Below are 54,581 nucleotides of genomic sequence, written 5' to 3'. Positions count from 1 at the left end.
GGTGTCAGCATGCCGGTCGCCACCAGGGCTCCGAGGGCGCCGAGCGCAATGCCGGCGGATCCAAGAACAATCAGATTGATCGAGCGCACGGGGAGGCTCCTCAGGCTGCGTCGGCGCGGGCCTCGAGCGCTGCGACAAACGCGGCAGCCCAGGCTGCGTCACCGGCCTCGGGTGGAGCAGGCGGCAGGCGCACGGCGATGAAGTCGGCGCCGTTGCGGACGAGATCGGCGGCCTCGGCGGGTGTTTCGACGTCGAAGGCGACGACCGGCACGACGAAGACCTCGGACCACCAGGCGACAAGCTCGTGCTGCGCTTCGGCGGCGGTTGGGTCGTCGCTTGTGTCCGGCAGGCGGCTGAAGGCAACGTAGTCTGCGGCTTCGTCGCCAAGCGTCATGGCGTCATGGCGCGAGACGCCAGCGTCGGCGCCGACAATGGCGTCAGAGCCAAGAGCGGCGCGGGCGGCCTCGTAGGCGTCCTCGATCTCGGGGCGCCAGCTCAGGTGCACGCCATCGGCACCGAGCGCACGCGCTGCTTCGATGTCGTCGGAGATCAGGACGGCGATGTTCTTTGTCTGAGCCTTCTCGACGAGGGGGCGCGCGGCGGCGACGTCGATACTGGCGCCTTTCGGTGTCGTCAGAATCAGGGTTGCGGCGCTGGTTGCCTCCAGGACCGCGGCGATGCGCGTGTGCCAGCCCGCGTCGTCCGCAGTGGCGGCGGCGATCAGGCAAAGACGTGGCTCCGACTGTGCCTCGGTCATGATCCTTCGGTCGATCTCCCGCCGGGAAAATTAAAGTCCTAGTGTATCGGGCGAGCGTATCCGGCTCAATTCGGGCGGAAAAGAGACTCGCGGCCTCGATGTGGTGCATTAGCCGTTGGAATAGCAGACACTTGCGGTCTTAACCCTATCGCATCGCGCCCCTAACCGGTATCGTTCCAGCGCGCGAATCCCAATACTCGCATGAGCTGCGGGCTTGAAATCGCCATGCTGTCCCGGCAAGTCTCGGCCATTGTTGAGACTGCGGCCAATTGATTGAAAGGGTGCTGCGTCCCGCTTTGACGGAGAGACTGATGCCCACCACGACTTTCAAATGTCTCGCCTCCGCCACGGCCTCGGTTGTCGTGCTCGCCGCCACCGCTTCGGGACTTGCGGCGCAAACCGCAACACCGCCGACAGGCACCTCCCCCGTTGAGACCACCGGGGCCATCCCGGACAAGCCTGCGACGCCCGCCGCAACACCCTCTACTGAGGCTCAGCCCAAAACCGAAACTCCGGCGGCTCCGGCTCAGCAAGATGCCAAGCCGGCGGAGAAGACTCCGGCCGATGCCGTGGCGAATGCCGTCACGCCGACGCCGCCTGCAAACAATGCCGAGACCAAGAGCGAGCCCGCCAAGCAAGAGCCTGCCGCTGGGGCGGGCGCGGCTGCGCCTGCACCCGCGCCTGCGGCAGATTCGGCTGCGAGCTCTGCGCCGGACGCGGGCGCGACACCGCCTGCTGCCGCTGCGGCTCAGCCGCCAGCCGCTCCGCCCGTCGATCCCGTGATCGGGGCCGTGCGCACTTGGCTCGGCAACTCCGCCAACGCCGGCAAGGCGTACAAGGATGATGCGGCGGCGGCCGTCGCGTTCTACGGCGCGCGCACCGAGGGGCCGATCTGGGTCGAGGCTTCGGGCTTCTCGACGAAAGCCACGCGGACCATGGACGAGATCCGCAAGGCTGACGAATGGGGCTTGTCGGCTGCCGCGTTCGATCTGCCGACGCTCGGCGCGTCGCCCGCGACAGAAGCCCTCGCCGAGGCCGAGGGGCGGCTTACGCTCGAGTTTTTGAAGTACGTGCGGCATGCCCGCGGTGGTCGCGTCAATCTCGCGTCGCTCTCGCGCATTCTCGATCAGGCGCCGCCGATCAAGGATCCGAACACGGTGCTGACGGAGCTGGCTGCGACGTGGGCACCCGATGCGTACCTGCGCAACCAGCATCCCAAGCACCCGCAGTTCCAGTATCTGCACAAGGCGCTTATCACCGCGCGCGGCGCCTCGCGCTCGCCAGTCGAGATCGATCCGGCGATGACGATCAATCTTCCGGCGACACGCGAGATGCTGAAGGTCGGTGTCAAGCATCCGAACATCGCGCTGTTGCGCAAGCGTGTGAAAGTGCCGGCGGAGCCCGGCGCTGAGGAGACGCTGTTCGACGAGAAGCTTGCGCTGGCGCTCAAGGCCTTCCAGGCCTCGAATGGGCTCGAAGAGTCGGGGGAACTGACCGGTGCGACGCGCAAGGCGCTCAACCGCGAGGTCGAGGCTCTGCGCCCTGCAGCAGACCCCGATCGCAGCACGCAGCTCCTGGTCATGAACATGGAGCGCTGGCGCTGGATGCCGGAGGATCTCGGCAAAGTCTACGTCACGAACAACATCCCCGAGTACATGACGCGCGTCACGAAAGGCGAGGAGATTTTGTTCGAGGAGCGCATCATCGTCGGTTTGCCGAACTGGGCGACACCCGTGTTCTCCGAGACGATGAAGACGATCGTCTTCAATCCCTCCTGGGGCATGCCGGATGGCATCAAGCAGCGCGAGCTGGCGCCACGGTTGCGTTCGGCTGGGGGTGGTGACTTCTTCTCACAGCTCTTTGGCGGCGGCGGCGGTGGTGGCGCGGCGATCCGGGCGCACGGGCTCAAGGTCTATTACGGTGGGCGGGAGATCAATCCCGACAGTGTCAATTGGAGCACGGCGGATCTGCGCGCATACAGCTTCATTCAGCCGCCAGGCGGCAGCAATCCGCTCGGTCGCGTGAAGTTCATGTTCCCGAACCGGCACGACGTCTACATGCACGATACGATCGAGCGCTCGCTGTTCGGGCAGTCGAGCCGGGCGCTCTCGCATGGCTGCATCCGCGTTCAGGATCCCATGCAGTTCGCCGCGGTTCTGCTTGCGGAAGGCAACGGTCTCGATCCCGCGGCTGTCGAGAACACGATCGCGCGCGGCGGCGAGGTCAAGCTCCAGAACCCCATTCCGGTGCATATAACGTACTTCACGGCGGTGGCCGACAAGAGTGGCCACGTGACGACGTTCCGCGATCTCTATGGACACGACAGCCGGCTGTCGGCTGCGTTAACCGGACGTACGCTGCGGCCCGAGCCGGCGGCGGCTGAAACGGTTGCGACGTCGACAGAGACGAAGAAACGCAAGAAGAAGACGTATCAATCGCCCGAGACGCTGGCCGATGTCATTTCCGGGTTTTGGTTGAACTGATAAAGACTGCGCGGGCCGGAGCGAAAGCTCCCGTTCGGGCGGCAAATACAGTCAAGGCGCAATGAGGGGGGCTCATTGCGCCTTGCTGCTTCAGCCCTGATCCGGTTGGATCAAAGCTATAGAAATTGAAGGCCCCCGCCCCATGTCGCAAACGTTTGGTGCGGAGATGCGGCATCCGGCGCCGCACCCGTGGGCCTGTGTATAAAACGGGATTTGGTGTTCAGTTGTTCCGCGATGGCACAAAAAAATCGAGAGCGCACTAAGCTCGCGGTGAGAATATGTGCCGGCGGCGGAAAAGCTTGAGGGCGCTCCGCGTCGTGATGCGCGGAACGCCCTCAGCTCTCTGTCTTGCGAAATGACATCGTCTTCGTGCGACTAGGCCGCTTTCTCGAGCCCAGCGTCCCACTTGCCGAGCGCCGCGAGACTGTTCATGCGCGCGCGGTGCGCAAAGGCACGCTGACCGGCCGCGACGTTTTCGGACTTGCCGCCCCACGCTTTGAGCGCCGCAGCCTGCAGCGCGCGGCCGTAAGAGAACGTCAGCGCCCAGGGCAGATTGCCGGCTGCGTTCATCAGCGAGAGATGTTTGGTCGCCAACTCGTCGGACTGACCGCCCGAGAGGAAGGCAATGCCCGGTACCGCGGAGGGCACGGTCTCCTTGAGGCAGCGGATGGTTTTCTCCGCAACCTCTTCGGGCGTGGATTGGCGCGGGCTCTTCTGTCCGGCGATGACCATGTTCGGCTTCAATACCATGCCCTCGAGCGAGACACGTGCGTCGTAGAGCTCGCGGAAGACGGTGCGCAGCGTCCATTCGGTGACGCGGTAGCACTCGTCGATGTCGTGGCCGGAGTGAGGGCCGTCCATCAGCACCTCGGGCTCGACGATCGGCACGATCTTGGCCTCCTGGCAGAGCGCCGCGTAGCGCGCGAGCGCATGCGCGTTGGCTTTGATGGAGTTCCACGTCGGCAGGCCGTCTGCGATGGTGATGACGGCGCGCCACTTCGCAAAGCGCGCGCCGAGGTCGTAGTACTCGGCGAGACGCTCGCGCAGGCCGTCGAGGCCTTCGGTGATGGTCTCGATCTCGGAGGTGGGGCCGGCAAGCGGCTTGGCGCCGAGATCGACCTTGATGCCGGGGATCGAGCCTGCGGCCCTCATGACGTCGACGAGCGTGGTGCCGTCCTTGGCCTTCTGGCGGATCGTCTCATCGTAAAGGATGACGCCGGAAACGTAGTTCTTCATGGCGTCGGTGGCGCGGAACAGCATCTCGCGATAGTCGCGGCGGGTGTCCTCGGTGGAGGTGACGCCAATGCTGTCGAAGCGCTTCTTGATGGTGCCGGAGCTTTCGTCGGCAGCCAGGATGCCCTTGCCGGGTGCCACCATGGCGATGGCGATGTCTTCGAGCTTCTCGGTCATGGCCTCATATCCCAGTGTTCAATACGTTGAGGGTGAAATGCGGCCCGCGCACGCGCGATGCGCGGTCAGGCGGCTGTGAGCTTCTTCAAAACGTCTTCGGACACCTCGAAGTTCGCGAAAACGTTCTGCACGTCGTCGTCGTCCTCGAGGGCGGCAATAAGCTTCATAATGCGCTCGGCGTTCTCCTCGTCCACCTCGGTGGTCAGGTTCGGTTTCCAAACGGCTTTGACGCTTTCCGGTTCACCGAGCTTTTCCTCGAGAGCCGCCGCGACTGTGCCGAGGCCGTCAAAGCTACATGTGACAAGGTGGCCCGCCTCGTCGGACTGGGCGTCGTCGGCGCCGGCCTCGATGGCGGCTTCGAGCACCGCATCGGGGGAGCCTGCGGCCGGCTTGAAGCGGATCTCGCCCGCGTGCTCGAACATATGGGCGACGGCGCCCGTGGCGCCGAGATTGCCGCCCGATTTGGTGAAAGCGGCGCGCACGGCGCCACCGGTGCGGTTGCGGTTGTCCGTCAGCGCCTCGACGATGACGGCAACGCCGCCCGGCGCGTAACCCTCGTAACGGATGGTCTCGTAAGCCTCGCTGTCGCCGCCCTGAGCCTTCTTGATGGCGCGCTCGATGTTATCCTTGGGCATGTTCTCGGCGCGGGCGGTTGCAATGGCAAGACGCAGGCGCGGGTTCATGGCCGGGTCGGGCATGCCGGACTTGGCGGCAACGGTGATTTCTCGCGCGAACTTGGCAAACATCTTGGCCCGGGCCGCATCCTTGCGGCCCTTCTTATGCATAATGTTCTTAAAAGCTGAATGGCCGGCCATGTGTCTCCCGGGCTATCTGGGCGGGTGTCCGCTGGGGGTGGGTTCGGGTGCGATTTAATGCGGTCCAGCCCCCCGGTGGTCAACCCCTCCTGGAGGCTGAAAGGCCGTGATTCTGGGACTCTAGGCTGCTTAAGAGCAGGTTAATGAGGCCATGGAGGGGCTCGCGAGGTGGGCCAGAATCACGTAGATTCAAGGTATGCCGCTTCTGCCCAATCGCGGACCAGGGTGAGCAGGGCTCACCATTGCAATGAGGGCGGCCAGGACCTTCCTCATGCGCTGCCATAGACAACTCTCTCTCACTCGACCCAGAAGAGCGGCTCGGTAGGTTCCAAGACACCACCGAGCCGCAAACTTTTGACGCGTGTGGCAAGTCCCGTTGCATCGTCGATCTCGACGGCGAGGCCGGAGACGGTGGCCGGACCGAGGGCGGGCTCGAAGCGCTCGCGCGGGAGTCGCGTCAGGAAGCGGTTGACCGGCTCTTCAATGTCCATGCCCAGCACGGAATTATAGTCGCCGCACATGCCGGCGTCCGACATGTAGGCGGTGCCGCCCGCCAGGATGCGCTCGTCCGATGTCGGTGTGTGCGTGTGCGTGCCGACGACGACGCTTGCGCGGCCGTCGAGGAAGTGGCCGAGGGCCTGCTTCTCGCTCGTTGCTTCGGCGTGGAAGTCGATCAGTACGACATCGGCGCCGGATTTCAGCGGACAGGCTGTGAGTTCGCGATCGATGGCGCGGAACGGGCAGTCGATCTCGGTCATGAACACGCGGCCCATGGCGTTGATGACGAGCACGTCGGCGCCGTTTCGAGCCTTGAGCAGCGCGGCGCCGCGGCCCGGCGTGCCGGGCGGGAAGTTCACGGGGCGGATCAGGCGCTCCTGGCGCTCGATGAAGACAAGCGTGTCCTTCTGGTCGAAGGCGTGGTTACCGAGCGTGACGGCGTCGGCGCCGGCGTCGATCAACTCGAGGTGGATCGCCTCCGTGATGCCGAAGCCGCCGGCCGCGTTCTCGCCGTTAATAACAAGGAAGTCGAGCTTGTAGCGTTCGCGCAGGCGCGGGATCGCCTCGACCGCTGCGCGGCGGCCCGTGCGTCCGACGATATCGCCGAGGAAGAGGAGGCGCATCAGACTGCCTCCTCTCTACGACCCGAGAGGGGCGACGTGTGATGTGGTTGGAGGCGGCCGATCATTCGCGCTTTCGCTACACGGCCGGGCATTTGAGCGGCCCGGACGGGGTCAGGATCCAGTCGAGGCGTTCGTCATAATCGACGTGAGGCACGGCGTCGACCCGCTGCTCGTCGAAGCCGATGCCGATGGAGACGATCGGTTTCAAGGCGCGCAGCCGGGCGAGCGTGCGGTCGTAGAAGCCGCCGCCATAGCCGAGCCGGTAGCCTGCGGTGTCGAAGGCGAGGAGGGGGCCGAGCACGATATCGGGCTCGAGCACCGGGGCCTCCGGCAGCGGCTCGCGGATGCCCCATGTGGTTTCGGCTAGCGGCTCGCCCGGCGCCCAGGCGCGGAACACGAGCGGCTTGCCCTTGCCCTCCATCACGGGGAGGCAGATCCGGTAGCCCTCGCCGATCAGGCGCTCGATAAGCGGCGTCGGGTCGATCTCGTTGCCGATCGCGAGGAAGCCCGAGACGATCGCGGGCGGTGGGCGGGCTGCGAAGGCGATGCCATGGCCCGCGATGGCTTCGGATGCGTGATCACCGTGGCGCGCGTAGGCGTCGTCACGGATGGTCTTGGCGCGGCGGCGCATCTCTTTCTTGGCAACGTCGGTGGAGATGGCGGCGCCTTTCACGGACGAGGATGACGGGTTGCTCCAGCCGGGCAGCATCCGGCGTCGAGACTTCGGAGCAAAGAAGGAAGTGCCGCGGTGGCCGTTGGAACGATCGATCTCGCCGGGTCCCTACAAATGTAAGGTGGGCGCCATATGTCCGGGGCCACGGCCCCGGCCAGGGACAGCTCCCAGGCAGATCTTATAGGCCCTGGAGATTCATGTGTTCCTGACGAACCCCGCAGCAGCGCTAACATAGGAGGCGCGTCGGAAAAAAGCGAGAGGGTCAGCTGCCCTTGTCGACAACGTTGCTCAGGCTCTCGATGATCCAGTCGATGCGGTTGGCAACGACGCTGCGGCTTTCCTCGAGTGCAGCGATTCGCTGGCGGGCGACCTCCAGCTCGCGTTTCAGTGCGTCGCGCTCCTGCTCGAGCACCTTGACGCGCGTTTCCGGCGTTCCGGGTGCGGACGGTGCGGCCGCTTTTGCGCGACCGGCCGGGCGCTTAGCCTTTTGTCTCGGCCGTTGAGCCATGAATTGATGCGTGCCCCTGTTCGCAGACGTGAGCCGTCGATTTCCCCATGCCCCCGCGGCTCCCGGACGCGGCGGAGAGCATAGGTAATCTGATCCTACGGTGCAAGGAACGACCCTTGCTTGTCGTTACCAAACAGCGGCCAAGTGTACCGGCGCGCGACAGAGTGTGGCGGGGCACAGGATTGACAGTATAGGAGCTGCCCAACTTAATGGCGCCGCCCCGGCGGTCCACACGGCGCTCGTTGTCGTATGTGCTCGTGCCGCCCAACACAAATTTCCACGTATCGGAGGACGTCCTCATGGCAGTTAAGGTCGCGATCAATGGATTTGGCCGTATCGGCCGCAATGTGCTGCGCGCGATCTACGAGGCGGGGCGCACGGATATCGAGGTGGTGGCGATCAACGATCTCGGTCCGGTGGAGACGAACGCGCACCTTCTGCGATTCGACAGTGTGCACGGACGGTTCCCCGGCGAGGTGACGGTCAAGGGCGATGCACTCGACCTCGGCCGCGGCCCGATCAAGGTTACCGCAGTCAAGAACCCGGCGGAGCTGCCGCACAAGGAGCTTGGCGTCGACATCGCGCTCGAGTGCACCGGCATCTTCACGAGCAAAGAAAAGGCGTCGGCGCATCTCGCGGCGGGCGCCAAGCGCGTGCTCGTCTCGGCGCCTGCGGACGGCGCGGACCTGACCGTCGTCTACGGCGTCAACCACGACAAGCTCACCAAGGATCACCTCGTGGTGTCGAACGCCTCGTGCACGACCAACTGCCTGGCGCCGGTTGCCAAGGTGCTCAACGATCTGGTCGGCATCGAGAAGGGCTTCATGACGACCATTCACAGCTACACGGGCGACCAGCCGACGCTCGATACGCTGCACAAGGATCTTTACCGGGCACGCGCCGCGGCGCTGTCGATGATCCCGACGACGACGGGCGCGGCGAAGGCCGTCGGCCTCGTGCTGCCGGAGCTCAACGGCCGCCTCGACGGCACGTCGATCCGCGTGCCGACGCCGAACGTCTCGGTGGTGGACTTCAAGTTCGTGGCTAAGAACGAGACCACCAAGGACGAGATCAACGCCGGCATCAAGGCTGCCGCCGCGCAGCACTTGAAGGGTGTTCTCGGCGTCACCGATCAGCCGAACGTGTCGTGCGACTTCAACCACGACAGCCGCTCGTCGATCTTCCACCTGGACCAGACCAAGGTGCTTGACGGCACGCTGGTGCGTGTTCTCTCGTGGTACGATAACGAATGGGGTTTCTCGAACCGCATGGCCGACACGGCCGTCGCGATGGGCAAGCTGATCTAGCGCACGGCTCAATCACGAGACTGGAAGGGCGCCTGCGTTTGGTGGCGCCCTTTTCTCATTCGTGCGCGGTTGCCTCTCAACGCATCTCGAACAGCTCTTGGTGGAACTTCGAAGCGTCGAAACCGTGGGCGACGAAGTCTTTGCGGAGCGCCTCGCCGAACCCCGGTGGTCCGCAGAACCAGATGCTGGCGGACCGCCAGTCCGGAACCGCCTGCCGGATGCGGTCTGCGTCGAGCAGGCCGTCTTTCGCGTCCACCAGGACGTGCAGGCGCACGTCGGCTGCTCTGGCGTCGGCGGTTAGCTTGTCGATGGCGACTTGCTCGAAATCCATTGTCGGATGAAAGAGCGTGATCTCCTGGGACGACGGGGACCGTGCCAAGTGCTTCATGCGCGCGATAAACGGCGTAATGCCGATCCCCGCGCCAATCCAGATCTGGCGCGGGTGCTGGTCGCTGAAGGTAAAGCAGCCGTAAGGTCCTTCCACGCTGACGGGCATCCCGACTTTCAGCGTATCGCGAAGTCGTCCGGTGTGGTCTCCGAGCGCCTTGGTGATGAAGACGATGCGCCGCTCCTTAGGATCCCACGCCGAGGCGATGGTGTAGGGATGTGCTCCTTCGGATTTATTCGACGTCACGAATGCGAACTGGCCGGCCTTGTGGCCTTTCCAGCGGTCGTCGCTCATCCGGATCGCGGTTTCGAGAACGCGCAACTCCGGATAGTAGGTGATCTCTTCGATGACGCCGTCCGCCTTTCTGTCGTGCCCGATCCGTCGAGAAAGCGCGATGAAGGCGGCTCCGGCGCCGGCAAGCATCAAGATCCCGGTGGCCCAGCCGATCGGCTCGCTCCAATAGTCCGTCTTGATCAGGATGACGGCGTGATAGACGAGGATCAGGTATGCGACCGCGATCCACTTATGGGTTCTCGCGAATAGGTGGTACGGAAACCGTTTCCACAGCGCGAGGACGATCAGGACAACGGCGGCGTAGAATGCCCACTCTCCGGCAAACTCCGCCAAGCCGCGCTGGCTTCTCAACCAGCCTTCGAGCGGACCGTAGATTTGATCGCCTCGCGGCCGGCGTTCCGGTCTCGTGAGCCAGCCCCATCCGACCATCCATTTGGTGCCTTTGGCCCACCACCAATGAACGAGGCCGACGACCAGCGCCGTGATGCCGAGCCATTTGTGCAGCCGGTACATCTTGTCGAGGCCGCCAAGATGACGCTCGGGCCATATGGGGCGAAAGGCCAGCAGAGTGGCTGCGCTCATGGCGCCGATGGCGATGATTCCGGTGTATTGGACGAATACGGACCGGAACGAAAAGTAGGTCAGCGGCTCAGGCCACACCGTATCGGCCAAGAGCCAGAGGCCAGTGAGCGCGGCGATAAAGACAATGAACGCCGTCTTGATGTTCTTCATGTTTCACGGCCACCTTTGGTTGGGGAGCTGGAAACACTATCGAACCCGATCGGTGTGCCGTTTGATCGACCGCAACGGCGTCGGGGGATCAGCGCCAGAAGTAGCCGAGGCCGATCAGGACCGCACCGGCGAGTAGCATGATCATTGCGATCACGTTCGCCACCTTGGCGGCGAAGTGGCCGATCACGGTGCCGGCGGCGCGGCGCGCCTTGCCGGTGTAGGACGCTTCGCGCGCGATCTCGTTGTACTTCTCCTCAAGCGCGGTCGGCGTCTCTGCGGTTCGCTTGCCACGGGCCACCTGCCAGGCGCTGTCGAAGGCGGCGCCCGCGATGTCGTAGCGCGCCACTCGCCACATGATGACCAGTGCGAGGAGGGCAACACCCGCGCCCCAAATCATCAGCCAATCGCTGTTCGCCAGCTCCGAAAACGTCATTTGCCACCCCCAATTTGGCTCGGCTTCGAGGCAGTCAGCCTGAAGACTGTGGAGGGATGACGTCAGAACGCGGAGCGGTCAACAGGTTCATTGTGCCGGTGCGAAGCGGCCCTTCAGCCAAAGGGCGAGCAGCACAAGGATCGAGCCGACGAAAGCTGCGATCACATCGCGAAGGGAGATCGTGACACCGTCGAGGCTCTGCAGCAATCCAAGCAGACGGAACAAAAGACCGCCGACGAGTGCGCCGGCTAGCCCGAGGCCGAGATTTTTCCAGACGCCGAAGCCGCGTTTTTCGCCCTTGGCCAGCAGGCCGGCGAGACTGCCTCCGAGCAGCCCGACGATGATCCAGACGATGATCTGATCGAACGTGATGAGCATGGTGGCCTCCTCGGAGGGCGAAGCAGCGGGCGAGCCTCGCTGCTTTGTCAGTATACCACCGACGGCGCAACCCGGCGTGTTCTCCGGCTGTCACGTCATGAGTTGGTTTACGCGGAGCTATTCGTTAATGCGCAAGGTAGAGCTTTGTAAGAGCAACCTATATCGGCGCGGCTGGTGGCTTTGTCTCGCTGCGTGTAGATTGGGCCGTGGGGGATGTTCTCGGAACTCGATCCATTTGGGAGTTCGGTCATGCAGGCTTCACCCACCACCTACCCTCCGGGCACTGTGCGCATGCGTCCCATGCTCGACGCGCTCGCCAGAAACTGGTGGCTCATCCTTCTTCGCGGCGCTCTTGCCATCCTGTTCGGTGTGCTGGCCTTCATCTGGCCTGGCATCACGCTCTTCACCCTCGTCATCCTCTATGGTGCATTCGCGTTCGTCGACGGCGTACTGGCGCTCGTGGCGGCGATCCGCGGCGGCACGCCAGCACCGCGCTGGTGGCTGGCGCTCGTCGGTGTGTTCGGCATCGCAGCTGGCGTGCTGACGCTTTTCTGGCCGCAGATCACAGCGCTCGTGCTGCTCCTGTTCATCGCAGCCTGGGCCATCGTGACCGGGATTTTCCAGATCGTCGGCGCGATCCGGCTCAGGCATGAGATCGAGGGCGAGTGGCTGTTGATCGCAAGCGGCGTGCTGTCGGTCGTCTTCGGCCTCTTGCTGGTGGCCTGGCCCGGGGCCGGGGCGCTGGCGATGATCCTCGTGATCGGGTCGTTCGCGATCATGTACGGCATCCTGCTGATCGCGTTCGCCCTGCAGCTGCGCAAGGCCGCAGCGGTGCGGATCTAGCGCCGCTCTAGCGCCTCCCACGCGCACGCCACCGTGACACGGCCGCGACGACGAATCAGCCGCGGCCGTGATATGCGAAGGCATGCGGGGGCAATCACAGGTTCGAATCATCGGCATCGACCCGGGTCTCAGGCGCACCGGATGGGGCGTCATCGAGACGGACGGCGTACGGCTGACCTATGTCTCGTCGGGGCTCATCACGTCGACGTCGGACGAGGATCTCGCCTACCGGCTGCGCGAGCTGTTCGAGGGGCTGTCGAGCGTCATCGCCTCGTGTGGGGCGAGCGAGGCCGCCGTCGAGGAGACGTTCGTCAACGAGAACCCGCGCGCGACGCTGAAGCTCGGGCAGGCGCGCGGTATGGCGCTCTTGGCGCCAGCCATGCGCGGCCTCAGCATCGCGGAATATTCGCCGAACCTGATCAAGAAGGCGGTGGTCGGGGCGGGGCATGCCGAGAAGCGGCAGATCCAGGCGATGATCGGGTTTCTGCTGCCCAAGGCGCGGTTCGAAAGCGCGGATGAAGCGGACGCGCTCGCCATCGCCATCTGTCACGCCAGCCATCGCGGCGCGGCGGCGCTCGCTCGTCGCGTGCTAAAAGAAGGGGCTCCGGGATGATCGGTCAGCTCAAGGGCAAGGTCGACGCGATCGGAGAGTCGCATGCGATCATCGACGTGGGTGGCGTCGGTTACGAGGTGCAGCTCTCGGCGCGCACGCTGCGCAACCTCAAGCTCGGTGACGCCGTGGTGCTCACCATCGACACGCACGTGCGCGAGGATTCGATCCGCCTGTTCGGCTTCCAGAGCGAGGTCGAGCGGAGCTGGTTCCGCACGCTGCAGAACGTGCAGGGCGTGGGCTCGAAGGTGGCGCTGGGTGTGCTCGGCGTGCTCTCGACGCAGGACCTCGCCAACGCGATCGCGCTCGGCAACTGGGCAGCGGTGGAGCAGGCGCCGGGCGTCGGCAAGAAGCTCGCGCAGCGCATCGTGGCCGAGCTCAAGGACAAGGCACCGGCGCTGTCGGTTGCGGGTCTCAACGTGCCGGTGGCGAGCGGGCCGGCAGGCGACATCGAAATCTCTTCCGAAGGCTTGGCCGCGGCGGAGGCGATCTCGGCCTTGACCAACCTCGGCTACAACCCGGCGCAGGCGTCCGCAGCGGTGGCCGCTGCCATGAAAGAACTTGGCGCCGAGGCCGATACGGCCAAGCTCATTCGCGGCGGCTTGAAGGAGCTGGCGCGTTAGCGGGTGTTGGCGCGCCTGTCGGCTTGTGAGCCGGGCGGACACCGGCGCGGCGCTGTGGGCCAGTCGCACGCCGAGTCAGTTTCTAGCCATCCACGCCCGCGCGTCCTCTTCAATCGGATAGATCTGGTCTGTGCCAGGGTCGCTAAAACTTGAGCTCCAGCGATGCCCCGAAGGTCCGCGGATCGAGCAGCGTCCCGTTCGATGAATTACCGCTCACCACCAATGTAGAATGAGCGGTCTCGTCGGTGACGTTGTTCACGAAGACCCGTGCCTTGGCATTTCCGAGCTGATAGCTGGCGCCAATATCGACAAGCGTATAGCCGCCGGCGACGCTCAGGGGAGCATTCACGAAATCGGTGAAATAGTCGTCGACGTAGACACCTCTTGCGGTCAGCTCGAGATTTTCGATCGGACGCCACGCCACGCCGAGCGAGACTGAATAGGACGGATCCTGGCCAAAGTCGTTGCCAAGAATGTCAGCGTCCGTATTCGCGCTGATTTCCTTGATCTCGGTATGCAGCAGCCCGAAGCTGCCCCAGACATCGAAATCAGGCGTGACGGCGTACTTTCCTTCGAACTCCAAGCCATAGGACTCGGCATCGGGCTGATTGAAGATCCTGATGGCTTGCTGATACGTGACAGCAAACTGCTTGTCCTTGTAGTCGTTATAGAAGGCCGTAACTCCAAGCTGCAGGCGATTGTTCATCATCGCCGTCCGATATGCAGCTTCATAGGTCCATACTTCCTCCGCCTTGTATTCCTCGTACGGGAAGGGCTGAGGAGGGAAATAAGCTTGTAGATTTGCGTACGCGCCGCCCGGGTTGTAGCCCTTGCGGACGGTGAACGCGATGCTCTCGTTGGAGCTGAGATTGTAGCGCAGGCCGATCTTCGGCAGCACATAAACCTCGTCGGCATCGTAGCGGTAGTTCTCCGTGAAAGGCATGGGCACTAAAGGCGGCACCGGCGTCGGGACGCTCGCGACGAGGGTGCGCTTGTCATCAAGGTGCTCGATCCGGCCGCCGAACAGCAGGTCGAACGGCCCAGCGAAGTTCCAGGCGATATCCGCATAGGCCGCCTGCGTCGAGATATCCGCATCCGTATCGGCGAACGCCGTTATCGAGCGCGCGCCGAGAGAAACGGTTGCGTTCGCATCGTAATTTCGCTTGCCGTCGGTGAGGCCGACACCGATCACGCCGGTGAGGTTCGCGACATCACGGAAGCTATAAGTGAAATCCTGGGCGAACCGCTCCTCGGACATATCGTCGAACCTGAACGCGCTCGTACTGCGCGGCGAGGACGAATACTGGTCGCGAACGTAGCTCGTGATCGAGGCAATTTCCTCGCGTGCGCTGAGTTGATAGCGCGCCCTGACGCCGGCAGCCCAGCCTTCCGTGTCCAGAATACGGAAGTCGGTCGCGCTGCGTTTGCGATCGCTGAAGGGTGGGAGGTCGACGTAGCCATTGAAAACGTGGTCGAGACCATTGCCGTATTCGGCCGACACGAGCACGCTGAGCCCCGGAATGCTGTCAGGCTCGACCAGGAATTTGCCGCGCAGGTTGAGGCCGTCGTAGTCGTCGAGCTTGCCGATGTCTACTCCCGCAGGAGCCGGACCAACGATATCGACCGGGATCTGACCCTTGTCGAATTCGGCGACGAGACGTATCGCTGCTTCGTTCGAGAATGGCGCGTTGACAAATCCGGCGTTGCGATAATTGGTGCCGGAATATTCGTTGTACGTGAACTCAGTCAGCGCGCCGGCGGAGTAGGAAAAAACGGGATCGTTGGTGTCGACGATGTAGGCGCCGGCAAACGCATTGGTGCCCGGCAGGGTGTGCTGCGGTCCCCTCAGCACCTGCACTGAGCTGACATCGTAGAGACTTTGGAACGCATTGTTGGCGTAGGATGAAATTCGCGGAATGTCATCCACGGTCAGAGCGATCCGAGACGTGGTGCCCTGATAGAAATTGCTAAAGAGGGTGGTCGGGGTTGCGGTCTCGCCTCGAATGGCCGGGATCGTGGGGCCGCTCGGAGCAGGCGTCACGTTCGGCAACGACGTCACAATGCCATAGACCGTGTTTTCGCCGGAACGTGCGATGTCGGTCGCGGTAACTGTCGATGTTCCGGTCGTGCTGTCACGCAGCTCCGATGCGACCGCGGACGGCGAGCGCGCCCGATCCGGAGCATCCGATCCGGCAGACGCAGCGGTCGGACTAGTGGCCACAGGCTTGGGCTGCGCCGGTTTCTTTTTGGCGACCGATTTCTTTTTTTGCTGAGTGGCGACGACTTCCAAGCTCGGCAGGGTTTGCGACGGCGCCGGCTCTGCGGGCTTGGCTGTGGGAGCGTCAGTGGAGGGAGCTTCTGGCGGGGGCGGAGTTTCTGTTTGCTGTTGCGCGAAAGCCGGACCGCAAGTGACTATGAGAGCGAAAATCGCCGCGAAACGCATTGCTGCCCTCCGTACCGGGAGTTGATCCCAGATTCATGACTATATTAGTAGTGAATGTGGCGCAGGCATTCGCAGCGGTGAAGTGCAGGGGCGCCACACCGATCTAACAATCGCGCGCAAGAGGCTGCGCTCACCCTCGGGGATGGTTCGCGATCATGTGCTCGACATCCACTGGTCGAGCGAGTGGAAGTCCGCAGTGGATTTAAAGCGGTCGGCAGTATCGGCTACCGCCATTCTTGCTGACAAACGGTTACTGCATAAGTGCTAATCCTCAGGGGCCGCAATGGCCTTATCGAAAGGACAATCTCCCTAAAGAAGATCGGCAACTTCGCTAAAGCGCTTTCTGGATAATCGGTATACGGTTTCAGGCGAAATCATCCCCGAGCAATCGCGGATTAACAGCTCGGCGCTCGAACTGAGGAAGAAGCTATGGATCGATCCAGACAAGATGACGGGCCGAATTCACTCAATCGCCGCGACGTCATGCGCGCTGCCGGTGCGATGGCAGTCGTCGGCGCAGGGACCGTCACGGCCGGCACCGCTCCCACTTACGGGCAAAGCAACGGATCTGCCAACAAAGGCGCACTCGGCCTCAGGCTACAAGGTGTCCAGCATTTCGGTCTTACGGTGCAGAACATGGACCGCGCGTTCGAATTCTATACCGAGGTGCTGGGTGGCACCGAAATCATGCGCGATGGCGATTTCTTCGGCGAACGCATTCACAACACGCTCCTGACCGATCAGGAGATCGAAGCGCGCGAGCGCGAGGTCAATCCGCGCACGATGGGAATCCCCGATCTCAGAAGCGGTGCGCAGCGGTTGGACGTGCGCTTCATTCAGTTCGACAACGTTGTGATCGAGCTGTTGCAATACCGGGACGCGGAGCAGCCCGCCGGCAGCGGCAGCGCGTTCGCCGAGCCGCTCGACCACATGAGTCCCGCGTTTCCGCGCATGATGCACATCTGCTTTCACATCCGCGACGACGTAGACTTCAACACGTTCATTGCCGATCTCGAAGCGGAAGCAGCACGACGCGGCATGCCACAGGTCAGAGCCAACCGGGTTGTGACGGTCACGACCGAGCAGGACCGGCTTGCAGCGCCGCTCGAGGCGAACAGCAACGGCATCACCGAAGGTAGGTCGAATGGATGGAGGCTCATCTATTGCAAGGGCTCCGAAGGCGAGCAGCTCGAGTTTGTGCAGGCTCTGGGGCCCGTCAAAGAAGTCTTCGCGAAGGGCATGGAGGCCCACAAACGCTCGCGTGGCAACGGTTAGCGGAGGGTGCATGCTGAAACAATTCGCCTGCCTAGCGTTTGGCCTCTTCGCGATGTTGACCGCGACCGCCTCTGCTATCGCCGAGCAACGGGTTATTCGACTGGGTCAGGTCGGCTTGTCGTTCTATGCCGTAGTCGGTGGCATCGTGCAGGAGGTGTTGGAGCAGGACGGATACAAGGTTGAGGTCACGACCGGCAGTCATGGCGACATCTTTCCGAAGCTCGGCGCGGGCGAGGTCGACATTCTAGCCGCCGCCTGGCTGCCCGACGGCCACGCACCTCTCTATGCAAAGGTGAAGGACGTCACATTCATTGTCGGCGAGCTGTACGGCGATGCGCGGCTCTACTGGGCAGTGCCCGATTACGTCCCCGCCGATCTGGTGCGTTCAATCGATGACCTGAAGAAGCCAGATGTCGTGGCGCAGATGGACAAAAGAATTCGCGGCATCGGCGCAACGTCCGGGCTCATGGTCGGCGCCTCGAAGATTCGTGAAGCCTACGGCCTGAACGCAGCCGGTTACGAAATCATCCCGGGCGAAGCGAAAGATTGGATCGCGAATTTTAAGCAAGCGGTCGCCGAGCAACGCTGGCTCATCATGCCGCTATGGCAGCCGCAGTGGATTAACGCGGCCTACAAGGTCCGGGTGCTCGACGAGCCCAAGGGCATCTATGGCAAAGGCGACACTGCCGTCCTCCTCGGACATGAAACCTTGAAAGGCAAACTGGCGCCCGAGACCCTCGACCGTCTCGCGGGCATCACGCTCAGCATCGATGCGGTCACGCAGATGGACCTGTGGGTCAATGTCGGTGGTCTAACGCCGCGCGACGCAGCGAAAAGGTGGCTTACTGCCAATCCTGTGCGGAAGGGCTGACGACAGCGCTTAGGTCTCGCTGACTTGCCGGTGAAAACCGCCATTCGAGCGTCGTAGGCGGGCCGCGCTTTGCCGCGGGCGACAAAGGCGGAGAGGTTCGGATATTCGTCTAGTGTTGTGTGCACTGGGGTCCGGTGGCACCTCTCGCCCTCAGGGCGATAGGCGGACAATGTGATCGTCTCCAAGTCGAAATCGTGGCCCATAGGGAAGGCATATTCCTGAGCTCACGGACGCAAGTCCTTCAATGGGGAGCTCGTCACAGTCTTCCGGCGGCCGTGAGAGGAACAGTTCGGAGTGCAGGAGGCCGTCCATCTCTTTGTTCCTGCTGTCGATGCCGAGCGCCTCAAGTTGAGAGAGAACACTGAGGAACTCCTGTTCCGACTGAAAGCGACGCTGCACGAAGGTGACTCCGGACGCCTTCTCGGTGACGTGCCCGTACTCATCCAGCACGCCTGAGATGGTGTCATAGGGAAACATGCGGAGCACGAAGGCGGCCAGCCAGGGCGCGGGCTCCCCTATGGCCCTGAGAAGCCGGGACAGCGTGCGCTCGGTCACGTAGCCGATGGCGCCCGTCGAGATGATGAGATCGACTCCCTGTAGCGCATTCTTGTTCGCCTGGATGAGAGGCTCCTGTTCCAGGTCCTGCGTGATGCCGTCATCGATCAGGCCGACGGCACGCGCATACGCGACCGCTGGCCGCGAAACGTCGCAGCCGACGATGGTGAGATCTTGCCTCGGCCAGGATTGGAAGAAGTGGTGATCGAGCGAGAGCAGCTCGGATGTGGAAATGTCGCGGCTCTGAAGAGCCATATAGCGCTGCTGCAAGCGTGCGAATTCCAGGGGAAAGCGGATCAGCGCGGCATTGTTTCCGTAGCTGCATCCAAGGTCGAGCACTTTGATCGGTCGTCCCCGGAGTTGCTCAAGCGCCGCGATCAATTGACGGAAGATATCCTTTGCCAGATCCGGAATGACGTAGTTGAGCCCACCAAGCACGCGATGGTATTCGCGCGGGTCGGGCTCGGTGTAGATGCTGTCGAAACACGCCTTAGCTTTATTCGGCTCGCGGGCGAACGAGCCGTCGGTCATCGTCATTGTAAGTCATCCCCCGTTTCTCTTGGTCGTGGATGCCTCGCGCAATGGGAACGAGCGCGGGGTGGACGGGATCAAATCTCGCCGTGCCGCTCGTGAGGCGACGACTGTCACCGGCATGGTGGACAGCGAAAGGACCAAACTTGCGGCCGAGTTAGTGCCGAAGCTGACGAGAGTCGCCATCGTGCGGCGACTGGTGTTGTGCTCGGGGTCCGGAAATATAGCAGTGAAGCCATTGCCTGCTCAGGACAATCGGCATGAGTACGTAGAGACATCACTGAGGGAATGTTACGTAGCGCGAACAGACCAAAATATGCCAGTGAAGGCCCCGATGGCCTGTCGTCCTGTCCGGAAGGATCTACGCGAGGCGACTGCAATACGAGAGGGTCGCTGCCAAGCGGCGAACCCGCTTTCCGTCTTTCATGTGAACAATGAGCTCCACGCCATGGCGATGCGCGAGCGCGCGGCCATATGCTTCGGCTAGCGCGCGTCGTTTGAAATTGCCAAGCGAGCGCCCCGCGGACTCGCGATCTCTTACGACCCATCCGGCACCGCTCTGGTGCATCACGTGAAAGTCTTCATTCAAATTCCATCTCCCTTCTTGTTGTCGCCGCGCTTTAAGGGATACGCATCGCTCCCGTAGAGATTCTTGATGGCCACGCCGTCGAACCGCTCATCATCAACCTCCAAAATCGCGCCAAACAGCCATACGGGATCGAGTTCCTCGATGGCGAAGCGTATGGCATCTGCCGCGGAGTCGAACCTCTTGTACGTGACGCTTCCACGGCGCAACCCGCGCCCTCTTGCGGGGAACAGCTCGGCGGGGGCCGCGAAATCGAATGGATTCATGCTCTCCTACGACGAACGTGTCAGTTCGCTTTCCTTGGCTACTCGCTCAAAATTCTCATCTGCGGCTTTGATGCGATACTTAAGCTCGCCGTCTTCGACTGGCAGGAGCCTCACCACCTTGAACCGAGAGGCTGCAATCAGCCTCCGGGGCGGATGGTAGATCACGTCTTGGCCCGTCTTGTACCTGTGCGTAGCCATTCGCATCTCCGGTTGTGGCGATTTCCTCGGGCGCCGCTGCATTCCCAACTCGTCAAGGCGGCGCATTTTTGCCTTTAGCGACGCGCGCACTTCTGGATCAGCATCGGAGGCTGAAGCACCAATCTCGACTTGCTTGAGCCATAGACGAGTCATGGCAACATCAAGCAACCCCAATACCTCGGTGCTGAAACCAAAGGGCTTTTCGTGGAATGGCATGGCGTTGCTCCTGTTACTTGGTGGGGAGCGCACGCATCTCTCAGTCACCGCGGCCAAGTCTCGTCCGGTGATAAAAGCAATATGGGGCTGGCAGGCAGAAATGTCCACAATCCTTAGCCACTCAGAATAGCGGCAATATCCGGAGCGGAGTTACCGTCGCCACTGGGAAGCGACCCACACTGCGGATAGAAGCGATAGGGAGCTTGCGACTGCTTATGGCCAGCAGCGGACATGGGATGGTCGCTTCTTGACAATGGGCTGGATCATCAAAGACCGTACTCCTGCATTCGTGGAGGTGCCCATGTGCAGGCTGTTCTCGTTTCCGGTCTGGTTCGTGCTGTCGCTCGTCTGGACGGGCATCGTCGCCTATCTCGGCTATGTGAACGTGCCGTACGTGCCGATGGATATGTCGCCGTCCGATCCCGCGACGCAGGAGGCGCTTCGGTCGGCGATGACGAAGCACACGCTCATGTACGGCTTGCTCGCCGCCGGGCCGCCGGCCATCGCGCTCGCGTTCGGGTGGCTTCTCTGCCGCAAGAGTTGATCCTGGCGTTCTCCTGTCGAGAGGCGGAGCGGATCGCTTGACGGCGGCGGCGAACATCGTCAGGAACAAAACATGACCGATCGCCTCATCAGCGGGGCGAAGCGCGAGGCGGATGCTTACGAGGCGTCGATCCGGCCGCGCTCGCTCTCCGAATTCGTGGGCCAGGAGCAGGCCCGCGCCAATCTCGCTGTCTTCATCGAGGCGGCGCGTGCGCGCGGCGATGCGCTCGATCACGTGCTGTTCGCGGGGCCGCCGGGTCTCGGCAAGACGACGCTGGCGCAGATCGTCGCCAAGGAGCTTGGCGTCGGCTTTCGTGCGACGTCCGGCCCGGTGATCTCGAAGGCGGGCGATCTCGCGGCCCTGCTCACCAATCTCGAAGAGCGCGATGTGCTGTTCATCGACGAGATCCATCGTCTCAATCCGGCGGTGGAGGAGATCCTCTATCCGGCGCTCGAGGACTTTCAGCTCGATCTCATCATCGGTGAGGGACCGGCGGCGCGCTCGGTGCGCATCGACCTTGCGAAGTTCACACTCGTCGGCGCGACGACGCGGCTCGGCCTTCTGACCACGCCGTTGCGCGACCGGTTCGGCATTCCCGTCCGGCTCAACTTCTATACGGTCGAAGAGCTGACGTCGGTGGTGACGCGCGGCGCACGCGTACTGGGGGCGCCGATTGCGCCGGACGGTGCGGCCGAGATCGCGCGGCGGGCGCGCGGCACGCCGCGCATCGCGGGCCGGCTCTTGAGGCGCGTGCGCGACTTCGCAGCGGTTTCGGGCGCCGACATCATCGATTCCAAGGTTGCGGACGTGGCGTTGCGCGCGCTCGAGGTGGACGAAGCCGGCCTCGATTCCCTCGATCATCGCTATCTGACGTGCATTGCGACGACCTACGAGGGTGGCCCCGTGGGGATCGAGACGCTGGCGGCGGCGCTCTCCGAGCCGCGTGATGCGCTCGAGGAGATCGTCGAGCCTTTTCTTCTGCAGCAGGGGTTCATCGGGCGGACGCCGCGCGGGCGCGTGCTGACGCTGAAGGCGTTCCGCCACCTCGGGCTCTCGGGGCCGGCGCGGGCGGCGACGCCGGAGCTGCCGATCTTCGAGGACGGGGAGGAGTGAGGCAGGGCGCTGCGTGGGGGCTCTGGGCGCTGTTAACCGGTTGATTAACTCAGGGCGGAGATAGCCCCTTGCGGCGCAAGGCCGCTGCCGTTTGTTTGATGTTTCGTCACTTTTCAGTGTTGCCGTACGGGTTTGATCTCGAAAATTGCGGAGCCGGCAATTGTTCTCACGGCGACAAGTTCTCCAGGGCATGGCCCTCACCGGGCTCGGAACCGTGAGTTTCGGCGGCTATGCGCTGGCGGAGCCTTTGCGGGTCGGGGTGACGCGTTACACGGTCTCGCCGCCGGATTGGCCCGCGGGGCTTCCACTCCGGATCGCGATCCTCACGGACCTCCACATTTGCGAGCCCTGGCTTGGCATCGAGCGCCTCGAGGCCCTTGTCGCGCGCACCAACGCTTTGTCGCCGGACGCGGTGTTGATGCTTGGCGACTATGTGTGCGGCGGCACGCTGGCGATGTGGAGCCGCCCCGTGAAGCACGCGGACTGGGCCCGGGTGCTCGGGGGGCTCAAGGCACCGCTCGGCGTGCACGCCGTGCTCGGCAATCACGATTGGTGGGAGGATCTCGAGGCGCAACAGCGCAGAGGCGGTCCCGTGATGGCGGGCATCGCCCTCGAGAACGCGGGGATTCCCGTCTACCAGAACAACGCCGTGCGGCTTGAGAAGGACGGTCTGCCGTTCTGGCTCGCCGGGCTCGGTGACCAGTGGGCCTTCGGCTCCGGCCGGCGGCACGGACAGGAGACGTCTGGCATCGACGACCTCACGGGGACGCTGGCACAGGTGACTGACGACGCGCCGCTCATCCTCATGGTGCACGAGCCGGATATCTTCACCGAGGTGCCCGAGCGCGTGGCCTTGACCGTCGCCGGGCACACGCACGGTGGGCAGGTGGCGATCGGCGGCTATGCGCCCGTGGTGCCGTCCCGCTATGGCCAGCGCTACCTTCGCGGGCATATCATCGAGGACGGCCGCAATCTCGTGGTCTCGGCCGGCCTCGGGTGCTCGAGCCTGCCGATCCGCTTCGGCGCGCCGCCCGAGATCGTTATGATCACGGTCGAGTCGGGCCAGGCCTACGTCTGATCCGGCCTCTCTCTCTCGGATCCCCGCCTCGCATGAGCCAGACGAACGACAGCCAGACAAACGATATTTGGCCGGACCTTGCCGGCCACATCATCGACGACGAGACGGGCCGGCACCATGTGCTGCCCGTGCGCGTCTATTTCGAGGACACGGACGCTGGCGGCATCGCCTATCATGCGTCCTACATCCGGTGGTGCGAGCGCGGGCGTACGGATTTTCTGCGTCTGCTCGGCACGGATTCGCGGCGTCTGATCGATGGCTCGGCCAGCACGGAGCCGGCCGCGTTCGTCGTGCGGCGCATGAACTGCGATTTCCTGCGGCCGTCGCGCATGGACGACATCCTGACCGTCGAGACGCGCGTCAAGGAACTCGGCGGTGCCAGCGTCACGCTGCTGCAGACGGTGCTCAACAACGGCCGGCCGGTGTTCGAAGCGGTGGTGACGGTGGTGCTGGTCGCCGTGTCCGGGAAGCCGCTCAGGCTCTCGACGGCCATCCGTGGGGCCTTTGCCGGCGCGGATACGGGCCACGTGCTCGGTCCTGGCGCGGGGAAAACCTGAAGGGCTCTCGTCCACCTGTCATCAGAGGCGCATAGACAAGGCGCGGCCGCGCGGGGATGATGCGGCATGTATGGAGCCTTGCCGGGGGGCAGCATGACGACCGCAAAAGACGCGAGCGGGATCGATCTCGACATCAAGGATGCGATGCAGGGCTACGAGCGCTTCCGGCTCGAGTTCGAGCGTGACCGGGCTTTCTACAAGAGCCTTGCGACGAAGATGCAGAAGCCGCGGCTCTTATGGATCGGCTGTTCGGACAGTCGTGTGGTGCCGTCCCAGATCACGCAGGCGGATCCCGGCGAATTGTTCGAGGTGCGCAACATCGCCAACTGCGTGCCGCCGTCGTGGACTGGCGACGAGGCTGTCGGTGCGGCCATCGAGTATGCGCTCGCCCATCTCGGTATCGACGACATCGTCGTCTGCGGCCACACGGGCTGTGGCGGCATCCAGGCGCTCGCCGAGCCGATCCTGCCGGATTCGGAGGCGCATCTCGGGCGCTGGGTCGAGTACACGCGCCAAGCGCACCGGCTTGTCGCCGCGGCGCGGCTGCCGGAGGAACAGCGCAGCCTCGCGACCGTCAAGGCGCATATCCAGTTCCAGCTCGACAACCTCATGACGTACGAGGTCGTCGCCAAGGGTGTTGCCGAAGGCCGCGTCGGCATCCACGGCTGGCTCTATGTCATGGATGAGGGCGAGTTGCAGGCTTACGACCCGAAGTCCGGCACTTGGCGCGGGCTGCTTGAGACGGCCGCTTAGTCGCGGCGCGCTTCGCAGATGCAACGCGAGACGCTCGAGCGTCATCAGGTCTGGGTCTATCTCGCTGCGATTGTCGTGGGGCTGGTGCTCGGCTCCGTCGCGCCAGGGCTGGCGCCCATTCTGGATGGGTTGCTCTGGCCGAGCCTCGCGGCGCTGCTCTATGTGACGTTCACGCAGGTGCCGCTCGCGCATCTGCCGGCCGCCTTTCGCGATCTGCGCTTCATAACGGCGGTGCTCGGCGGCAACTTCCTGCTGCTGCCAGTGCTGGTGTGGGGACTGCTGGCTCTGGTGCCCGACGATCGGGCCGTGCGGCTCGGCGTGCTGCTGGTGCTGCTCGTGCCGTGTACGGACTGGTTCATCACGTTCACGCATCAGGCACGCGGGGACGTGCGTCGGGCCATTGCGGTGACGCCCGTCGTGCTGGTGGTGCAGATCGTGCTGCTGCCGCTCTACCTCTGGCTCTTCATGGGCGAGGGCTTCGCCGAGATCGTTTCCGCCGGACACATGACGACGGTGTTCGTGGTCGTGATCGTGGCGCCGCTGGCGCTTGCCTACCTCACCGAGCGGTGGGCGGAGCGGGCGCTAGCACGGAGCGCCGTGATCGAGCAGCTCGGGTGGCTGCCGGTGCCGCTGCTGGCCCTGGTGCTATTTCTTATCGCGGCGTCGCAAGTCGAGGCGGCCACAAGCGCTGTCACGCTGCTCGGCGACGTGGCGGCGGCATTCATTGGTTTCCTAATAGGCGCGGCAGCCTTGGGCGTGCTGCTCGGACGCGTGTTCGCGCTGCCGTTGGAACAGGCGCGCACGCTGCTGTTCAGCTTCGCGACGCGCAACTCGTTCGTGGTGCTGCCGTTCGCGCTGGCACTGCCCGCGGGATGGGAGGCGACGGCGATCGTCGTCGTCTTCCAGTCCATGCTCGAGCTTTTCGGTATGCTGTTGTTCCTGTGGCTGGTTCCGCGCCTGCTGCTGCCGATAGGTGCCGCCCGCTAGACGCATCTTGCGGCCCTTGTTTGGTCATATTGCGCGGCAACAAGGACCTTGATGGTCCGTGCGCGCCAGTGCACGTTGCAGTCCGCCAAGGGGGGCGAGATTGCCGATTCGGCACACTTCTTCTTCACGGGGCACTCGGCCGCCCGCTCTATTGATGGGACCGGTGACGCTTGCTTCGGACGCGCCGTCCGAAGGCGATCATGGTCCGAGCCTCGAACGACGGTTGACGCAATGAATCCGGCAGACGTGACGCAGACCGCACTTGCGCCTCAGGCGCACGGCGTTTCCTTCATCGAGCTCTTCCTGCAAGCTTCACCCACCGTCCAGGCGGTGATGATCGGCCTCGGGCTGGCGTCCATCTGGTCCTGGGCCATCATCATAGAGAAGCTGATCGCTTTCCGGCGGGCGCGCATCGAGGCGGATCGCTTCGAGCAGACCTTCTGGTCGGGGCAATCGCTCGACGAGCTTTACAACGGGCTGTCGCGGGGGCCGGCGATCTCGATGGCGGCGCTGTTCGTCGCGGCGATGCGCGAATGGAAGCGCTCGGTCGAGGGTAACATTCGCGCGCTTGGCGGTATTCAGCTGCGCGTCGAGAAGGTCATGGACGTCACCATCAGCCGAGAGATGGAGCGGCTCGACCGCCGGCTTCTGTTCCTCGCCACCGTGGGCTCGACGGCGCCGTTCGTCGGTCTCTTCGGCACGGTGTGGGGCATCATGACGAGCTTCCAGGCCATCGCCATTTCCAAGAACACCAACCTCGCAGTCGTGGCGCCGGGCATCGCGGAAGCGCTGTTTGCGACCGCGCTCGGCCTCATGGCGGCCATTCCGGCGGTGGTATTCTACAACAAATTCCAGGCGGACTCGGCGCACATCAGCCAGCGCCTCGAGGCGTTCGCCGATGAGTTCGCCGCCATCGTCTCGCGGCAGATCGACGTCAGGAGCTGACGACCTCCGATGGGGATGAGCATCAAAGCCAGTGGAGGCGGTCGGCGACGCAGCCGGCGCTCACGCAGTGCGCCCATGAGCGAGATCAACGTCACGCCGTTCGTGGACGTGATGCTGGTGCTGCTCATCATCTTCATGGTGGCCGCGCCGCTGCTCACCGTTGGCGTGCCGATCGAGCTGCCGCAGTCGCAGGGCAAGCAGCTCGAGAGCAACCATGAGCCGCTGACAGTCTCGGTTTCGTCCAACGGTGATGTTTTCATCGGCGAAACGCAGGTGCCGCTCGATGAGATCTCGGAGAAGCTCAAGGCCATTGCCAAGAACGGCGTCGACGAGCAGATCTTCGTGCGCGGCGACAAGGGGATCACCTACGGCACGGTGATGCGCGTCATGGGACGAATCAGCGCCGGCGGGTTCAAAAAGGTGTCGCTGGTGACCGAGGTCGAGGAAGGGGCTGCGGCCCAATAGCCCGCATAGGGCGGCTCCTGGGATGGCGTCCGCCCGCCGGGCCGTACGAGGACGAAGGCAGGATGCAAGAGAGGCGAGCACAGGCGCGCGTGGGCACCGCTCTCCGGATGGCGGTGCAGCCGTGTGTGCGTCGGTGCTCTCTCGCCCGGGTCGATGATCAATCCAACAGCGACGGGGTTCGACCGTGCCGTTCGGACTGACCGTCTCCATCCTGTTGCATGCTGGCGCGCTGGTGTGGGCCTACCTTGCCATGGCATCGACACCACCGCTGAAGGCGCCTGAGCCCGAGCCGATCGAGGTGGCGCTGATCACGCCGTCCGATCTCCTGGCGCTCAAGAAGGGCAGCACGACCGCGACCGAGCTCGAGGCGAAAGCCAAGGAAAATCCGAATCCCGAGGTGTCGAAGGTCGAGGCCGAAAAGGCCAAGCCGATCGTGGCGCCGGAGCTGCCGGTCGAGCCGACACCGGAGCCCGAGCCTGAGAAGAAAGCCGCCGAGACGCCACCGCCGGTGCCCGCAAAGGAGCCGCCGCCCAAGGCCGATCCGATTGCGGAGAAGCTCGCAACGCTGCCGCCTCCCGAGCCGCCGGGCCCGACGCCCGACGAGATGAAGCGCGCTGAAGAAGAAAAGAAGGCCGAGGAAGCCAAGAAAGCGGAAGAGGCCAAGAAGGCAGAAGAGCAGCGCAAGGCCGAAGAAGAGAAGAAGGCCGAGGCGGAGAAAAAGAAGCAGGCAGAAGCCGCGAAAAAGAAAAAAGAAGCCGAGCGCAAGAAGAAGCTCGCCGAGCAGAAGCGCAAGGAAGACGCCAAGAAGAAAAAGCAGCAGCAGGCCGACCGGCTGGCGGCGCTGCTCGACAAGGATCCGACGCGCAAGGGCGCGCCCAATTCGGCGAGCGAGCCGATGAACCCGACGGACTACACGGGTCCGACGGCGGGTGCGCGCGAGGGAAATGCCCCCGTGCTCTCGGTGCGCGAGCAGGACCTTCTGCGCGCGCAGATCAGCGCGCAGCTCAGGCAATGCTGGAAGCTGCCGGGTGGTGGTGGTGGCATCGAGACCATGGTGGTCACGCTGCGCTGGCGGCTCTTTCCGGACGGCTCGCTCGACGGCGAGCCGGCGCTCGAAGCGCCGCAGTCCGGTCCGGTGTACCAGATTGCAGCGGAGGCGGCCGTGCGCGCGGTGAAAGCCTGCTCGCCGTTTACGCTTCCCCCCGACAGATATTGGGCCTGGAGGTCGATTATCTGGGATTTCGACCCGCGCGAAATGCTGTAGGCGTGAGGCGGCCACGATTTCAGTGCAAGATGAGAGAAATGACCGAAGCTCTTCCCCCCATTCGCGCCGCTCGGATGTCTCCGATCCGGATGCTCCACCCGGCAGCGCTCCTCACGCTCCTGGCCTTTCTCGTGATGCTGCTGGTTGCCGCGGCGCCGGCCTTCGCGCAGACGGATGACGCCTATCGCCCGCCTGCGGGCGGCGGTGGCGGCGGCGGATTCGGAGATCAGTTGCGCGAGCAAGGATACGACGTGCCGCCTCCCCCTCCGCAGGGGCCACCGCCTGGCGGCTATCAGGGCGGCGGCCAGGACGGCTTCAGCTCAGAGGGCTTGCGCGGTACGCAGCGCCAGGGCGTCGTGGCACCGATCCCGATCGCGATCCCGGCCTTTACGGGCGATGATCCGAAGCTCGCTCAGGACGTGGCGCAGGTGCTGATGGCGGATCTCGAGCGCTCGGGTCTGTTTCAGCCGCTCGATCCGGCGTCGTTCCTTGAAAGAATCAGTGATGTCAACGCGTTGCCGCGCTTCCCGGACTGGCGCCAGATCGGCGCGGAGGCACTGGTCGTGGGGCGCGTCACGCGCAGCGGCGACGGGCGTTTGACATCGGAGTTCCGGCTGTGGGACGTGACCAGCGGCAAGCAGCTCGCCGGGCAGCGCTTCACCACCGGCTCGCAGAACTGGCGTCGCGCCGGCCATCTCGTCGCCGATCAGGTCTATGAGCGGCTCACGGGTGAGAAGGGCTACTTCGACACGCGTGTGGTGTTCGTCGACGAGACCGGCTCCAAGGCCAAGCGGATCAAGCGTCTCGCGATCATGGACCAGGACGGGGCCAACGTGCGCCTGCTGTCGCAAGGCCAGGAGCTCGTGCTCACGCCGCGATTCAATCCGGTCGCGAGCGAGATCGTGTACATGGCCTACACCAAGGACCAGCCGCACGTGTTCCTCATGAACCTCGAGACGGGCAAGCGCGAGGCTGTCGGCGAGTTTCCGGGCATGACATTCGCGCCGCGCTTTTCGCCGGACGGTCAGCGGGTGGTCATGAGCCTGCAGAGCGGAGGCGATTCCAATATCTACGAGATGGACCTTCGGACTCGGCAGTCGCGCCAGCTCACGTCGGCGGGGGCGCTGGATACCGGCCCCAGCTATGCGCCGGACGGGCAGTACATCGTGTTCGAATCCGACCGCGAAGGCACCCAGCAGCTCTACGTGATGGGGCGGGACGGCTCCAATCCGCGCCGGATCAGCATGGGCGAGGGGCGCTACTCGACGCCGGTCTGGTCGCCGCGCGGTGACTACATCGCCTTCACCAAGCAGCTCGCCGGGCGATTCCTGATCGGCGTGATACGCCCCGACGGCTCGGGAGAGCGTATTCTTACCGAGGGGTATCACAATGAGGGGCCTACCTGGGCCCCGAACGGGCGCGTGCTCATGTTCTTCCGCGAGAGCCAGGGCGAGGAGGGCGGTTCGCGAATCTATTCGGTCGATCTCACGGGCTACAACGAGCGAGTCGTGAGCACCCCTTCGTACGCCTCGGATCCGGCCTGGTCGCCGCTCCTCAACTGAGGCGCTCGTTTACTCGCGCTTAACCCTGAAGGGGCTATTCTTGCATCTGCGCCTTGCGTGGAAGGCGATCCAGTTTTGCGTTGAGACTCAAGGCTCTACGGGGCCGGTTTTGTCGTGCGTCATCGGCCCGTGGAGCCTCAACAACGGCGTGGCATTTTCGCATCTACGAGGGTGGAAAACAGTGATCTTCTACCCTCTGTTCTTGAACAAATCATGCCGTGCCGGTACCCAAATATTCGGCTCGTTGCCGAACAAGCATCAGGAGATAAGACCATGCAGGGTGTGAAGGGGCTGATTGTTCTCTCGGCTGCCGTTGTCGCTGTTGCACTCGGTGCGTGCCGTCGTGAAGAAGCGGCACCGCTGAAGCTCGGCGCCGAGGTTCCGACTGCCACGGAAGTGGCTCGCTAACGTCCGAAATTTCACTTTGGGACACAACAGGAGATACTACCATGAAGGGCGCTATCGTTCTCGCTGCCGCTGTCGTTGCTGTCGCTCTCGGCGCTTGCCGTCGTGAAGAGGCCGCTCCGCTGAAGCTCGGCGTTGAGGCTCCGGCCGTCGTCGACGTTCGCTAATACAGCGGGCAGAGATCAGTCCAGGCTTTGGTCTGGACTGTTCTGAAGAGATTAGAGCTGTCGCAGCGAATGCTGCGACAGCTCTTTCTTTTTTGTACATGGCTTTTTGTCGCTTTGTTTGCAGGGCGTGAGTTTCTTCAGGGCAGATATCGTCCTCGCTGCGCGCATGAAGCCGCGGCGGATCGGCCACTGTTTCCCCAGGCAATTATGCAACTGTCACAAATCGCGCCTTGTCGTGCGCGGCGCCCTCGCGCATGCTCTTTTGCAGAGCCGGCGGGGTTTCTCGCGAGTCGATGCGTCGTGCCCTCGGCCGGATAGCAAAACCAAAATTGTCGCGCGCGGGCTTGAGTTGGCAATGGCTGCTGTTTCTCTGCGGATCTATGCCGCACGGATGTTCCGGCCACATTTTTGTACTCAGGCTCAGGTATCAGGTCCCTTCATGGGGAGTTACGAGGCTCCGGTGAGCGACGCGCCGCCCGTAGAGCCGATGAAAGGATTAAATTGATGGCGGCTGTTTTTCGGGCCTCCGGCTTCGCTTGCGCGTTGCTTCTTCTGATCTCGGGTGCGGGTCTTGGCGGCTGTGCCAACAACCAGAACGACCCCAATGCGCAACTCGGGCCGGATGGGCGGGGACCGATCACGCCCGGCACCAGCCGTGACTTTGCCGTCAACGTCGGCGATCTCGTTTACTTCTCGTCCGACAGTAGCGATCTGACGCCCGAGGCGCAGGCCACGCTGCAGAAGCAGTCGCAGTGGCTGCGCCAGTACGCGCAGTTCACCATCACCATCGAGGGTCACGCCGACGAGCGCGGCACGCGCGAGTACAACATCGCCCTGGGCGCCCGGCGTGCAACCTCGGTGCGCAACTTCCTGGCGCAGAACGGCGTGGCGCCGAATCGCATTCGCACGATCTCCTACGGCAAGGAGCGTCCGGTGGCCGTCTGTAACGACATCTCGTGCTGGTCTCAGAACCGGCGCGCCCAGACCGTCCTAAACAGCCGCGTCGCCTCCTGACGCGCCCCTTAAGGGTTCAGGGAGCGGAGCCGGTTGCTGGCGGTCGCTCTCCTAAGGCAGCGTAACAAAGCTGTCACAGTCATTTCCCGGTCGCGGTATTGCCCGCCTTCGGGCCACCCCCTGGCAAAGTTTGGCCGTATTGGAAGCGCACAGCTTTTGTCTTGACGACAGAGGCGTTTGGCTCATCCGATTGCGGGAGATTAGGGTGCCAAGCTTGCGCATAGGATGCGCGCCGCGACTTCAGACGGCGATCCGATCACACTGGCGCGCGCGCGCAATGGTCGGCGGGTTTGCCGCCGTGGCATTCTGTGGTGCAGCCGTGGCGCAGGCGCAAAATGGCGCTGGATTCAACGATCTGCCCGACAACACCCATCCATTCGACCTCAACACACCGCACGATGGATTTTCCGTCGTGGACCCGCTCGAGGGTGTGCCCGAGCGCAGGCGCGAGAGCGATGAGGGCGTCGGCAGCTGGTTCTTCCCGGGGTGGAGCTCCAAACCGTCCGCCGAGAAGAGTGCTGAGGATCTCTATAAGGCCGGGACCGCAGCTCTCGAAGCGGGCCGTCGCGAGGAGGCGCAGCGGCTCTTCGAGCAGGTGATCTCGCAAGATCCGGGAAGCGCGCGCGCGCGGGCTGCACGCCAGCAGCTCGGCGAAATCTATCGAGGCGTCACAGGCGAGCCGCAGGCTATTCCCGCGGCGCGCAGCAGCGTCACGGGACCCACGCCGCGGGCGAGGAATGGCGGAGTGGATAGCGCGTCGGTGCTGTCCGGGATCTCGCAGGCCGTGTCGCCTACCGCGCTTTTGCGTGCGCGCGTTTCGCCTGCCGTCGACGGGCAGTTTCTTTCCGATGCCGGAGACCGCGTGTTCTTCGGGACCGGCAACGCGGGGCTCGGCTCGCGGGCTCGTGGCGTCATACAGGCTCAGGCGCGATTTCTGATCCGCTTTCCGAATCTCTACGTGGCCATCGAGGGCTATGCCGACGATGGAGCGATGTCGGACGAGGACGTGCAGCGCCTCTCCGAGGAGCGCGCCGCCGTCGTGCGCGACCGCTTAATCGCGGAGGGCGTCGGTGCGGAGCGGATCATTGCTTACGGGCGGGGAGGTGGAGGCCGCGTCTCCGATTGCCCAGCCCCCGAGTGCATGGCGCAGAACCGGCGCGCGGTGACGATCCTGCTCATGCGCCGTATCGAAACTCGCCCCGTGCGCCACGCCGACGGGGATGACCAGCCCGGACCAGGCCGGCCGCCGATGCAGTAAGCCATCCGTGGCCTGCGGCCTCGAAAGGACGTCGTTCAAGTTGACAAGAGTGGGCAGAGGGCGGACAGCGTGCGTGCCTTTTGGGGTGCCGGAATGGGCTGTCGCCTTCCATCCGGAACCGTGCAGGGATAGGCTTTGCCTCAAGATCTAACGAAGGAGGGCGTTTCGCTCATGCAGTCCAAGCCAGTTCCGACGGCGCGTGCCGCGCGAGGGGCCGCGTGCCTCATGCTCGCGTTGCTCTGGGGCGCGGGCGGTGCCGTGGCGCAGGGCGTGGTGAGCGAGGAGTTGCCGACGGTCAAAGGCGCGCAAGGCAAGGCGCAGCAGAAGGGGCCCGCCGGCGGGGGCGATGCTGGATTGCGTGAGCGCGTCGAGCAGCTCGAAGGCCAGCTCGTCGATCTGCAGGTCGTGATCGGCACGCTGGAATCGCTGGCGCGCACGGGCGGCACCGTGTCGGCGCCCGCTCGCTCCGACGCCGGTGGCGGAGGCCTCGGCGGTGGAGATCGCGCGCGCCTCGACAGCTTGGAAACGCAGATCCGGGCGCTCACCGCGCAGGTCGAGCAGCTTTCGCAGGAGTTTCGCGCGGGCGGCGGGCCACAGCGCAGGTCGGAGCTCGGCGGGTTCGAGGAGCCGCCTCAGGCGAGCCGTTTCGGCTCCACCACCGTGACATCCGATACCGCAGGGCCGCAGGGCCTCGACGATCCGGGCGCCGGTTTCGGTCCTCCTCAACCGGGACCGAACGTCGGTGCGCCGCCGCCGGCCACCTACGGTGGTCCGACGCCGCCGCCGACCTATGGCTCCGAGTCGCTGCCGCCGGCGGCGGGCGGTGGGCAGCTGGCCGCCATCGAGCCGGGTGGTGGCATGAGCTCGAAGCAGCTCTACGAGACAGCTTATGGCTATCTACTGCAGCAGGACTACGGCGCGGCGCAGGCCGGGTTCCGAGACTTCCTCAAATCCCATCCGCAGGATCCGCTGGCACCGAACGCGCTCTATTGGCTCGGCGAGTCGCACTACGTGCAGCGGAACTACGCCGATGCCGCCGAGGCGTTCGATCTCGTCGTCTCGGCTTATGGCTCGAGCAGCAAGGCACCGGATGCGCAGCTCAAGCATGGCATGTCGCTCGCCCAGCTCGGCAAGCGGCAGGACGCTTGCGCGACGCTGCGTGGCGTCGGTTCGAAGTTTCCCAATGCGCCTGTGCAGATCAAGGCCAAGGCCGACAGCGAGCGGCAGAGAATCGGCTGCCCGTGACCGATCGGTGGCGGGGTCGCCGGGATCGTGCCTGGGTTTCATTGCAAAAGCTCTGAGCGTGCCATGCGGCTCGCCGGGGCCGAGAGGGTCTCGGACGAGCTGACCGTGCACGATCAGGATCTCGATCTTTTGTTCGGCCCGCTTCTCGCGCCCTTCAAGCGCGCGGTGCTCGCCGTCTCTGGCGGGTCTGATAGCATGGCGCTGATGGTGCTCGCCGCGCGATGGGTGGCGTCGGGGCGCGCACCCGCCGGACTGATGCTCGACGTTGCGACGGTCGATCATGGCCTGCGGGCGAGCTCGGCGCGCGAAGCGGATTGGGTGGCCGAGCGGGCGAAGGCGCTGGGGTTCTCGCATACGACACTCGTGTGGGGCGGCAACAAGCCGGGATCGGCGTTGCAGGCGCGGGCGCGCGAAGCCCGTTACGCGCTGCTCGTCGCGCATGCGCGCGCCGATACGCCGGCGGCGGTGGTGACGGCGCACACGCGTGACGATCAAGCGGAGACGCTGCTGATGCGGCTCGGCCGCGGCAGCGGTCTCGACGGTCTTGCCGGCATGGCGCCGGTGCGGCCGCTGTTGCCGGATGGCTCGGTTCAGCTCGTGCGACCGCTGCTGGCGCTCAGCAAGGCTTCACTCATCGCCATGCTGCGCGAGGTTGGCAGCACATGGATCGACGATCCTTCCAACGAGCGCCTCGACTTCGAGCGCGTGCGGCTCAGGGGGGCACGCGATCATCTCGTGGCGCTCGGCCTTTCGAACGACAAGCTGGCGCTCAGCGCCACGCGGCTCTGGCGGGCGCGCGATGCGCTCGATCAGGTCACCGAGGCGAAACTCAGGACGCTGGTCGATGAGCATGGGGGCGTCTATGGCTCGCTTGAGCGCGCTGCGTGGGAGGCGGAGCCGGAGGAAATCCGCGTGCGTCTTCTGGCGCGGCTGATTGGCGCCTTCGGGGGCGAGGCGCGGCCGGCACAGCTGTCTCAGGTGGAAGCGTTGGTCGCGGCGCTCGCGCGGGGGCGTCCCATGGCGCAGACGCTCGCGGGTTGCATCGTCTCGCAGGGTCGCACGACGTTGCGCCTCTACCGTGAGCCCGGCCACCATACGCTCCGGACGCTGCGTCTGACGCCGGGCGACGAGGCGGTATGGGACATGCGGTTCCGGCTCCGGTACGCGGTGCCGGAAGCCGATGCGCCGGGCGACGACGGCGTCGGGATGGCGGCCCGGGAGGGGCCCGCGGCGATGGAGCCGGTGGTCGTGCGGCCGCTGGGGTTGCAAGCTTATGCAACCCTTAGGGGGCGGCTTGCGCCCAAGGACCGGCCTCCTGCGCGGGCGGCGGCTGGCCTGCCCTCGATCTGGGCGGAGGAGCGTCTGCTTGCCGTGCCGAGCCTTTCCGGCGCGCCCAGCGACAACCGTTTCCGTGCGGAATTTCTGGGGCTTAAGCGGGAGTTGCGCTAGCTCAAGGCGCGCGCTTCACGAGTTGGGAAGGCTGTCGTGTCATCTCTCGTGCTGGCGGGGGCATTAAACTTGGCAAACTCAGGTGCGGCACCTATCTTAAACTCCAGTTATTAGACGCGGATCCAAGCCGGCTCACTTCCATCCCTGTTGCCGGCTTTTTCGGGAAATCAGATGAATCCGAATTTTCAGAAGCTTGCGATCTGGGTAGCGGTTTTCGTGCTGCTCGCCGCGCTGTTCAACCTTTTCAACAGTCCGAACCAGACCCGCCGGGGTGCTGAGATCAGCTACTCGGACTTCCTCAACGCGGTCGATGCCGGGACGGTGGCGGAGGTGACGCTGGCGGGCAACCGCATCTACGGCACCATGCGCGACAACGCCGCGCCGTTCTCGAGCTATGCGCCATCGGATCCTTCGCTCGTCGAGCGGCTCAAGGCCAAGGACGTCAAGTTCAAGGCGCGGCCTTCCGACGAGGACGTGCCGTCGATCCTGTCCGTGCTGCTCAACTGGTTCCCCATGCTGCTCCTGATCGCGGTCTGGGTGTTCTTCATGCGCCAGATGCAGTCCGGCTCGGGACGCGCCATGGGCTTCGGCAAGAGCCGGGCTAAGCTGCTCACCGAGCGGCAGGGTCGCGTCACGTTCGAGGACGTGGCGGGCGTGGACGAAGCGAAGTCCGACCTCGAGGAGATCGTCGAGTTCCTGCGCGATCCGCAGAAGTTCCAGCGGCTCGGCGGGCGCATTCCGCGCGGCGCGCTGCTCGTCGGTCCTCCGGGTACCGGCAAGACGCTGATCGCGCGTGCGGTCGCGGGCGAAGCGAACGTGCCGTTCTTCACGATCTCGGGCTCCGACTTCGTCGAGATGTTCGTCGGCGTCGGCGCGAGCCGCGTGCGCGACATGTTCGAGCAGGCGAAGAAGAACGCGCCGTGCATCATCTTCATCGACGAGATCGACGCCGTCGGTCGCCACCGCGGCGCGGGCCTCGGCGGCGGCAACGACGAGCGCGAGCAGACGCTCAACCAGCTGCTCGTCGAGATGGACGGCTTCGAGGCCAACGAGGGCATTATCATCATCGCGGCGACGAACCGTCCGGACGTGCTCGACCCGGCGCTTCTGCGTCCGGGCCGCTTCGACCGGCAGATCGTGGTGCCTAACCCGGACATCGCGGGTCGCGAAAAGATCCTCAAGGTGCACATGCGCAAGGTGCCGGTGGCGCCCGACGTGGATCCCAAGGTCATCGCGCGCGGCACGCCCGGCTTCTCGGGCGCGGATCTCGCCAACCTCGTCAACGAGGCGGCACTGCTCGCCGCACGTCGCAACAAGCGGCTCGTGACGCAGATCGAGTTCGAGGACGCCAAGGACAAGGTCATGATGGGCGCCGAGCGGCGTTCCATGGTGATGAGCGAGGAGGAGAAGCGCAACACGGCCTATCACGAGGCGGGCCACGCCATCGTTGGTCTCTCCGTGCCGTACGATCCTCTGCACAAGGTCACCATCATCCCGCGCGGGCGTGCGCTCGGCGTGACGATGAACCTGCCGGAAGGCGATCGGCATAGCCGCACGCGGCAGTGGTGCGAGGCGCGCCTTGCCGTGCTGTTCGGCGGCCGTGAGGCCGAGATCCTGCTCGGCGGCCCGGAGAACGTGACCAACGGCGCGACGGGCGACATCCAGATGGCGACGCAGCTCGCCCGCGCCATGATCATGGAGTGGGGTATGTCCGACAAGCTCGGGCGCGTCCGCTACAATGGTAACGAGCAGGAGGTGTTCCTCGGGCACTCCGTCACGCAGACCAAGAACCTCTCCGACGAGACCGCGAAGCTCATCGACGAGGAGATCCGCAATCTCATTCACACGGGTGAGGAGAAGGCGAAGAAGATCCTGACCGAGAACATCGACAAGCTGCACGCCGTGGCCAAGGCGCTGCTCGACTTCGAGACCGTCTCCGGCGAGGAGGTGGCGGCGATCATGCGCGGCGAGACGATCGTGCGGCGTGACGATGACAACTCGAAGGGCTCGCCCGCTTCGGCGGTGCCGACGGCTGGCCGCTCGCGTCCGCGCGAGGAGCCGGGCGCCGGCGGCATGGAGCCTCAGCCGCAGACTTGATGCTGAGGCACAGGCTCGCTTAAGTTCGCAACGGCCGCGACGGTGTCGCGGCCGTTCTGTTTTGATGTGACCGATGATGCACGTTTCGGACTTTGTTTCGCTGCCGTTTCACGTCACGCCGGATAGGCGGCGCGACGATCGGAGCGAGTAGGGTCTGAAGTGATCACGGTCTGCTTGAAGAGACTTCCATGCAGCGATCGATTTACATCCGCCCGCTCGGCATCTATTGGGCGCGGCTTGGCACGCCGGAGTCGGAGGCTCCGCAGGAGATCTGGGGCGGTTTACCGCTCGCCGGAGGGCCGCTCGCGTTCTCGGCGCTCGAGGTGCTCGAGCGCGCGCCGGGGGGCACGGTGCGGCGTACGATCGGGCTCGGTGATCTCTTCGAGCGTGATTGGGGCCGCCACACGCTCTCGGCATCGGACCTCATCGAGGAGATCCGCGCGCCGCGACCGCGGCTTGCGGGGCTTTCGCTCGATCGGCCGCGCATCATGGGCATCGTCAACGTGACGCCCGACAGCTTCTCGGATGGCGGCCTGCACGACAGTGCCACGGCGGCCATCGCGCATGGATTGAAGCTCGCCGAGGAGGGTGCGGACATCCTCGATATTGGGGGCGAGTCCACGCGTCCGGGCTCGGACACCGTGTCGGTCGACGACGAGCTTCGCCGCGTCATCCCCGTCATCGAGGGGCTCAGGGCTAAAACTGACGCGCTGATCTCCATCGATACGCGCAAGGCCGCGGTGATGCGGCGGGCGGCGGCCGCGGGCGCCGATATCCTGAATGACGTCTCGGCGTTGACGTACGATCCGGCGGCACTCGAGGTGGCGGCGGCGAGCGGGCTGCCGGTCATGCTGATGCACGCCCAGGGCGATCCCAAGACGATGAACGACAATCCGCAGTACAGCGATGTCGTACTCGACGTGTTCGATTTTCTCGAGCAGCGGATCCGGGCCTGCCTCGAAGCCGGCATTCCGAAGTCGCGCCTCATTGCGGATCCCGGCATCGGTTTCGGCAAGCATCTGCATCACAACGTGGCCGTGCTCAACGCCATGAGCCTCTACCATGGCCTCGGCGTGCCGGTGCTGCTCGGTGCCAGCCGCAAGAAGCTGATCGGGCAGCTCTGCAATGTGGAGGCGCCGCGGGACCGGGTGCCGGGGTCGCTCGCTGCTGCGCTGCACTCGGTGGCGCAGGGTATCCAGATCGTTCGCGTTCACGACGTGGCAGAAACCCGGCAGGCGCTGGCGGTGTGGGAGGCGGCGGAGGCGGGTTCAGAAGCGGGGCTGGCGTAGGGGCCGAGGCGCCGGAAGAAGCGGTTTTTTCGAACGGTGTTAAGCGTTCCAAAACCGGTGGGCGTCTACAAAGACATGCCTTGGCCCCGGCGCGCAACGGCCCTAAAATCGCGTGGGGTTGGATTTCCGGGCAAGGGGTTGAGATGACACGCCGCTATTTCGGCACGGACGGTATCCGGGGGCTTGCGAACAAGCATCCGATGACGTCGGAGGTCGCGCTCAAGGTTGGGATGGCGGCCGGAAAGCTTTTCCAGAACGGCACGCACCGGCATCGCGTCGTCATCGGCAAGGATACGCGTCTCTCCGGCTACATGCTTGAGGCAGCGCTGATGAGCGGCTTCACCTCTGTTGGCATGGACGTGTTCCTGCTCGGCCCGATGCCGACGCCCGCGGTTGCCATGCTGACGCGGAGTCTCCGCGCCGATCTCGGTGTCATGATCTCGGCTTCGCATAACCGCTACAGCGATAACGGCATCAAGCTGTTCGATCCGGACGGCTACAAGCTGTCGGACGACGTGGAACTCGAAATCGAGCAGCTCATCGACGGGCCCGCCGAGCCGCTGCTCGCGCCTTCCGATCGCATCGGTCGTGCGACGCGCGTCGACAGCGCGCAAGAGCGCTACATCGAGTTCGCGAAGCGCACACTGCCGAAGAACCTCAAGCTCAACGGGCTCCGCATCGTCATCGATTGCGCGCATGGCGCAGCCTACAAGGTGGCGCCGGAAGCGCTGTGGGAGCTCGGCGCCGAGGTGATCAAGATCGGAGTCGATCCCGACGGACGCAACATCAATTACAAGTGCGGTTCGACTGCGCCTGAGGCGCTGATCGACAAGGTGCGTGAAGTTCGAGCAGACATCGGCATCGCGCTCGACGGCGACGCGGACCGCGTGGTGATCGTCGACGAGAAAGGCAACATCGTCGATGGCGACCAGCTGATGGCGGTGATTGCCGAAAGCTGGCAACGGCGCGGCAAGCTCAGCGCGGGCGGCATCGTTGCGACCGTGATGAGCAACCTTGGCCTTGAGCGCTATCTCAAGGGGCAGGGGCTTTCGCTGGTGCGCACGCCGGTGGGTGATCGTTACGTCGTCGAGCACATGCGGCGCCATGGCTACAATGTCGGCGGCGAGCAGTCGGGGCACATCGTGCTTTCGGATTTCACGACGACAGGCGACGGGCTCGTGTCGTCGCTGCAGCTGCTGGCGTGCGTCGTGGCAACGGGACGTCCTGTGTCGGAAGTGTGCGCGCGCTTCACGCCGCTTCCGCAGGTGCTGCAGAACGTGCGCTATTCGAGCGGCCGGCCGCTTGAAGACAAGCGCGTGCGTAAGGTCATTGAAGGTGCCAAGCAGCAACTCGGCGACAGCGGACGTCTGGTCATTCGTCCGTCGGGCACCGAGCCCGTGATCCGCGTCATGGCGGAGGGCGATGACCAGCAGCTTGTCCAGACGGTGGTTGGCGAGATCGTCGAGGCGGTGAAAGAGGCCGCGCAGGCGGCCGCCTGAGACGCGTCCTCTTCGTACGGTTTATCTGATCGCTGTTGTTCGCGGGACGGTGCAGGCTTGCCGTTCGCTATCCTTTGAATGATGTATGTTTTTCGGTGCTCCAGCTGAGGCGCGTCGCAAAACGAAGCGCCGTTTAAGCCCCTATTAAACGTTCTAAGACAAAGTCCCGGCGATGCCAGTGCTGCGTCGTGTCCGGTCCTGTGTGCGCCCGCGCCGGGACACTCTTCGAAAGGGATTGTTGATGAGAATCTCACGCGTTTGCGCCCTCGTGGGCGCAGCCGTCAGCGCAGCCGTGCTCGCTGTGTCGTTTGCGCCGGCACAGGCCGCCGATCTTGGATACGGTAGCGTGAAGGATATCCCGCCGCCCGCGCCGTCGGGCCGCGCGTGGTACCTCAAGGGCACCATCGGCATGACAAACTCGGAGCCGGGCGGGCTTTGGACCGGCGAGTACGCGTCGGGCGACTTCTCGATCCATCACAAGGACATCAAGAGCGCACCGCTTTACGGCATCGGCATCGGCGTCGAGCACAGCCGGTGGCTGCGCTTCGACATCACGGGCGAGTATCGCGGCAAGCAGCATTTCGTTGCGCATGACTCGTACAACAACGGTGGTCCCTGTCCTGGCTCGGGCTGCGGTACCAACGATCATTCGGCCAATCTCGAAAGCTGGCTCGGCTTGTTCAATGCCTACATCGATCTCGGCACGTGGCATGGCGTGACGCCGTATGTCGGCGGCGGTGTCGGTCTGACCTCGATCACCACGATGGGCTACAAAGACATCAATGTGCCGACAGGTGGTTTCGCCTACGCAGTGAACGACAAGACGACGACCAACTTCGCGTGGGCGCTCTATGCGGGGTTGAGCTACGACGTCACCGACCGCTTCACGCTCGACCTCGGCTATCGCTATACCGATCTCGGATCTATCAAGACGAGCGCCGTCAGGACCTACGACGATCCCGAATTGCTCAGCCCGTTCGAGGTTCACGATATCGTCTCGCACGACCTACTGTTCAGTGGGCGCTTCCGTCTCGACCGCCCGGCGCCCTCCTATCCGGTAGCATTCAAATAGAGATTGAAGGCGCGGCCCCTGGTTTTTTGCGTATCGGGCTCGCGCCTTCGTGGGCTTCAGTGCCTCGGCGGGGTCGGCGCAAGCCGGCCCCGTTTCGCTTCGCAGCAAAGTTAATTGGCGGTGCTCGTCATAAATTCGTCGCTAAACGACCGCACCTGAAGCCTGGCGGGTGCTGCCCCACGCCCGGCATAATGCGCGCTCACCTTAGGATCGTTCTTAACTCCAGCCCCGAGAGGTCTTGTCCCGTGAAGCAGGTCGTTGCCGTCGCGCTTCTGTTGCTTGCAGTCGGTGCGGAAGCCTCGCGTGCGGCGGAGGTGGATGCGGTATCGCGCATCGATGCGGTGACGGTGTTCCCAATGGGCGCGGAAGTGGTGCGCATTGCCAAGGTTCAACTCGACAAGGGCGAGCACACGATCGTTTTCCGCGATCTGCCGACCGGGGCCGTCGATGGCTCGATCCGTGTCGAGGGAACGGCGTCGGGCAAGCTCGAGATCGGCTCCGTGGATACGCGGCGCCTGTTCGTGCCGCGGGCGGACGCCGAACAGTCTGCCTCGGAGCGCCGCCAGATCGAGACCGAGATCGAGACGCTGCGCGATGCGCGGGCGCGGCTCGATGCGCAGGTTCACGCGGCGGAGACGCAGAAGGCGCTGATCAACAATCTCACACAGCTTCCGACGCGTCCGGCTCCGGCTGCGGGCGCCGAGCGCAGCGAGGACTGGACGGCAGTTCTGGCACTCATCTCCGCCGGTTCGGCTGAGGCGCAGCGCACCATCGAGGACGCGCAGGTCAGGATCCGCGAGACGGATCGCAAGATCGACGATCTCGAGAAGAAGCTGGCGTCGATCGCGCCAGAGAAGACGGAGCGCACGGAAGCGAAGGTGTTCGTCGTCGCGCAGTCGCCGCTCGAGGCGGACATCACGGTGCGGTATCAGGTTTCGCATGCCTCGTGGACGCCGCTCTATGATATGCGCCTGCACAGCGGCTCCAAGACGGCGGCGCCGCGGATCGATCTCGCGCGTCGCGCCTCGATCAGTCAGAAGACCGGCGAGAGCTGGGACAACGTCGCGCTGACTCTGTCCACGACGCGGCCGTCTGCCGGGGCTTCGGCGCCCGAGTTGCGGCCATTGATCGTCGATTTCGAGCCTGAGCCGCGGCCGCCTATGCCGGTGGCGAGCGCGCCTGCCGCCGGGAATGCCTTTGAGGATAGCGTTGCACTTGAAGCCGCACCGGAGCCGGACGCGCGCGAAGAACTCGCGCAGACCCAGCGGGCGCGGCGTGCGGTTTCTGAGCGTCCGGCCGAGATCGTGCAGGCGCCGTTCCACGCGTTGTTCGCGGTGCCTGGGCGGCTCAGCATTCCGGAGACGGGGGAAGCCAAGCGCGTTCAGCTTGGGGCGGAAGCGATCGAGCCGCAGCTCACCGTGCGTGCCGTGCCGAAGGTGGAGCCGAAGGCTTACCTTTACGCCAAGCTCACGCTGCCGAAGGGCGCACCGCTTCTGCCGGGTGCCGTCTCCCTGTTTCGTGACGGCACGTTCGTCGGCACCGGACGACTGCCGACGCTGTCGCCCGGCGAAGAGCACGAGCTCGGCTTCGGCGTCGACGATCTGGTGCGCGTGCGGCACGCGATCTCGGCTGAGACGCGCGGGGAGACGGGGCTGATCTCGACCTCGCGCACCGACAACCGCAACTACCTCATTACGGTGAAAAGCATGCACGAGCGTGCGATCGATTTTGCCGTGTTCGACCAGATCCCTGTCTCGGCCAATCAGGACATCAAGGTCGATCTCAGCGGCAAGGCGCCGACGCGCCAGAACGTGGACGACCGGCGCGGCGTCCTGGTCTGGGAGGGCAAGCTCGAGCCGGATCAGGAGCAGACGATCGAGTTCGGGTATCGTGTGTCCTGGCCGTCCGCGAAGTCGGTGATTTACCGGCAGTAGGCGAACGGCTATGCCAGGGCTGGGGTAAGCCATAGAAATCGAACGGTGTTTTCGCAGCAAAGGAAAAGGTTTCTTCTTTCGGGAGAGCCCTTTAAACCTAGGTTCGATGGTCCCGGCCCCGGCTCATCAGCCGGGGCCATTTCATGACAAGCGGTGGAGAGAATGGCTAACGTCGTGGTCGTCGGCGCGCAGTGGGGCGACGAAGGAAAGGGCAAGATCGTCGACTGGCTTTCTGAGCGCGCCGATGTTGTGGTGCGGTTCCAGGGCGGTCATAACGCGGGCCATACCCTCGTCATCGGGAATACGACCTACAAGTTGTCGCTGTTGCCGTCCGGTGTCGTGCGGCCTGGCAAGCTCGGCGTGATCGGGGCCGGCGTGGTGGTCGATCCGTGGGCGCTCGTCGCCGAGATCGAGAAGCTCAGCAAGCAGGGGCTCGAGATCAGCCGGGACAACCTGCGCATCGCCGAGAATGCGACGCTGATCCTGCCGTTCCATCGCGAGCTCGACGTCATGCGCGAGGAGGCGGCGGGCGAGGGCAAGATCGGTACTACCGGGCGCGGCATCGGTCCGGCCTACGAGGACAAGGTCGGACGCCGCGCGATCCGAGCGCACGACCTCAGGAATCTGGCATCGCTCGGCGGGAAGATCGACCGGATGCTGCTGCATCACAACGCATTGCGCCGCGGTCTCGGGAAGCCCGAGGTCAGTAAGGATGCGGTGCTGGCCGAACTGGCCGAGGTGGCGCCGAAGGTCGTGCCCTACATCGACGTGACGTGGGATCTTCTGGACCAGGAGCGGCGCGCCGGAAAGCGCATCCTGTTCGAGGGCGCGCAGGGCGCGCTGCTCGACGTCGACCACGGCACGTATCCGTTCGTGACGTCTTCGAACACGGTGGCGGCGCAGGCCGCGACGGGATCGGGCATCGGGCCCGACTCGCTCGGTTTCGTGCTCGGCATCGCGAAGGCCTACACGACGCGCGTCGGCGCCGGTCCGTTCCCGACCGAGCTGACCGACAAGACCGGCGAGACGATTGGCGAGCGCGGCCATGAGTTCGGCACGGTGACCGGGCGCAAGCGCCGCTGCGGCTGGTTCGACGCTGTGCTCGTACGGCAGGTGGCCAAGGTTTCGGGCATCAACGGCATCGCACTCACAAAGCTCGACGTGCTCGATGGATTCCCCGAGGTGAAGGTGTGCGTCGGCTATTCGCTCGACGGACAGCGACTGGCCCGCCTGCCGGCCGGCGCCAACGCGCAGGCGCGCGTCGAGCCGATCTGGGAGACGTTCGAAGGCTGGTCGGAGTCGACGCGGGGTGCACGGCGCTGGGCCGATCTGCCGGCGCAGGCGGTCAAGTATGTGCGCTTCATCGAGGAGCTGATCGAGTGCCCGGTGACTCTGCTTTCGACGAGTCCGGAGCGTGACGACACGATCCTGATGAAAGATCCATTCGAGGATTGAGGGCAGGCTTGCGCGTCAGCGGCCGGCAACGAGGCCGCTGTAGTCGGCGAGGGCGCCATCGGCGAGCTCGACGGCGAGCACGCGAGCCGGATCGACGGGGCCGGGCATCGTGATGGCGCCCGGCGGCACGCGCTTGAAGCCGACGCGGCCATAATAGCTTTCATCGCCCACCAGAATGACGATCCGCACGCCGCCGGCCTTGGCTGCGTCCAGCGCCTCGCGGATCAGCGCGCGGCCATGCCCTTGATTGGCGTGCTCGGGGGCTACGACGAGTGGGCCTAGCAGAACCGCGCCGGGCTTACCGCCAATCGTGACCTCCGACATGCGCAGCGCAGCGACCAAGTGGTCCTCGGCAGCGGCCAGCCGGCAGAAGCGCGAGGCCCAGCTGCCGGCCTCCATCTGCTCGCGGATGCGATAGGCCGTGCGCGCGAAGCGGCCGGGGCCGAACACGCGGTCATGAAGGGCGGAGACAAGGGGGACATCCTCCGGCGCTATGGGCCGGTAGAGCGTCTTGGCGAGCATCGAACATTGTCCTGGCGTGGGTTGGGGCGAGCGGCGGCGTCAGCGCGCATGGCGCGGCGTCTCGGCTCGTCGCTGAAAGCTCTCGCGCAGAAATGTGGACCAGGTGCTCATGGGGCGCGCCTTTAGCACGCGCGCCAGGGCCGGTCCAGGGCGCTGCGGCGCGTCACGGTAACGCCGGGCGCGACCAATGCGGTGTTCGCGGGCGGGCGCCCATGATCTCGAGCACCCGGTCGCGGGTTGGCGGGCTTATGGCCTCCGGGAGGGCATCCCACGGGAACATGGCTTGCTCGGCGATCTCGATATTGGGTTTAGGCACAACCGGCTGCGCCCAGGCGCGGACGACAAACAGGCCGATATGGTCGCCCGGGAAAAGGTTGTGGTTCGCGTAGAGACCGAACAGCTCCGGAGGGCCCGTCAAGGTAACGCCGGTCTCCTCGTGAAGCTCGCGGCGCAACGCGTCCTCGAGCGTCTCTCCCCGCTCGACGCCGCCGCCCGGAAAGTGCCAGCCGGGACGGTAGGTGTGGCGGATTAACAGTACACGGTTCTCCGTGTCGAGAACCACGCCTTGCGCTCCCAGCGTCAAGCCGCGAGAGTAGCGCCAGTACCGCTGCAGTGCCTTGCGGATCAGCTTCTCAGGCAACACACCCGACCTCCTGGGGATGGGCCTGTCCGGCTCGAGGGCCCATGACCGACACGTTCACGCTTGCGCATCTCTCCGATGTCCACCTCGCGCCGATCTCGGGCCTGCACTTCAGGCACTGGAACACGAAGCGGGCTCTTGGGTATCTAAACTGGCAACGCGGACGGCGCCATGTGCATCTGCGATCAGTCGCGGACCTGATCGCTGCCGATGCGCTGGCGCATGCGCCCGATCATATCGCGGTAACGGGGGATCTCGCTAACCTTGGTTTGCCGGGCGAGTACGCGGCGGCGCTGACATGGCTCGAAGGGCTCGGTGACCCGGATCGCGTCTCGGTGGTGCCCGGCAATCACGACATCTACACCGGGCGGCTCGGGGGCGACTCGTGCCTCGTGACGTGGGGGCCGTTCATGCGCAACAGCGAGTCGTGGAGCACGGATGCACGCGTGCAATTCCCCTATGTGAAGACGCAAGGCCCGGTGGCCTTCATCGGTTTGTGCTCGGCCATTCCAACGCCACCGTTCGTGGCGGCGGGGCGGCTTGGTGACGGCCAGATCGCGCAGCTTGCGCTGGCGCTCGAGAGGCTGGGTGCAGCAAATTACATTCGCGTCGTGCTGATCCATCATCCGCCGCTGCCGGGGCAGGCGCCGCCGCAACGCGCGCTGCAGGATGCGGCCGCGCTCGCCGATGTTCTCGACCAGCATGGCGCGGAGCTCGTGCTGCACGGACACAACCATCGCGAGATGCTGGCGTGGCGGCGCTATTCGGCGGGAGGCATTCCCGTGCTCGGCGTGCCGTCTGCTTCGGCGGGGCTTTCGCACAAGAGCGAGCCGCTCGCGCGCTACTATCTGATCCGCATGCAGCGCGAGGACGGTGCGCTGCGCATCAATTGCGAAACGCGCGGGCTAACATCCGTCGACGGAGAGGTGATGACGATCGATCGCCGTGATCTCGCGACGCCCTCCGTCTGACGCGTGTTCTTGGACGTGTCGCAAATGGGGCGTGCAATGGCCTTCCGTGCGGCCGATTGCGGGGCAGACCGGCGGCGGGTTCGTGCTAGTGTCGGCCGCACCCAGAAAGCCGCTCCGGAGCATCGGGCTTGCCTCGCTTCAGACGTCGTCTCAAGATCAATCTGGCTTTGCAGGGCGGCGGGGCGCACGGTGCCTTCACGTGGGGCGTGCTCGATCGGCTGCTCGAGGAGGAGGATGTCTCCTTCGGCTGGATCTCAGGTACCAGCGCGGGCGCGGTCAACGCGGTGGCGCTGGCCTGCGGATTGGCAGCGGGCGGGCGCGAGGCAGCGCGCGCCAAGCTGCGCGAGGTGTGGGACGGCGTGCACCGCGCTGGTGTGCCCGACCTGTTGCGTCTCAATCCGTTTCTTGCTGGCCTCAGCAGCTCGTCGGCGCTCGCGCACGTCGCAGGCATGTTCTCGCCCTACGATTTCAATCCGCTCGGTTACGATCCGCTGCGCACGCTGCTCTCCGACACCATCGACTTCGCGAGCATCCGCGAGAAGGTGCCGGTCAAGCTTCTGATTGCGGCCACGGAAGTTTCAACCGGGCGGCCGCGCCTTTTCCGAACTCATGAAATGAGCGTCGATGCCGTTCTCGCCTCGGCGTGCCTGCCGACGCTGCATAGAACGGTTGAGATCGACGGTGTCGGTTATTGGGATGGTGGCTTTTCGAAGAACCCGGATCTCATCACACTGGCGGCGGAGAGCCCGGTTCGCGATACGCTGATCGTCGAGATCAATCCGCTCGAGCGGCGCGGGTTGCCGAAGGGCGCTCGCGAGATTGCGGGCGCGGTCAACTGGCTCACGTTCAACGCGCCGCTTCTGCGCGACGTGGAGCAGATCCTTTCCGTGCGCGAGGCGTTGCGGGGGCGCTTCGGTGCCAAGCGCGGTCCGCAGGGCGTGCTGGCAGCGCACCGGTTTCACCTGATCGAGGCCGGGCGCTACACGGCTTCGCTATCGGACGACAGCAAGCTGAAGCCGGATCTCGGTCTCTTCACCTATTTGCATTCGGCGGGCCGCACGCAGGCGCACAAATGGATCGGTCAGCATCTCGCCTCGGTCGGAAGGCGGGAGACGGTCGATCTCGCAGCACGCTTTCGGGCGCGCATCACGTCGCCTGCGGCTGAGGGCGACAGCGACGGTGGGGTCGATGACGGCGCGGCTGCTTCCGCGAACGCGGTTGGGAGGCAGGCAGGCGTCGATACGCCGTAGAGGCCGTTTATGGGCCGACGAGGCGGGCGTAGCCTTCGTCGAGCGCGGTCTCGAGATAGGCTTTGTAGATGTTGTACTCGGGGTGCTTGGGCGTGATCTCGCCGAGTGCAAGCGATTTGAACTCCTGCCGCTTCAGGTAGACGATGGGTGAGGAGACCGGCACGAACATGGCGCGCTGCTTGTTCAGCGTCGTGATCAGCCCACGCATTTCACCCGTCTGGTCGATCTGCGAGACGAGCACCATGCGCATGGCGCCTTTCGTCAGCGAAACCAGGTGAATGTACATGGAGGACGCCGGCACGTAGAGCCGGCCGCGGTGCGAGAAGGGGGCGTCGGGCCGCTCACGCTCCTCGAACAGAAGGCTCGGCCATTCCGGGTCCCAGACGATGTCGGTGCGGTAGGCGACGATGGCGTCCTGCTTGGCGAAGGCCGGGCGGACGGTGAGATAGCTACCGATGTAGTGGTCGACGGCGGCGCGCGTGTAGGCGCCCATGTAGACGGGGGCCACGACGCCGCCTTCGCCCTTGAGCTCCATGGGCTGGGACGTCGACATGCTGCCGAACCAGGATTCCTTGAGGCGCTGATAGTCGAGGCCAAGGACCATGGCCACGTCGAACAGTGTCTGCTCGCGCACGGGCTTGCCGTGCAGCAAGTTCTGGATGGTTTTTTCGTGGCAGTCGGCCGCGTCGGCAAGCTCCGCTTGCGTCAGCTTCTTCTCGACCATGGCCGTGCGGATGCTCTGGATCGCCGCATCCCGTTCCTTGCTGCTCGGCTTCGGTTTCATTGCGCGGTCCACGTCACGGATAACAACTTTCCGCAATATATCGAATTTTGCCGGCGCCCCAAGTCCCTTGCGGAACAGCGATCAATGCACCGTGCATTGGCAAGAAAAAAGGCGAGCCACTTTTTGCGGCTCGCCTCTGCAACTCGAGAAGGCTTTGGCGATCAGCCGCGGCCGAGAACCTCGATCGATACCGGGGCAAGGCCCGAGCCCTGCATGCCGATGACGCCAGCGGCGCCCTTCGACAGGTCGATCACCCGACCCTTGATGAAGGGACCGCGGTCGTTGATCGTCACGGTGACCGAGCGGCCGTTGTTGCGATTGGTGACGCGCACCTTGGTGCCGAAGGGCAGCGTGCGGTGGGCGGCCGTCATGGCGCTGGGATTGAAGCGCGCGCCCGAGGCGGTCTTCTGGCCCTGCCAATAGTAGGAAGCGATGCCGCTCTTGGCGTGAGAGCCGCTGTAGGCTTTCGCGCGCTTGGCGGTCTTACGGTAAGTCGTCGTGTGCTTGCGCGCGGCCTTGCGGTGCTTGTAGCTGGCCTTCTTCTTGTAGACCTTCTTCTTCGCGTGATGCTCCTTATCGGAGGCATGGCTGCGATGGTCGTGGTTGGCGCTCGCGGGGATAGTGCCCATCAGGCCGAACGAAAGCGCAGCAACGGCGCCCAATGCGAGAACTCGCATGATCTCATCTCCATTCATTCCAGCGACAGTGCCGCGGCTCAGACGGGATCCCCAAGGCCGCCGGTCCCCCAAGGGACAAAACTTCGGCCATCCGCCACTTCGGCGGATCTCTTTGAAAGTCCAAAAGGATGGGATCCCGATGCGAAGAGAAAGCCTCAGCGCAACACCAGAACGTGTTAAGTCGCTCCGTTTTCCGAGAGGCTCATATTGCCCCCCGTTCTGGTGGGCGCACCTGACCAGCCGAATTTGGCGAAATCAATGACCTTCGCTGAACGGCGTTCGGATACGTATATTCGCGTATTGATTTAGCTCGCTTTTTACTCTGTCTTCGCCATAAGTGCGACGGCACGCCGCAGACGAGGCGTCTGATGCTTTGCGGCCAAGTCTCTGAAAATGCGGCGACTTTGTGTCACGCGAAGCAGTGCAATACGAAGGATGACTCCCGTCGCTTGCTATCATCTCCGGCACCAGGGCCTGTTCCCATCCCTTGAAACCAGGGCCGGTCGGCATAGCTCAAACAAGGCAGCGGCGCTCCGGACGGCGGGGCCCTTAGCGCCTGTTCCGTGCGGCACAGCTCGTTATGTCTCGCCCGGATAGTAAGGCCGCACATCGTAGCCTGCCGCGTGCCGGATCACTCGGGCAGCGGCTTTTTCCGGAGTGCCTTCCATGACCTTTCCGTTCAAGTCCAGCCTGCTCGGCGCAGGCACCCGTGTGGCGCTCGCCATCGCGGTCGCGCCGCTGGTTCTGGCTGCGGCCTCGCATCCGGCGGATGCGCGCATCAAGTGCGTCAATGGCAATCAGATCGTCAACGGGTCGCCGATCGCGACGCCTTACTGTCAGGATGAACTCGTGGCGACGGTGGCGCGCGAGTACGGCGTCAAGGTTTCGGCGTCCGCGATCCGCAACAATCCCAATCTCAAGCGCAATGTTTGCCAGCACGTGGGACGCGACAACCGCATCTATATCGCATGCATCGATGCCAACAGCGTCGGACGCAGGCCGTTCTAGCCTCGAGCGGCTGTCGGTGCCGGCATAAAAAACGATCGAGCTCTCTCCCGCGGTCGGAACAGAGCTCGATCGTCGCTCCCCCGTTAGCTCGTTAGCCTGCCGTCACAGGCTGCGGCGCCGGATAGCTGCTGACGTCGAGATTGGGCGCGATCTCGGCGAGATCCCTGGCCCGGCGCACGCGACCGTCGAACTGGGCGCCTTCGGAGATCGCCAGCGTCTGATGGAAGATGTCGCCGTCGACGACGGAGGTCGGGTGCAGGGTGACCGACTGCGCCTTGATGGCGCCGCGGACGCCGCCACGCACTTCAATCTGCTCGGCGCAGACGGTGCCGACGACGGAGCCTTCCTCGCCGATAACGACCTGCTTGCCGGTGACGTCGCCGCGGATGTCGCCATCGATCTGCAGCTTGTTCTGCGAGATGATGGTGATCTTCTCGCCGAGAATGGTGAGGTCAGTGCCAATCACGGACGTGCCCATGGTGGATGCCGCTCCAAAGGGCGATGCACGTCCATTGGTTGCCGGCGGCGCGGGCGGCTGCAGGCCGCTCGGCGGGCTCGGTGGCTTCGGTAAGCTTGGATCGGAACTGGAACCGCGACTGAACACGCTAACCTCCCCTGACGCATGGAACCGGGTGTCAATATGGACACAAATGCGGTGAGATGGAGGAAATTCGTCGTTAAAGAGTGAATTGACGCGAAAATTACTTGGCGGCCCCAGCTCGCTGTCAGGGGGCGGTCAGTCGCCGCCGTTTCCGCCGAGCTCGCCGGTCAAAAACTGGGCACGGCCGAGGCCGAACGACCAGTCTTCGTCGCTGTTCTCAACCATCGACACCATGACGTCGCTTGGGGCGATGCCGCAGCTTCGTTCCAGCTCCTCGACCAGCAAACGATAGAAAAGCTCCTTGGCGGCGCGGCCGCGGGGGCGGGTCGTAACCTGGACGACGACGACCTTTTCGGTACGCGGGATATCGAGCCCGGTGTCCTCGACGATAAAGCGCGAGGGCTTATGCTCATGAACGATCTGATAACGGTCGCGCTCGGGAACCTTGAAGGCCGCCAGCATGGCCCGATGGGCGGCGTCGAGCAGGGTCTTGAGCTCGGTGTCGGTGCGGCCTTCGACGAGGTGAAAGGTGAGCAGGGGCATGGCGATTGGGGTCCGAAGTTGGCCTGGATGCGTCGCGGAATGAGCTGGAGTTGGTCGGTAATCCGCTCAGAGCAAATGCGTCATTCGTACGTGCGACGCGATAGACGCGTGCGCGCCGGTCATGCGATGATCCGCATTCCTATCATCCGAGAGGTTCGCATGCTTGAATCCAGTCTGCGGCGTGATGCGTGGCGTGGGCTCGTCGTTTGCTTGATTAGCATCGTGGGCGCTGCGAATGCGGCCCTTGCGCAAGGGACACCTGTCCAGATTTCCGTGGGCGAGACGGCGACGCTGCAACTCGATGGCAACCCGTCGACCGGCTATACCTGGGTAATGCAGGATGGGGCGCAACAGTATTTCTCGATCATCACTGTGCAAGCTCTCGGCTATGCGAAGCCTGCGGTGAAGCCTGGCGAACGTCCGCTGCTCGGTGCGTCTCAGAAATACCAGGTGCTCGTGACCGGCCTCGCCGCCGGACAGGCGAACCTCGTATTCGACTACGTAAAGTCCGGGGATCCCAAGCCCGCGCGAACCTCAGAGTTCGCAATCGAGGTGCTTGACGATCAAACGGGGGGTAGAAATCCGAGCGAAACAGAGCGGCAGGATCTCTTTCCCAATCCTGCCGATGAGGTCGATGCGGGCGGTGATCCCGATCCATACTGAGATTGCGTATGTTTCGCCGAAAACTTAGCATGAAGCGTCAACTTATTGCTTTCGGCGCGCTTGTTGCGGCCAGCTCGGCTGCGCAGGCGGACGCCTGGATGATCAAATCCTCGACGCTCGGATGCCAGGATCGAGAAACGCTGGTGGCGCTCGACAGGGAGGGCGGAGGGCCAGCGGCGCCCGAGGGCACGCCGCCCGCCGGGTGCGTGGTGCTCGATGCGGGAGAACGACTACTCGACCAGCCGCAGATCGGTAGCGGGTTTGATGACTACGTAAAACTCGAGCGGCGTGATGGCAGCCAGGTGTTCGTGTGGGCTTCGGCGGTTGTACGCGATCCCGGCATCGGCAGCGCCTACGAGGATCGCGCCGTCGAGTGAGGTTTGCGTGTGGACAAAATCAAAGGGGCTGCCCTTGTGGGCAGCCCCCGTGAGACTTCGGCGGCGTTGGCGGCGGTTGTGGCGCCGCGCCGCTGTTCGCTTGGCTCAGGCCGTTCCCAGAGGAAGATCCGCCTTGAAACCCAGCGACCGCGACATCGCCGTCCTCAAGATCCCACTCGACATCGGATCACCTCCTTCCAGTTGTTGAAACCTGTTCGAAGCGTGCCATGCTTCGCGAAACTTGCAAAGTTACGATTTGGATAGCTGTTGCAACCGGATGGCCGCGTCAGGTCGCATGCCGTGTCCGCTTGCAGGGTTGACGGCACTCAGCGTGCCTCTACATCTCAAGCTTGAGCGGCACGCGATCGGATTGGAGGCTCGCATGGGACTTAGGACAGCCCTCGCCGGCGCCCTTCTCGGGTTCGCCGCGCTTTGTGGAGCGGCACGTGCTGCCGGAGCGGATGACATGAGCACCAAAACGGCTTGGGATTTCTCGTTCACGTCGATCGACGGCAAGCCGATGCCGCTCGCCGACTTCCGCGGCAAGGTTCTGCTGGTGGTCAACACGGCCTCGTTCTGTGGTTTCACCAAGCAATACGAGGCGCTGCAGGCGTTGCACGCGAAGTACGACGGGCAGGGCTTTGCCGTGATCGGGGTGCCGTCGAATGATTTCGGCGCCCAGGAGCCGAAGGCGGCCGGCGAGATCAAGGAGTTCTGCGAAGGTATTTTTGGCGTGACGTTCCCGCTCACGGACAAGAATGTCGTTTCCGGTGAGGGGGCGCATCCGTTCTACAAGTGGGCGCGCGAGGAGCTCGGCTGGCTCAACGCGCCGAAGTGGAACTTTCACAAGTATCTCGTGGGGCGCGACGGCAAGCTGGTGACGTCGTTCTATTCGCAGACGGCGCCGGACGCGGGCCGCCTGGTGAAGGCGGTGGAGGCGGAAATCGCAAAGCCGGTGACGGCGGCGGTGAACTGATCGCTACCCGACGTTGACGCCATGTCGGAATGCGGCGCGCGGGGACGTCCTTAGAGTGTCGACAGCGTTTCCGGAGGCTCGCCATGTGCCGTAACATCAAGACGCTTTACAACTTTTCGCCACCGGCGACGGAGGATGAGATCCGCGCCTCGGCGCTTCAGTTCGTGCGCAAGATCTCGGGCTTCTCGCGTCCCTCGCAGGCCAACGAGGTGGCGTTCAACCGGGCCGTGGACGAGGTCACGAAGGCGGCGCAGGTTCTCATGAGCTCGCTCGTCACGCTAGCACCGCCGCGCGATCGCGATGTCGAGGCCGCGAAGGCAAAGGTGCGGTCGGTCGCGCGGTTTGGGGCCGGCTAGCTACTGTTGCTGCTGTTGGGGCTGAGGCGTTTCGCCTGGCTTCTCTTCGTCGGACAGCTTCTCGACCTTGGCGGCCATCTTGGGAATGAGCTGCACGCGATAGGTGACGCCCTCGCATTTCAGTATCCAGGCGGCCTCGTCGGGCTTCGAATCGGGATTGTCGCGTTTCGCGCTCTCAGGGTTCTTGCACTCGAAGCCCTGCTTGCGGATCTGCACGGCGATGATGTCTTTAGGCACTTCCTTGTTGGCGCCGCGGACGGAGGTGACAACGGGCGGTAGCCCCAAGGCGGTCGCTACGCCGAGCAGAATGATACGGTTAATCTTCATCGGGCCAGCCCTCGCAGTTCCAGAGAAGATGGCCCGATTTTACACTCGATTCGTTGCAGTTGGCCTACCCTCGGCCGCTAACCTTAGGTTTTGGTGACGTATACCTTGTTGCCGAGCTCGCGGAACTTGCGGCTCATCTCCCGCATGCCGGCCTCTGCTTCCCGCTCCAGGGCAGGCCCTGACGCGGGATCGGATTCGGGATCGATCTGGGTCGTCTCGACGGCGGCTTCGTTCAGGCGCGCGGCATAGTCGCGAACCTCGCGCGTGATCTCCATGGAGCAGAACTTGGGGCCGCACATGGAGCAGAAGTGCGCCACCTTGTGCGCCTCCTTGGGCAGCGTCTCGTCGTGGAAGCTCTGGGCCGTGTCGGGGTCGAGCGACAGGTTGAACTGATCCTTCCAGCGGAACTCGAAGCGGG

58 protein-coding genes, 1 other RNA gene and 1 pseudogene (1 of these 60 running past the window's edge) are annotated in these 54,581 nt (G+C 64.3%); 36 read left to right on the top strand and 24 right to left on the bottom strand.

The features are described 5' to 3' along the window. Positions 1-89 carry the 5' portion of a tetratricopeptide repeat protein gene (locus CS1GBM3_RS07585; protein WP_072393993.1) on the bottom strand. The gene continues 931 nt to the left of window position 1, outside the view, so 89 of the gene's 1,020 nt are visible here — the first part of the coding sequence; it begins with the start codon at positions 87-89; the stop codon falls past the left edge of the window. 11 nt (positions 90-100) lie between these two features. Then, positions 101-757 carry a thiamine phosphate synthase gene (locus CS1GBM3_RS07580; RefSeq protein WP_072393990.1) on the bottom strand — a complete coding sequence of 219 codons (657 nt, stop codon included), beginning with the start codon at positions 755-757 and terminating at the stop codon, positions 101-103. A gap of 311 nt (positions 758-1,068) precedes the next feature. Here CS1GBM3_RS07580 and CS1GBM3_RS07575 point away from each other — a divergent pair, with 311 nt between their 5' ends. Continuing rightward, positions 1,069-3,240: a L,D-transpeptidase family protein gene (locus tag CS1GBM3_RS07575; protein ID WP_072393987.1), complete on the top strand. Its 2,172-nt coding sequence runs from the start codon at positions 1,069-1,071 to the stop codon at positions 3,238-3,240. A gap of 375 nt (positions 3,241-3,615) precedes the next feature. Here CS1GBM3_RS07575 and CS1GBM3_RS07570 read toward each other — a convergent pair whose 3' ends face one another. The 6 genes from CS1GBM3_RS07570 to CS1GBM3_RS07545 form a co-directional block, all read right to left on the bottom strand. Beyond that, on the bottom strand, positions 3,616-4,650 hold the full coding sequence (locus tag CS1GBM3_RS07570; protein WP_072393984.1) for a class I fructose-bisphosphate aldolase: 1,035 nt from the start codon (positions 4,648-4,650) through the stop codon (positions 3,616-3,618). Between the two features lie 65 nt (positions 4,651-4,715). Continuing rightward, positions 4,716-5,465, bottom strand: coding sequence for a YebC/PmpR family DNA-binding transcriptional regulator (locus CS1GBM3_RS07565; RefSeq protein ID WP_072393981.1), 750 nt, complete (start codon positions 5,463-5,465; stop codon positions 4,716-4,718). Between the two features lie 296 nt (positions 5,466-5,761). After that, a complete protein-coding gene (locus tag CS1GBM3_RS07560; protein WP_072393978.1) occupies positions 5,762-6,586 on the bottom strand; it encodes a TIGR00282 family metallophosphoesterase in 825 nt (274 codons plus the stop codon). Between the two features lie 76 nt (positions 6,587-6,662). Then, positions 6,663-7,295, bottom strand: coding sequence for a 5-formyltetrahydrofolate cyclo-ligase (locus CS1GBM3_RS07555; RefSeq protein ID WP_083567317.1), 633 nt, complete (start codon positions 7,293-7,295; stop codon positions 6,663-6,665). A gap of 28 nt (positions 7,296-7,323) precedes the next feature. Then, positions 7,324-7,486: non-coding RNA, 6S RNA (gene ssrS, locus CS1GBM3_RS07550), on the bottom strand. A gap of 35 nt (positions 7,487-7,521) precedes the next feature. Further along, positions 7,522-7,767 (bottom strand): DUF5320 domain-containing protein, encoded by a 246-nt coding sequence (locus tag CS1GBM3_RS07545; RefSeq protein ID WP_072393975.1) that lies wholly within the window; start codon positions 7,765-7,767, stop codon positions 7,522-7,524. Between the two features lie 299 nt (positions 7,768-8,066). Here CS1GBM3_RS07545 and gap point away from each other — a divergent pair, with 299 nt between their 5' ends. Continuing rightward, complete coding sequence (gene gap / locus CS1GBM3_RS07540; protein ID WP_072393972.1) at positions 8,067-9,074, top strand: type I glyceraldehyde-3-phosphate dehydrogenase; 1,008 nt, start codon at positions 8,067-8,069, stop codon at positions 9,072-9,074. A 76-nt stretch (positions 9,075-9,150) separates the two neighbouring features. On the opposite strand, the gene CS1GBM3_RS07535 is transcribed toward gap, so the two are convergent. The 3 genes from CS1GBM3_RS07535 to CS1GBM3_RS07525 form a co-directional block, all read right to left on the bottom strand. Next, positions 9,151-10,488 (bottom strand): ferredoxin reductase family protein, encoded by a 1,338-nt coding sequence (locus CS1GBM3_RS07535; protein ID WP_072393969.1) that lies wholly within the window; start codon positions 10,486-10,488, stop codon positions 9,151-9,153. 88 nt (positions 10,489-10,576) lie between these two features. Next, a complete protein-coding gene (locus tag CS1GBM3_RS07530) occupies positions 10,577-10,921 on the bottom strand; it encodes a hypothetical protein (protein WP_072393966.1) in 345 nt (114 codons plus the stop codon). A gap of 87 nt (positions 10,922-11,008) precedes the next feature. Further along, positions 11,009-11,299, bottom strand: coding sequence for a GlsB/YeaQ/YmgE family stress response membrane protein (locus CS1GBM3_RS07525; RefSeq protein ID WP_072393963.1), 291 nt, complete (start codon positions 11,297-11,299; stop codon positions 11,009-11,011). Positions 11,300-11,548: 249 nt separating this feature from the next. Between CS1GBM3_RS07525 and CS1GBM3_RS07520 the strand changes: the two genes are divergently transcribed. From CS1GBM3_RS07520 to ruvA, 3 genes are all read left to right on the top strand, one after another. Continuing rightward, complete coding sequence (locus tag CS1GBM3_RS07520) at positions 11,549-12,142, top strand: HdeD family acid-resistance protein (RefSeq protein ID WP_072393960.1); 594 nt, start codon at positions 11,549-11,551, stop codon at positions 12,140-12,142. Between the two features lie 82 nt (positions 12,143-12,224). Further along, positions 12,225-12,755: a crossover junction endodeoxyribonuclease RuvC gene (gene ruvC, locus CS1GBM3_RS07515; RefSeq protein WP_072393957.1), complete on the top strand. Its 531-nt coding sequence runs from the start codon at positions 12,225-12,227 to the stop codon at positions 12,753-12,755. Then, positions 12,752-13,375: a Holliday junction branch migration protein RuvA gene (gene ruvA, locus CS1GBM3_RS07510; RefSeq protein WP_072393954.1), complete on the top strand. Its 624-nt coding sequence runs from the start codon at positions 12,752-12,754 to the stop codon at positions 13,373-13,375. The genes ruvC and ruvA overlap by 4 nt, the downstream gene beginning before the upstream one ends. 142 nt (positions 13,376-13,517) lie before the next feature. On the opposite strand, the gene CS1GBM3_RS07505 is transcribed toward ruvA, so the two are convergent. Further along, on the bottom strand, positions 13,518-15,818 hold the full coding sequence (locus CS1GBM3_RS07505; RefSeq protein WP_083567315.1) for a TonB-dependent receptor: 2,301 nt from the start codon (positions 15,816-15,818) through the stop codon (positions 13,518-13,520). Between the two features lie 429 nt (positions 15,819-16,247). Here CS1GBM3_RS07505 and CS1GBM3_RS07500 point away from each other — a divergent pair, with 429 nt between their 5' ends. Continuing rightward, a complete protein-coding gene (locus CS1GBM3_RS07500) occupies positions 16,248-17,093 on the top strand; it encodes a VOC family protein (protein WP_072393948.1) in 846 nt (281 codons plus the stop codon). A gap of 52 nt (positions 17,094-17,145) precedes the next feature. Then, entirely contained in the window at positions 17,146-17,964 is an 819-nt protein-coding gene (locus CS1GBM3_RS07495; RefSeq protein WP_171946457.1) for a glycine betaine ABC transporter substrate-binding protein, read from the top strand. 29 nt (positions 17,965-17,993) lie between these two features. On the opposite strand, the pseudogene CS1GBM3_RS20075 reads toward CS1GBM3_RS07495, so the two are convergent. From CS1GBM3_RS20075 to CS1GBM3_RS19260, 4 genes and pseudogenes are all read right to left on the bottom strand, one after another. Continuing rightward, positions 17,994-18,077: pseudogene (locus CS1GBM3_RS20075) on the bottom strand (glutathione S-transferase family protein); the annotation flags it as partial. 37 nt (positions 18,078-18,114) lie between these two features. Then, positions 18,115-19,056 carry a class I SAM-dependent methyltransferase gene (locus CS1GBM3_RS07490; RefSeq protein WP_072393942.1) on the bottom strand — a complete coding sequence of 314 codons (942 nt, stop codon included), beginning with the start codon at positions 19,054-19,056 and terminating at the stop codon, positions 18,115-18,117. Between the two features lie 579 nt (positions 19,057-19,635). Then, entirely contained in the window at positions 19,636-19,902 is a 267-nt protein-coding gene (locus tag CS1GBM3_RS07480; RefSeq protein ID WP_072393936.1) for a hypothetical protein, read from the bottom strand. A 6-nt stretch (positions 19,903-19,908) separates the two neighbouring features. Further along, positions 19,909-20,316: a hypothetical protein gene (locus CS1GBM3_RS19260; protein ID WP_083567313.1), complete on the bottom strand. Its 408-nt coding sequence runs from the start codon at positions 20,314-20,316 to the stop codon at positions 19,909-19,911. A 301-nt stretch (positions 20,317-20,617) separates the two neighbouring features. Between CS1GBM3_RS19260 and CS1GBM3_RS07470 the strand changes: the two genes are divergently transcribed. The 22 genes from CS1GBM3_RS07470 to CS1GBM3_RS07375 all read left to right on the top strand — a co-directional run bounded on the left by CS1GBM3_RS07470 (position 20,618) and on the right by CS1GBM3_RS07375 (position 44,468). Then, a complete protein-coding gene (locus CS1GBM3_RS07470; protein WP_139247839.1) occupies positions 20,618-20,860 on the top strand; it encodes a hypothetical protein in 243 nt (80 codons plus the stop codon). Positions 20,861-20,932: 72 nt separating this feature from the next. Next, complete coding sequence (ruvB, locus tag CS1GBM3_RS07465; RefSeq protein ID WP_072393930.1) at positions 20,933-21,973, top strand: Holliday junction branch migration DNA helicase RuvB; 1,041 nt, start codon at positions 20,933-20,935, stop codon at positions 21,971-21,973. Between the two features lie 190 nt (positions 21,974-22,163). Further along, on the top strand, positions 22,164-23,051 hold the full coding sequence (locus tag CS1GBM3_RS07460; protein ID WP_171946456.1) for a metallophosphoesterase: 888 nt from the start codon (positions 22,164-22,166) through the stop codon (positions 23,049-23,051). 32 nt (positions 23,052-23,083) lie between these two features. Beyond that, entirely contained in the window at positions 23,084-23,608 is a 525-nt protein-coding gene (locus CS1GBM3_RS07455; RefSeq protein ID WP_072393924.1) for a YbgC/FadM family acyl-CoA thioesterase, read from the top strand. Between the two features lie 93 nt (positions 23,609-23,701). Next, positions 23,702-24,361, top strand: coding sequence for a carbonic anhydrase (locus tag CS1GBM3_RS07450; protein WP_171946455.1), 660 nt, complete (start codon positions 23,702-23,704; stop codon positions 24,359-24,361). Between the two features lie 18 nt (positions 24,362-24,379). Beyond that, positions 24,380-25,348, top strand: coding sequence for an arsenic resistance protein (locus CS1GBM3_RS07445; protein WP_072393921.1), 969 nt, complete (start codon positions 24,380-24,382; stop codon positions 25,346-25,348). Positions 25,349-25,579: 231 nt separating this feature from the next. Further along, positions 25,580-26,293, top strand: a complete 714-nt coding sequence (gene tolQ / locus CS1GBM3_RS07440) for a protein TolQ (protein ID WP_072393918.1) — start codon at positions 25,580-25,582, stop codon at positions 26,291-26,293. Between the two features lie 9 nt (positions 26,294-26,302). Next, positions 26,303-26,758: a protein TolR gene (gene tolR, locus CS1GBM3_RS07435; protein WP_072393915.1), complete on the top strand. Its 456-nt coding sequence runs from the start codon at positions 26,303-26,305 to the stop codon at positions 26,756-26,758. Between the two features lie 184 nt (positions 26,759-26,942). Continuing rightward, the gene (tolA, locus tag CS1GBM3_RS07430) at positions 26,943-28,022 is read left to right on the top strand and encodes a cell envelope integrity protein TolA (protein WP_072393912.1); all 1,080 of its coding nucleotides are present in this window, start codon (positions 26,943-26,945) and stop codon (positions 28,020-28,022) included. Positions 28,023-28,060: 38 nt separating this feature from the next. After that, complete coding sequence (gene tolB / locus CS1GBM3_RS07425) at positions 28,061-29,584, top strand: Tol-Pal system beta propeller repeat protein TolB (RefSeq protein WP_244534586.1); 1,524 nt, start codon at positions 28,061-28,063, stop codon at positions 29,582-29,584. A 273-nt stretch (positions 29,585-29,857) separates the two neighbouring features. After that, on the top strand, positions 29,858-29,992 hold the full coding sequence (locus CS1GBM3_RS20245) for a hypothetical protein (RefSeq protein WP_280173052.1): 135 nt from the start codon (positions 29,858-29,860) through the stop codon (positions 29,990-29,992). 41 nt (positions 29,993-30,033) lie between these two features. Continuing rightward, entirely contained in the window at positions 30,034-30,156 is a 123-nt protein-coding gene (locus CS1GBM3_RS20240) for a hypothetical protein (protein ID WP_280173051.1), read from the top strand. A 504-nt stretch (positions 30,157-30,660) separates the two neighbouring features. Continuing rightward, positions 30,661-31,170 (top strand): peptidoglycan-associated lipoprotein Pal, encoded by a 510-nt coding sequence (gene pal / locus CS1GBM3_RS07420; RefSeq protein ID WP_072393909.1) that lies wholly within the window; start codon positions 30,661-30,663, stop codon positions 31,168-31,170. Positions 31,171-31,375: 205 nt separating this feature from the next. Continuing rightward, the gene (locus CS1GBM3_RS07415) at positions 31,376-32,428 is read left to right on the top strand and encodes an OmpA family protein (RefSeq protein ID WP_139247838.1); all 1,053 of its coding nucleotides are present in this window, start codon (positions 31,376-31,378) and stop codon (positions 32,426-32,428) included. 171 nt (positions 32,429-32,599) lie between these two features. Further along, entirely contained in the window at positions 32,600-33,673 is a 1,074-nt protein-coding gene (gene ybgF, locus CS1GBM3_RS07410) for a tol-pal system protein YbgF (protein ID WP_083567309.1), read from the top strand. 63 nt (positions 33,674-33,736) lie between these two features. Then, complete coding sequence (tilS, locus tag CS1GBM3_RS07405; protein ID WP_083567307.1) at positions 33,737-35,122, top strand: tRNA lysidine(34) synthetase TilS; 1,386 nt, start codon at positions 33,737-33,739, stop codon at positions 35,120-35,122. A gap of 171 nt (positions 35,123-35,293) precedes the next feature. After that, the gene (gene ftsH, locus CS1GBM3_RS07400; protein WP_072393900.1) at positions 35,294-37,219 is read left to right on the top strand and encodes an ATP-dependent zinc metalloprotease FtsH; all 1,926 of its coding nucleotides are present in this window, start codon (positions 35,294-35,296) and stop codon (positions 37,217-37,219) included. Between the two features lie 188 nt (positions 37,220-37,407). Then, on the top strand, positions 37,408-38,508 hold the full coding sequence (gene folP, locus CS1GBM3_RS07395; RefSeq protein ID WP_072393897.1) for a dihydropteroate synthase: 1,101 nt from the start codon (positions 37,408-37,410) through the stop codon (positions 38,506-38,508). Positions 38,509-38,651: 143 nt separating this feature from the next. Beyond that, entirely contained in the window at positions 38,652-40,007 is a 1,356-nt protein-coding gene (gene glmM, locus CS1GBM3_RS07390; protein ID WP_072393894.1) for a phosphoglucosamine mutase, read from the top strand. Between the two features lie 241 nt (positions 40,008-40,248). Continuing rightward, positions 40,249-41,079, top strand: a complete 831-nt coding sequence (locus CS1GBM3_RS07385; RefSeq protein WP_072393891.1) for an outer membrane protein — start codon at positions 40,249-40,251, stop codon at positions 41,077-41,079. 245 nt (positions 41,080-41,324) lie between these two features. Beyond that, entirely contained in the window at positions 41,325-43,013 is a 1,689-nt protein-coding gene (locus tag CS1GBM3_RS07380; protein WP_083567302.1) for a mucoidy inhibitor MuiA family protein, read from the top strand. Between the two features lie 162 nt (positions 43,014-43,175). Then, positions 43,176-44,468: an adenylosuccinate synthase gene (locus CS1GBM3_RS07375; protein ID WP_072393888.1), complete on the top strand. Its 1,293-nt coding sequence runs from the start codon at positions 43,176-43,178 to the stop codon at positions 44,466-44,468. Between the two features lie 15 nt (positions 44,469-44,483). Here the strand turns inward: CS1GBM3_RS07375 and CS1GBM3_RS07370 are convergent, their stop codons facing one another. Together CS1GBM3_RS07370 and CS1GBM3_RS07365 are read right to left on the bottom strand one after the other, a co-directional pair. Further along, the gene (locus CS1GBM3_RS07370; protein WP_072393885.1) at positions 44,484-44,990 is read right to left on the bottom strand and encodes a GNAT family N-acetyltransferase; all 507 of its coding nucleotides are present in this window, start codon (positions 44,988-44,990) and stop codon (positions 44,484-44,486) included. A gap of 163 nt (positions 44,991-45,153) precedes the next feature. Next, positions 45,154-45,633, bottom strand: coding sequence for an NUDIX domain-containing protein (locus CS1GBM3_RS07365; RefSeq protein WP_083567300.1), 480 nt, complete (start codon positions 45,631-45,633; stop codon positions 45,154-45,156). A gap of 41 nt (positions 45,634-45,674) precedes the next feature. Here CS1GBM3_RS07365 and CS1GBM3_RS07360 point away from each other — a divergent pair, with 41 nt between their 5' ends. After that, positions 45,675-46,601, top strand: coding sequence for a metallophosphoesterase family protein (locus CS1GBM3_RS07360; protein WP_072393882.1), 927 nt, complete (start codon positions 45,675-45,677; stop codon positions 46,599-46,601). Positions 46,602-46,729: 128 nt separating this feature from the next. Then, positions 46,730-47,851, top strand: a complete 1,122-nt coding sequence (locus CS1GBM3_RS07355) for a patatin-like phospholipase family protein (protein WP_083567298.1) — start codon at positions 46,730-46,732, stop codon at positions 47,849-47,851. A 7-nt stretch (positions 47,852-47,858) separates the two neighbouring features. Here CS1GBM3_RS07355 and CS1GBM3_RS07350 read toward each other — a convergent pair whose 3' ends face one another. Together CS1GBM3_RS07350 and CS1GBM3_RS20070 are read right to left on the bottom strand one after the other, a co-directional pair. Then, complete coding sequence (locus CS1GBM3_RS07350; protein ID WP_072393879.1) at positions 47,859-48,635, bottom strand: helix-turn-helix domain-containing protein; 777 nt, start codon at positions 48,633-48,635, stop codon at positions 47,859-47,861. Positions 48,636-48,796: 161 nt separating this feature from the next. Further along, positions 48,797-49,312: a septal ring lytic transglycosylase RlpA family protein gene (locus CS1GBM3_RS20070; protein WP_072397299.1), complete on the bottom strand. Its 516-nt coding sequence runs from the start codon at positions 49,310-49,312 to the stop codon at positions 48,797-48,799. Between the two features lie 666 nt (positions 49,313-49,978). Here CS1GBM3_RS20070 and CS1GBM3_RS07340 point away from each other — a divergent pair. Beyond that, positions 49,979-50,320, top strand: coding sequence for a hypothetical protein (locus tag CS1GBM3_RS07340; RefSeq protein WP_072393876.1), 342 nt, complete (start codon positions 49,979-49,981; stop codon positions 50,318-50,320). 91 nt (positions 50,321-50,411) lie between these two features. Here the strand turns inward: CS1GBM3_RS07340 and CS1GBM3_RS07335 are convergent, their stop codons facing one another. Both CS1GBM3_RS07335 and CS1GBM3_RS07330 read right to left on the bottom strand, forming a co-directional pair. After that, positions 50,412-50,798, bottom strand: a complete 387-nt coding sequence (locus CS1GBM3_RS07335) for a bactofilin family protein (RefSeq protein WP_072393873.1) — start codon at positions 50,796-50,798, stop codon at positions 50,412-50,414. Between the two features lie 258 nt (positions 50,799-51,056). Further along, positions 51,057-51,464: a tautomerase family protein gene (locus tag CS1GBM3_RS07330; protein ID WP_072393870.1), complete on the bottom strand. Its 408-nt coding sequence runs from the start codon at positions 51,462-51,464 to the stop codon at positions 51,057-51,059. A gap of 159 nt (positions 51,465-51,623) precedes the next feature. Here CS1GBM3_RS07330 and CS1GBM3_RS07325 point away from each other — a divergent pair, with 159 nt between their 5' ends. The 4 genes from CS1GBM3_RS07325 to CS1GBM3_RS07310 all read left to right on the top strand — a co-directional run bounded on the left by CS1GBM3_RS07325 (position 51,624) and on the right by CS1GBM3_RS07310 (position 53,836). Then, positions 51,624-52,127 (top strand): protease inhibitor I42 family protein, encoded by a 504-nt coding sequence (locus tag CS1GBM3_RS07325; RefSeq protein WP_171946454.1) that lies wholly within the window; start codon positions 51,624-51,626, stop codon positions 52,125-52,127. Between the two features lie 29 nt (positions 52,128-52,156). Further along, positions 52,157-52,504, top strand: a complete 348-nt coding sequence (locus CS1GBM3_RS07320; RefSeq protein ID WP_072393865.1) for a hypothetical protein — start codon at positions 52,157-52,159, stop codon at positions 52,502-52,504. Between the two features lie 466 nt (positions 52,505-52,970). After that, entirely contained in the window at positions 52,971-53,480 is a 510-nt protein-coding gene (locus CS1GBM3_RS07315) for a glutathione peroxidase (RefSeq protein WP_072393862.1), read from the top strand. Between the two features lie 83 nt (positions 53,481-53,563). Then, complete coding sequence (locus CS1GBM3_RS07310; protein WP_072393860.1) at positions 53,564-53,836, top strand: DUF2277 domain-containing protein; 273 nt, start codon at positions 53,564-53,566, stop codon at positions 53,834-53,836. Here CS1GBM3_RS07310 and CS1GBM3_RS07305 read toward each other — a convergent pair whose 3' ends face one another. Both CS1GBM3_RS07305 and CS1GBM3_RS07300 read right to left on the bottom strand, forming a co-directional pair. Beyond that, complete coding sequence (locus CS1GBM3_RS07305; protein WP_072393857.1) at positions 53,837-54,163, bottom strand: hypothetical protein; 327 nt, start codon at positions 54,161-54,163, stop codon at positions 53,837-53,839. 83 nt (positions 54,164-54,246) lie between these two features. After that, positions 54,247-54,581 (bottom strand): phosphomethylpyrimidine synthase ThiC (locus CS1GBM3_RS07300; protein WP_171946453.1); only part of this gene is annotated, 335 nt, incomplete at its 5' end.

The organism is Hyphomicrobium sp. CS1GBMeth3, assembly GCF_900117455.1.
Classification (GTDB): Bacteria; Pseudomonadota; Alphaproteobacteria; order Rhizobiales; family Hyphomicrobiaceae; genus Hyphomicrobium_C.
Note: the sequence above shows the minus strand (reverse complement) of the source record. Positions and strands in the feature narration are given on the sequence as shown.

Bases quoted from the DNA above. Each gene is read 5' to 3' on its own strand.
- CS1GBM3_RS07580 (WP_072393990.1), bottom strand. From the start codon at position 757: ATGACCGAGGCACAGTCGGAGCCACGTCTTTGCCTGATCGCCGCCGCC.
- CS1GBM3_RS07575 (WP_072393987.1), top strand. From the start codon at position 1,069: ATGCCCACCACGACTTTCAAATGTCTCGCCTCCGCCACGGCCTCGGTT.
- CS1GBM3_RS07570 (WP_072393984.1), bottom strand. From the start codon at position 4,650: ATGACCGAGAAGCTCGAAGACATCGCCATCGCCATGGTGGCACCCGGC.
- CS1GBM3_RS07565 (WP_072393981.1), bottom strand. From the start codon at position 5,465: ATGGCCGGCCATTCAGCTTTTAAGAACATTATGCATAAGAAGGGCCGC.
- CS1GBM3_RS07560 (WP_072393978.1), bottom strand. From the start codon at position 6,586: ATGCGCCTCCTCTTCCTCGGCGATATCGTCGGACGCACGGGCCGCCGC.
- CS1GBM3_RS07555 (WP_083567317.1), bottom strand. From the start codon at position 7,295: ATGCTGCCCGGCTGGAGCAACCCGTCATCCTCGTCCGTGAAAGGCGCC.
- CS1GBM3_RS07545 (WP_072393975.1), bottom strand. From the start codon at position 7,767: ATGGCTCAACGGCCGAGACAAAAGGCTAAGCGCCCGGCCGGTCGCGCA.
- gap (WP_072393972.1), top strand. From the start codon at position 8,067: ATGGCAGTTAAGGTCGCGATCAATGGATTTGGCCGTATCGGCCGCAAT.
- CS1GBM3_RS07535 (WP_072393969.1), bottom strand. From the start codon at position 10,488: ATGAAGAACATCAAGACGGCGTTCATTGTCTTTATCGCCGCGCTCACT.
- CS1GBM3_RS07530 (WP_072393966.1), bottom strand. From the start codon at position 10,921: ATGACGTTTTCGGAGCTGGCGAACAGCGATTGGCTGATGATTTGGGGC.
- CS1GBM3_RS07525 (WP_072393963.1), bottom strand. From the start codon at position 11,299: ATGCTCATCACGTTCGATCAGATCATCGTCTGGATCATCGTCGGGCTG.
- CS1GBM3_RS07520 (WP_072393960.1), top strand. From the start codon at position 11,549: ATGCAGGCTTCACCCACCACCTACCCTCCGGGCACTGTGCGCATGCGT.
- ruvC (WP_072393957.1), top strand. From the start codon at position 12,225: ATGCGGGGGCAATCACAGGTTCGAATCATCGGCATCGACCCGGGTCTC.
- ruvA (WP_072393954.1), top strand. From the start codon at position 12,752: ATGATCGGTCAGCTCAAGGGCAAGGTCGACGCGATCGGAGAGTCGCAT.
- CS1GBM3_RS07505 (WP_083567315.1), bottom strand. From the start codon at position 15,818: ATGCGTTTCGCGGCGATTTTCGCTCTCATAGTCACTTGCGGTCCGGCT.
- CS1GBM3_RS07500 (WP_072393948.1), top strand. From the start codon at position 16,248: ATGGATCGATCCAGACAAGATGACGGGCCGAATTCACTCAATCGCCGC.
- CS1GBM3_RS07495 (WP_171946457.1), top strand. From the start codon at position 17,146: ATGTTGACCGCGACCGCCTCTGCTATCGCCGAGCAACGGGTTATTCGA.
- CS1GBM3_RS07490 (WP_072393942.1), bottom strand. From the start codon at position 19,056: ATGACGATGACCGACGGCTCGTTCGCCCGCGAGCCGAATAAAGCTAAG.
- CS1GBM3_RS07480 (WP_072393936.1), bottom strand. From the start codon at position 19,902: ATGAATCCATTCGATTTCGCGGCCCCCGCCGAGCTGTTCCCCGCAAGA.
- CS1GBM3_RS19260 (WP_083567313.1), bottom strand. From the start codon at position 20,316: ATGCCATTCCACGAAAAGCCCTTTGGTTTCAGCACCGAGGTATTGGGG.
- CS1GBM3_RS07470 (WP_139247839.1), top strand. From the start codon at position 20,618: ATGTGCAGGCTGTTCTCGTTTCCGGTCTGGTTCGTGCTGTCGCTCGTC.
- ruvB (WP_072393930.1), top strand. From the start codon at position 20,933: ATGACCGATCGCCTCATCAGCGGGGCGAAGCGCGAGGCGGATGCTTAC.
- CS1GBM3_RS07460 (WP_171946456.1), top strand. From the start codon at position 22,164: ATGGCCCTCACCGGGCTCGGAACCGTGAGTTTCGGCGGCTATGCGCTG.
- CS1GBM3_RS07455 (WP_072393924.1), top strand. From the start codon at position 23,084: ATGAGCCAGACGAACGACAGCCAGACAAACGATATTTGGCCGGACCTT.
- CS1GBM3_RS07450 (WP_171946455.1), top strand. From the start codon at position 23,702: ATGACGACCGCAAAAGACGCGAGCGGGATCGATCTCGACATCAAGGAT.
- CS1GBM3_RS07445 (WP_072393921.1), top strand. From the start codon at position 24,380: ATGCAACGCGAGACGCTCGAGCGTCATCAGGTCTGGGTCTATCTCGCT.
- tolQ (WP_072393918.1), top strand. From the start codon at position 25,580: ATGAATCCGGCAGACGTGACGCAGACCGCACTTGCGCCTCAGGCGCAC.
- tolR (WP_072393915.1), top strand. From the start codon at position 26,303: ATGGGGATGAGCATCAAAGCCAGTGGAGGCGGTCGGCGACGCAGCCGG.
- tolB (WP_244534586.1), top strand. From the start codon at position 28,061: ATGACCGAAGCTCTTCCCCCCATTCGCGCCGCTCGGATGTCTCCGATC.
- CS1GBM3_RS20245 (WP_280173052.1), top strand. From the start codon at position 29,858: ATGCAGGGTGTGAAGGGGCTGATTGTTCTCTCGGCTGCCGTTGTCGCT.
- CS1GBM3_RS20240 (WP_280173051.1), top strand. From the start codon at position 30,034: ATGAAGGGCGCTATCGTTCTCGCTGCCGCTGTCGTTGCTGTCGCTCTC.
- pal (WP_072393909.1), top strand. From the start codon at position 30,661: ATGGCGGCTGTTTTTCGGGCCTCCGGCTTCGCTTGCGCGTTGCTTCTT.
- ybgF (WP_083567309.1), top strand. From the start codon at position 32,600: ATGCAGTCCAAGCCAGTTCCGACGGCGCGTGCCGCGCGAGGGGCCGCG.
- tilS (WP_083567307.1), top strand. From the start codon at position 33,737: ATGCGGCTCGCCGGGGCCGAGAGGGTCTCGGACGAGCTGACCGTGCAC.
- ftsH (WP_072393900.1), top strand. From the start codon at position 35,294: ATGAATCCGAATTTTCAGAAGCTTGCGATCTGGGTAGCGGTTTTCGTG.
- folP (WP_072393897.1), top strand. From the start codon at position 37,408: ATGCAGCGATCGATTTACATCCGCCCGCTCGGCATCTATTGGGCGCGG.
- glmM (WP_072393894.1), top strand. From the start codon at position 38,652: ATGACACGCCGCTATTTCGGCACGGACGGTATCCGGGGGCTTGCGAAC.
- CS1GBM3_RS07385 (WP_072393891.1), top strand. From the start codon at position 40,249: ATGAGAATCTCACGCGTTTGCGCCCTCGTGGGCGCAGCCGTCAGCGCA.
- CS1GBM3_RS07375 (WP_072393888.1), top strand. From the start codon at position 43,176: ATGGCTAACGTCGTGGTCGTCGGCGCGCAGTGGGGCGACGAAGGAAAG.
- CS1GBM3_RS07370 (WP_072393885.1), bottom strand. From the start codon at position 44,990: ATGCTCGCCAAGACGCTCTACCGGCCCATAGCGCCGGAGGATGTCCCC.
- CS1GBM3_RS07360 (WP_072393882.1), top strand. From the start codon at position 45,675: ATGACCGACACGTTCACGCTTGCGCATCTCTCCGATGTCCACCTCGCG.
- CS1GBM3_RS07350 (WP_072393879.1), bottom strand. From the start codon at position 48,635: ATGAAACCGAAGCCGAGCAGCAAGGAACGGGATGCGGCGATCCAGAGC.
- CS1GBM3_RS20070 (WP_072397299.1), bottom strand. From the start codon at position 49,312: ATGCGAGTTCTCGCATTGGGCGCCGTTGCTGCGCTTTCGTTCGGCCTG.
- CS1GBM3_RS07340 (WP_072393876.1), top strand. From the start codon at position 49,979: ATGACCTTTCCGTTCAAGTCCAGCCTGCTCGGCGCAGGCACCCGTGTG.
- CS1GBM3_RS07335 (WP_072393873.1), bottom strand. From the start codon at position 50,798: ATGGGCACGTCCGTGATTGGCACTGACCTCACCATTCTCGGCGAGAAG.
- CS1GBM3_RS07330 (WP_072393870.1), bottom strand. From the start codon at position 51,464: ATGCCCCTGCTCACCTTTCACCTCGTCGAAGGCCGCACCGACACCGAG.
- CS1GBM3_RS07325 (WP_171946454.1), top strand. From the start codon at position 51,624: ATGCTTGAATCCAGTCTGCGGCGTGATGCGTGGCGTGGGCTCGTCGTT.
- CS1GBM3_RS07320 (WP_072393865.1), top strand. From the start codon at position 52,157: ATGAAGCGTCAACTTATTGCTTTCGGCGCGCTTGTTGCGGCCAGCTCG.
- CS1GBM3_RS07315 (WP_072393862.1), top strand. From the start codon at position 52,971: ATGAGCACCAAAACGGCTTGGGATTTCTCGTTCACGTCGATCGACGGC.
- CS1GBM3_RS07310 (WP_072393860.1), top strand. From the start codon at position 53,564: ATGTGCCGTAACATCAAGACGCTTTACAACTTTTCGCCACCGGCGACG.
- CS1GBM3_RS07305 (WP_072393857.1), bottom strand. From the start codon at position 54,163: ATGAAGATTAACCGTATCATTCTGCTCGGCGTAGCGACCGCCTTGGGG.